Below are 46,045 nucleotides of genomic sequence, written 5' to 3' on the forward strand. Positions count from 1 at the left end.
GGCCGGGACGGCCGACGGCGCCGGGGGCTCGGCCGGTCGGGCAGCGGCCAGCTCCCCACGCAGGAAGTCGGCGAACTCCCGTACGGACGGGTAGTCGTAGAGCCGGGTGGCGGTCAGCGCGGTGCCGTACTTCTTGTTGAGGGTCTTGACCCACTCCACCCCGACGATGGAGTCCAGGCCGAGTTCCATGAAGTTCCGGCCGAGGTCGATCTCGCTCTCCGCCAGGTAGAGCGCCTCGGAGAGGCTGGCCCGGATCTCCTGGCGCAGCTCGGCGAGCGGCTTCACCGGGGCGGCCACCGGCCCGGCCGGCACCGCCGCCGGGGCGGGGGTGGGCACCGGGGCGGGCACGGGGGCAGCGGCGGAGACGGCCGCGGGAGCGGGAACGGGGGCAGCGGCGGCGGTGACGAGCGGCTCGCCCGTCCCGGCCGTCCCGCCCAGCCCGAGGTTGCGCGGCTTCTCGGCCGGTGAGGCGGTGACCACGAGGTCCGCGCTCGGGCGCGCCAGCACGATCGGCTTCCACTCGGCCCGCTCGCGCGGAACCGTGACCACCGGGGCCGGGGCGGCGGTGACCGCCACCGGAGCCGGGACGACCGCTGCGGCGGCGGCGACCGGCGCTGCGGCAGCCGGCGCGGCGGCCCGCTTGGCCGGCCAGTGCCGGGTGCGGGCGAACGGGTACCCCGGCAGCGGCACCGGACGCGGCTGCTCGCCGGCGAAGAGCTGCCGGGCGTCCGGCTCGGCCCCCTGGCAGTACAGCGCCGCCAGCGCGGTGAGGACGTCGCGGTACCGGGTCGCGGAGACGTCCGGCCCGGTGAGCCGGTCCGTCAGGGCGCCCACCTGGACGTCCAGCAGCGAGCGGTCCTGCGCGTCGCGGGGCACGACGCCGCGCCGCACGCCCACCGGGTCCTCCCCGCGCTCGACCGCGGCCAGCGCGGCGAGGGCGTCCTCGGTGTCGGTGACCACCAGCGCGCAGCGGTGCGCGAAGTGCTGCCGGCCGTCCAGCAGGGTGTACGCGACGTCGCCGAGCCGCAGGCCGTCGGTGCCGCCGGTGCTGTCGGTACCGCCGGTGCGCAGCGCCTCGCGCAGCTCCCGGACGCGCTCGGCGAGGGCCTCGGGCGTCTTGGCGGAGAGCGTCAGCAGTCGGGCCGGGGCGGAGGTGACCGGCCTGGCGGCGGCCGCGTGACTCTCCACCACCATGTGGACGTTGGTGCCGCTCATGCCGAAGGAGCTGACCGCGCCGAGCCTGGTCCCGCCGGGACCGGCGGGCCAGGGCGTCGCCGTCTTGTTGACGCGGAAGGGGCTGCGCGCCCAGGGGATGTAGTCGCTGTCCTGCTCGCAGTGCAGGCTCGCCGGGATGACGCCGTGGCGCAGCGACTGGACCAGCGCGATGAGGCTGACCAGGCCGGAGGCGGCCAGGGTGTGGCCGACGTTCGGCTTCACGGACGTCAGCGCGCAGGTGCCGATCCCGTCGGTGTGCGCGCGGAACACCTCGTCGAGGGCGTTCACCTCGACCGGGTCGCCCAGCCGGGTGCCGGTGCCGTGGGCGACGACGTGCCCGATCCGCGCGGGGTCGATGCCGTGCCGCTTGTGGACGTCGCGGTAGAGCTTGGCCTGGGCCGCGCCGTTGGGGGCGGTGATGCCGTTGGTCCGGCCGTCGTAGTTCATGCCGCTGCCGCGGATGACGGCGAGGATGGTGTCGCCGTCGGCCTCGGCCCGGGAGAGCCGCTTGAGCACGACGACCGCGATGGCCTCGCCCAGGACCATGCCGTCGGCCCGCTGGTCGAAGGCGCGGCAGACGCCCGACTCGGAGAGCATCCCGGCCTTGCTGGTCTCGGCGAAGACCCGGGAGGTGGTCGCCAGGTTGACGCCGGCCACCACGGCGGCGTCGCACTCGCCGTTGCGCAGGCTGGCGCACGCCTGGTGCGCCGCCGCGAGGCCCGACGAGCAGGCGGTGTTGACGGCGAGCACCGGCCCGGAGAAGTCGAGGACGTAGGCCAGGCGCGAGGCGGTGATGGCCTCGTGCTGGGCGGTGATGCTGCCCTCTCCCCCGGTCACCTGGAGGTAGTCGCCCTGCTCGGCGCCGACGAACATGCCGATCTGCTCGTCGCGCAGTCGGCGCCGCCCGTAGCCGGCGTGCTCCAGGGCGCGCCAGGCTTCCTGGAGCAGCAGGCGCTGGCGCGGGTCCATGCCCTGCGCCTCGCGCGGCGAGATCTCGAAGAACGCGGGGTCGAACTCGGCGACGCCGGGGACGAAGCCGACCCGCGTGCGGCGCGGGTCCTGGGCCTCCGGGTCGGTCCAGTCGGCCCGCCGGTCCTCGGGGACGGCCGAGAGCACGTCCCGGCCCTGGGCGAGGATGTCCCACAGCTCGTCGACGGTGCGGGCGGCCGGGAACCGGCCGCTCATGCCGACGACGGCGATGGGCTCCGGCCCGGCCTGCGGGCCGGCGGTCCCGGCCCCTGCCGCCATCACGCCGGTGGTCCGACCGGCCGCGGGGTTCTGCGGCTCGACCTGCGCCTCGGCACGCGGCTCGGCCTGGGCCGCAGCCGGTGCCGCGGCCTGCGTCGGCGCGTACCGCAGGCGCAGCGCGTCGCCGTGCTCGGCGGTCAGGAAGGCCACCAGCTTCTGCGGGGTCGGGTGGGAGAAGAAGACCGAGGGCAGCACCTCGAACCCGAAGCGGCCGCTCATCGCGCCGGCGAGCTTCGCCAGGTTGACCGAGTCGAAGCCGAGCTGGGCGAGGTTCTCGTCGGCGTGGATCTGCTCACGGGGCACCCGCAGGGTGTCGCCGATCAGCGTTTCGAGGTCCGACAGGACTTGGGCGTCGAGGTCCACGTGCTCCGATCCCGGGCTGAGCGCGGTGTGCGCGGCGTCTTCGGTGGGCGAGGCGTTCGGGGTGTTCCGGTTGTTCAGGGTGTTCGGGTCGTTCGGGGTGTCGTCGGCGGACGAGGCGGCGGACGAGGCGGCGGCCGCGGGCTCCGGGTCGACGCCGAGCAGGCGGCGGACCCGGGCGGGCTCGCCGGCCAGGACGAGGTGTCGGTCGGCCCCCTGCCCGAGCAGCCGCTCGAACAGCGACAGGCCCTCGGCCTGTTCCAGCAGGCGCAGCCCGCTGGCGGAGAGGTAGAGCTCGGCGCCCTGGGCGTCCTCGAACCCCATCCCGCCGCCGCGCCACAGCGGCCAGTTGAACGCGACGGTCGCGCCGGTCCGCAGCCCCTGGCGCACCAGGGCGTTCCGGTGGCCGGCGTAGGCGGTCTGGAAGCGGTTGCCCACCGCGTAGTCGCAGCTGCCGAAGTCCCCGAGGACGGCCGCGGTGGACGAGAAGTAGCAGACGAAGTCGAGGGGTTCGTCGGCCAGGAGCTCGTCGAGCACCAGGGTGCCGGTCACCTTCGAGGCGGTCCTGGCGCCGAACTCCGCGGCGTCGTTGGTGAGGACGCTGCCCTCCCCGGCGACTCCCGCGGCGTGCAGCACCCCGTCCAGGGTCCCGAAGCGCCCGTGCGCGGCCCGGACGGCCTCGGCCATGGCCGTCCGGTCGGCGACGTCCGCCCGGCAGTACAGGACCTCGCCGCCGAGCTCTTCGAGCCGCGCGATCCGTCGCCGCTTCGCGGCGTCCAGCGGCGAACGGCCGGTCAGCACCAGGCGGGCCGAGCGGGTCCGGGCGAGGTGCTCGGCGAACATCAGGCCGAGGCCGCCGAGGCCGCCGGTGACGAGGTAGGTGCCGTGCCGGCGCAGGAGGTCCGGCCCGGCGGCGGTCCGCCCGGGACGCACCCGGCAGACATGCCGGACACCGTCGCGGTACAGCGCGCCGGCCGCCTCCGGGGCGTCGAGCTCCGCGAGCAGCCGGGCGAGCCAGGCCGCGGTGTCCGGCCGGTCGGCGGCCGGCGGTGCCTCCTCGAACACGGCCAGGAACGCGGTGTCCGGCAGCACCCTGGCGATCGAGCGCCCGAAGCCCAACCAGGCCTCGCAGTGGGCCCGTTCGAGGCCGTCCCGGAACGTCCCCGCCTGCACGATCCGGCGCACGCCGGCGCCGGACTCGGCCACCGACCGGAGCAGTTGGGCGGTGGCCGGGTGGGAGGCCGGTCCGTCGACCTCGGTGAGGGTCCGCAGCTGGAGCAGCCCGTCGACGGCGCCGTACCGGACCCGGATCCCGGTGAGGACGCGGGTGAGGTCGCCCGGCTCGTCGGCGTCGAACCAGTGGACGTCGGGCCCGCCGTTCCGGTGGCCCCGGCCCTGGGTCACGACGACCAGCCGGGTGTCCGGGGCGAGGGCCGCCGCGACCGCGGTGAGCTCCGCCGGGTCCGCGTCGGCGGGGCCGAGGCAGACCACGGTCCGCGCGGGCGCGGGCGGGCCCGCCCGCAGCGGCTCGGGCTCCCAGGCCTCGGTCAGGACGTTCAGGTCGGCGGGCAGGTCCCCGACGGCGGGCAGGACGGTGGCGGGCAGGACGGTGGCCGCCGGGACCGCGGGGGCCTCCGCGGCGGCGGTCCGGCCGGCGGCCATGGCCGCGGTGGTGCGGGTGGTGTCGATCCAGTAGCGGTCCCGGGCGAACGGGTAGGTGGGCAGCCCGATGCGGGCCGGCGCGTCCCCGTCGTACAGCGCGTCCCAGTCGACGGTGACGCCCTGGATCCACAGGCCGAGCAGCCGGTCGAGGTCCCGCTCGGCGGTCGCCGCGGCGAGCCCCTGCTCCTCGGCGGTCCGCGCGAGCGCGTCGGAGTCCCCGCCCGCCCGGCCCCGGCGCGATCCCGCGGGCTGCTCGTCCCCGTCGCGGAAGGCCGTGAGCACGGCGAGCAGCGCGGGGAGGTCCGGGACGACGGCGCCCAGCCGCTCCCGCATGGCCTCGCGGCCGATCTGCAGGGTGCGGCCGAGGGCGGGGAGGTCGGCCGGGGTGAGGGCCTGGGTGTGGATCCAGTCGACGAGCTGCGCAGCCTTCTCGCGCAGCCGCTCGGTGCTGCGCGCCGACAGCACGACCAGGACGGGCGCGGCGGGCGTTACCGGGGCGGGCGCGGCGGGCGGCTGCGGCCGGTACTCCTCGACCACCAGGTGCGCGTTGGAGCCGCCCGCGCCGAAGGAGGAGAGCCCGGCGACGCGCGGCAGTTCACTGCCGTCCGCGGCCACCGGCCGCTTCCAGTCGGCGAGTTCCTGCTGCACGGTGAAGGGCGTGTCGTCGAAGTCGATGTGCGGGTTCAGGACGTCGGAGTGCAGCGAGGGCACGAGCTTTCCGTGCCGCATCTGCAGCAGCACCTTGGTCAGGCCCGAGATGCCGGCCGCGCTCTCGCAGTGGCCGATGTTGCTCTTGACCGAGCCGATCGCGCAGAAGCCGGTGTCCCGGGTGTGCTCCCGGAAGGCCTTGGTGAGTCCGGCGATCTCGATCGGGTCGCCGAGCGCGGTGCCGGTGCCGTGGGCCTCGATGTAGCCGACCGCACGCGGGTCCACCCCGGCCTGCTGCCAGGCGTCGGACACCGACCGGGCCTGGGCCACCGGGCTGGGCACGGCGTAGCCGGTGCTCCGGCCGCCGTGGTTGACGGCCACGCCGCGGATCACGCCGTGGATCCGGTCGCCGTCGCGCACCGCCCGCTCCAGCGGCTTGAGCAGGACGGCCCCCACGCCCTCGCCCGGCACGTAGCCGTCCCCGCCCCGGCCGAAGCTCTCGCAACGGCCCTTGCCGGACACGAACTTGCCCTGCCCGAGCATCAGGTACTTGTTGGGGTGCAGCGACAGGTTGACCCCGCCCGCGACGGCCGCGTCGCAGACCCCGGAGCGGATCGCCTGACAGGCGAGGTGGATGGCGGTGATCGAGGACGAGCACATGGTGTCGACGCTCATGCTCGGGCCGCGGAAGTCGAAGTGGTACGACACCCGGTTGGCGACCGCGGAGGAGTTGCCGGAGAGCGCCACCGGGTGCCCGAGCACCTGCTCCTGGGCACCGTAGAGCTGGTACTCCTCGTACATCACGCCGACGTACACGCCGACCCGGGCGGCCGGGCCGTCCTGCCCGGCGGGCGCGTTGAGCCGTGCCGGGGTGTAGCCGGCGTCCTCGACGGTCTCGTGGACGCACTGCAGGAACAGCCGCTCCTGAGGGTCCATCAACTCCGCTTCGGCCGGGGATATGTGGAAGAACAGCGGGTCGAACTCGGCGGCGCCGTCGAGGAATCCGCCCCACTTGCTGTACGTCTTGCCCGGCGCGTCCCGGTCCGGGTCGAAGTACGGCCCGTGGTCCCAGCGGTCGGCCGGGATCTCGGTGACGCTGTCCCGGCCGTCCGCCAGGTTGGCCCAGAACTCCTCCAGCGTCCGCGCCCCGGGGTAGCGGCCGGAGAGCCCGACGATCGCGATGTCCAGGCCGGTCCGATCCGCCCGGTCCGTCGGGGTCGAGGCCGGAGCCGGCGCCGGGGCCTCCGACACGGACTGCCGGGCCGGCGCGACGTCCGCGCGGGTGGCCCACCGGGTGGCGGCGAGCGGCTTGCGGGCCGGCGCCCCGGCCGCACGCGGGCGCGGCCGCGGGGCCGGGGCGGCCCCGGCCGGGGCGCCGGCGTCCGCCCGGGTTCCGCCCGTCCCGGGCTCCTCGGCGCCGACCAGCGCGCGCAGGGCCGGCCCGTGCTCCTCGGCGAAGTGCCGCGCCACGCCCCGCAGGTCGCGGAACTCGAAGAACAGCGTCTTGGGCAGCGACCCGAAGACGGCCTCCAGCTCCGCCGTCATGTCCATCGCCATGACCGAGTCGATCCCGAGGTCCTCGAAGGGCGCCCGGCTGTCGATCCGGTCGACCGGCAGCTTGGTGGCCTTGGAGAGCAGGCGCTTGAAGTACGCGACCGCCCGTTCGACGAGCGCGTCGTTGTCGTTGTGCGTCACGAATTCGTCCCGGCGGCAGAGGTAACAGGAAGGTTCTCGTGCGGTGTTGCGGAGTCGGTCGCGGAGTCGGTGGCGGTGGCGGTGCCGGCCCCGTCGTGGCCGGCGGCGCCCGCGGTGACCAGTACCTGGCTGTGCGGCGAGCCGAGCGCCCGGTAGAAGGCGGCCAGGCCCTCGGCGGTCTCCAGCGGCACGACGCCGTAGCGCTCGCGCAGCAGGGCGGCCGTCCCGGCGGGGACGCGCATCCCGCCGTCGGCCCACAGCGGCCAGCCGATGGACTGGCTGTGCCCGGAGCGCTCCCCCCGGGCCACCAGGTCCCGCCGGTGCCACGCGTAGGCGTCCATGAACGCGTTCGCCGCCGCGTAGTCGACCTGGCCCACGTTGCCGTGGGCACCGGAGGTCGAGGAGAAGGTGACCAGGAAGTCGAGCGGGAGGTCCCGGGTCGCCGTGTCGAGGTTGACCAGCCCCGCCACCTTGGGGGCGAGGACCGCGCGGAAGTCCTCGGCCCGCTTGCGCAGGATGAGGGCGTCGCGGGTCACCCCGGCGCTGTGGATGACGCCGTCGATCCGGCCGTACCGGTGGAGCGTGCGCGCGATCAGCGCGTCCGTCTCCTCCCGGCTGGCCAGGTCGGCCCGTTCGTAGTGGGCGGCACCGGCACCGCGGGCCACCAGGTCGGCCAGCGCGGCGCGCTTGTCCGCGTCCTCGGCGGAGCGGCCGGTGAGCACCAGGGTCGCCCCGCCGGTCCGCTCGGCGATCTCGCGGGCGAGGACCAGGCCGAGCGCGCCCGTCCCGCCGGTGATCAGGTAGACCCCGCGTTCCTTCCAGGGCGACGGCGCGGCGACGGCGGTGTCGTCCGCGGTGTCCTGCGCGGTCCAGGTCCACACCTCGCGGCGGCCGTCCCGGTACCGCACCACGGTGTCCTCGGGCTCGGTCCGGTTGTCCAGGATCCGTCCGACCGCGGTCTCGGCGGTGTCCGCGGGATCGAGGAGCACGAGTTGTCCGGTGATGTTCGGGTTCTCCAGGTTCGCGGTGCGGAGCATCGCGGCCAGGCCGACGAGCGGGCCCGCTCCGGGGCCGCCGGCGACCGCGAGTTGGACGTGGACCTTGCCCGCCGACCCGGGTGCCTCGGTGCGCAGCCGTTCCAGCAACTGCAGCGCGTACGCCGTGTACCGGCCATCCAGACTGTCCTCCCCCGACGTCAGGACGGCGACCTCGGTGCCGCCCCCGTCCTCCAGCAGTGCGGACGCGCCGTCGGGCAGCCCGGCGAGCAGCACGATCCGCCGGACTCCGTCGACGGGGGACGGTCCCCGCCGGGCCTCCCGCGCCTCGATGCGCGGGACCAGCAGGGTCGCGGCACCCCCGGATGCTCCCTCACGACGAACCGTTCGGTCACGCCGCGTCACGTGATGAGACGTTACATGATCGTCAGTCATATTTGATACGGGAACCGGAACATGATTTTCCGTGTTCTCGATCACCCTGAAAGACAACCCGCCGATCCGCACCCGGATCCGGCCCAGCTCGTCGGCGAGGTCGACGTCGAGCCTGCGGACCGTCCCGTCGCCGGACTGCTCGGAGCTCGGCCGCACCCAGGCCCACATCGCCTCCGTGCAGGGCCCGAGGACCAGCACGTCGTCGACGGCGAACGGGACGGCGAGGCCGCCCTCGGCGCCGGCCCCGCGGCCGAGGTCCTCGAGGACCCCGACGCAGGCCTGGAGCGCACCGTCCACCAGGCTCGGGTGGAGCGTGAACTCCCCCGTCGTCCCGGCGACCGCGCCGGGCAGCGCCAGCTCGGCCAGCGCCTGCCCGCGCCCGACCAGGATCCGCCGCACGCTCCGGTGCGCCGGACCGTAGCCGATCCCGGCCGCGCGGTAGAGCTCGTAGCACCGCTCCGCGGTCAGTTCCGGCCGGTCGCAGGCCGCCCGCAGGGCCGCCAGGTCGAGGACGCCCTCCTCCAGTCCCTCGACGAAGTAGAGCGTGCCCTCGGCGTGCACCTCCTCCGGGGCGCCGTGGATCCGGAAGCGGATGTCGCCGTCGGCCTCGGGGCGCAGGCCGACGTGCACCTCCTCGGGCCGGCCCGCCACCGTCAACGGGCGGCCCAGCACCACGTTCCGCAGCGCCACCGGCGCGGACGGCTCGACGGTCGTGCGGGAGCTCAGGCAGGCGGCCGCGACCGCCATCTCCAGCGCGGCCGCGCCCGGCAGCATCCGCTCGCCGTGCACCACGTGGTCGCGCAGGAAGAACTCCTGCCCGGTGAACACCGAGGTGTAGCGCTGCTCCTCGAAGTCCGAGGTGTTGGTGTGGATCAGCGGGTGCAGCCGGGCGCCGGCCGCGGCGGGCGCCGGCCCGGGCTCCCCGTCGAACGGGAAGTAGCGCTCCCGCGCGAACGGGTAGGCCGGCAGCGCGATCCGCCGGGGGGCGTCGGCCCCGGGCAGCAGCCGCCAGTCCACCGGGACGCCGTTGACCCACAGGTCGACCAGCTTCTCGTGCTTCCCCTTGACCGCCCAGGCCGCGATCATCGCGTCCAGGTCGGTGTCCGGGGCGAACAGCGAGAGCACGGTGCCGTCCCGGTCCGCCCGGCCCCGGACGACGTCCTCGGCGGCGCCGCCGTCGAGGAAGCGCCGCAGCTTCGCCAGCAGGTCGGCCACCGAGTCGGCGGTCACCGCCAGCCGCTCCGCCATCGCCTCCCGGCCCACCTGCAGGGTGTGGGCGACGTCCGCCAGGTCGAGCCCGGCGTGCTCGGGCCGCTCCAGCCAGGCCACCAGGTCGGCGGCCCGCTCGCGCAGCCGGTCCGCGGTGCGGGCCGAGAGCGGCACCACCGTCGGGCGTCCGGCCGCCGGGGCGGGGCGGGGCGGCCGCGCGGGCAGGTGCTCGGCGACGACGACGTGGGCGTTGGAACCCCCGGCGCCGAACGACGAGATCCCGGCCACCCGCGGCAGGCGGGCACCCGAAGCGTCCGTCGCCACCGGCCAGTCGGCGAGCTCCCGCTGCACGACGAACGGGGTCGCGCCGAAGTCGATGTGCGGGTTGAGCGCGTCCGCGTGCAGCGAGGGCGCGAGCTTGCCGTGCCGCAGCTGCAGCAGCACCTTGGTCAGTCCGGCGATCCCGGCGGCGCTCTCCGCGTGCCCGATGTTGCTCTTGACCGAACCGATCGCGCAGAACTGCCGGTCCCCGGTGTGCGCGCCGAACGCCTCGACCAGACCGGCGACCTCGATCGGATCGCCGAGGGCCGTCCCGGTGCCGTGCGCCTCGACGTAGCTCACCGTCCGCGCGTCCACGCCCGCGGACGCCAGGGCCCGGGCCACCACGTCCGTCTGGGCCTGCGGGTTCGGCACCGAGTACCCGTTGGTCTTGCCGCCGTGGTTGACCGCCGTGCCCTTGATCACGCCGTGGATCCGGTCGCCGTCCGCGAGCGCCCGGGCCAGCGGCTTGAGCAGCACCGCGCCCACGCCCTCGCCCGGCACGTAGCCGTCCCCGCCCTCGCCGAAGCTCCGGCAGCGGCCGTCGGTCGAGGCGAACCGGCCCTGGCTCAGCAGCAGGTACTTGTTCGGGTGCAGCGACAGGTTGACCCCGCCGGCGATCGCCGTCTCGCAGTCACCCGCCCGCAGGCTCTGGCAGGCCAGGTGCAGGGCGGTCAGCGAGGACGAGCACATCGTGTCCAGGCTGAGGCTCGGCCCCCGGAGGTCGAAGTAGTACGAGACCCGGTTGGCGATCGAGGCCGGGCTCCCGGCGACCGCCAGCGGGGCGCCGCCCAGCTGCGACTGGGCGCCGAACAGCTGGTACTCCTCGTACATGACGCCGGCGAACACGCCGACCCGGCCGGCCAGCACGTGCCCGGTGGCGCTCCTGCCGGTGTCCCGGACGTAGCCGGCGTCCTCCAGGGTCTCGTGGACGCACTGCAGGAACAGCCGCTCCTGCGGGTCCATGATCTCCGCCTCGCGCGGCGAGATGCCGAAGAACTGCGGGTCGAAGTCGTAGGCGCCGTCCAGGAAGCCGCCCCACTTGCTGTAGGTCCGGCCCTCGGCCGGAGCGGCGTCGAACCAGCGGCCGTGGTCCCAGCGGTCGGCCGGCACCTCGGTGACGCAGTCCGTCCCGGTGGCGAGGTTGTGCCAGAACGCCTCGACGTCGCGGGCCTTCGGGTAGCGCCCGGCCAGGCCGATGATCGCGATGTCCCCGGTCGGCGCGGGCCCCTGCCCACCGGGCCGGTCGGCGGCGGACCGGGCCTGTGCCGTGGTCCGCCAGGTCCGGGCCGGCGCCCGCTCGGGCTCCGCGGTCGCGACGGCGGCGGCGCGGGCCGGCGCGGACACCGCGACCAGCTCGCTCATCCGCTCCCGGCGGGTCTCCAGGAAGTGCCGGGAGAGCGCGTCGATGGTGCGGAACTCGAAGAACAGCGTCTTCGGAAGGGAGCCGAAGACCTGCTCCAGAGCGCGGGTCAGCTCCATCGTCATCACGGAGTCGACGCCGTAGTCCTCCAGGGGGGCCAGCGCGTCGATCCGGGCCGCCGGCAGGTCGATGACCGAGGCCAGCAGCTTCTTGAAGTAGGCCGCCGCCCGCTGGGCGGTGTCCTCGTCCGTGCCGTCCGCCATGGGCAGCGCCTGCGCCGGGGCGGGCAGCGCCCGCGCCGCGGGTACCGGTGCCGACGCCGGCGCGGTCCGCTCGTGGAGCAGCCCGGCCAGCAGGGTCTCCCGCAGTCGCGGCCGGTCCCCCTCCAGCACCAGCACCCGGCTCCAGTCCGCGGACAGCGCCCGGTCGAACGCCTGCAGGCCGGTCGTGGTCCGCAGCGGGACGAGGCCGAAGCGCTCGGCGAGCGAGCGCTCGGTGCCCGGGTCGACGTGCATCCCGCCGTCCGCCCACAGCGGCCAGTCGAACGCGACCGTCCGGCCGCTCCGCTCCCCCGCCGCCACCAGCGCGTTCCGGTGCAGGGCGTACGCGTCCATGAAGGCGTTGGCGGCGGCGTAGTCGGACTGGCCGACGTTGCCGAGGGCTCCGGCGACGGACGAGAAGACGGCCAGGAAGCCCAGGTCCAGCGCGCGGGTGGCCCGGTCCAGGTTCACCAGGCCGGCCACCTTCGGCGCCAGGACGCTCGCGAAGTCCTCCTCGGACTTGCGGAGCACGAAGCCGTCCTTGAGGAACCCGGCGGCGTGCAGGACGCCGTCGATCCGGCCGAAGCGCTCGACCGTCCGCCCGACCAGCGCCTCGACCGCGGCCCGGTCGGCGACGTCGGCCGGCTCGTAGCGGGCCTCCGCGCCGGACTCCCGCAGCTCGCGCAGGAGTTCCTCCTTCCGCCCGTCCAGCGGCGCCCGGCCGGTGAGCACGATCCGTGCCCCGCTCGTCCGCTCGGCGATGTCCCGGGCGAACAGCGCGCCCAGCCCGCCGGCCCCGCCGGTGATCAGGTAGACGCCGCCGTCCCGCCAGGGTGCGGGGGCGACCGGAGCGTCCTGCGGCTCGCTCCAGCGCAGGAGTTCCCGGGCGCCGCCCCGGTAGCGGACCGCGGTGTCGGACAGCGCGGCCCGGTCGGCGAGCACCTGCTCGGCCGTGTCCTCCGGAGCGTCCTGCGGGTCGACCAGCACCAACTGGCCGAGCACCCGGGGGTTCTCCAGGTGCGCGGACTGCAGGACGGCGAACAGCCCGGCCCACAGGGCGCCCTCGGCGTCGGCCGGGGCGACCAGCTGGACCCGCACGGGGTGCTGGGCGCGCTCGCCCAGCAGCTCCCGCACGGTGCGCAGGACGGTGAGCGCGTCCTCGGTGTACCGGCCGTCGACACCGGCGGCGGCGGACTCCAGTCGGACCACCCGCCCGGCGCCCCGCGCCTCCAGGGCGATGGCGAGCCGGGGCAGACCGGCCACCAGGACGAGCCCCTCGGGCGCCTCGCCGCCGTCGGCGCGCTCGGCGGCGCTCCAGAGCGGCACGGCCACCAGCGGACGGACCGCCGGCTCGACCGGGAAGGCGCGCAGCGACACGCCCCGGAGCCGGACCCGGACCCCGCCCTGCTCGTCGCACAGGTCGATGTCCAGGCGGCGCACCGCGCCGTCCGGCGTCCGCGCGCCCTCGCGCACCCAGGCCCACATCGCCGGGGTGCAGGGGCCGAGGATCTCCAGCTCGTCCAGCGCGAACGGCAGCAGCAGCCGCCCCTCGCCACCGTCGAGCGGCGGCATCCCGGCGCAGGCCTGCAGGGCGGAGTCGAGCAGCGCCGGGTGGAGCACGTAGGCGTCGAGGGTGTCCCGGACGGCACCCGGCAGGGCCAGCTCGGCGAGCACCTGACCGTCGCCGGTCAGGATCCGCTCGACGCCCCGGTGGCCGGGGCCGTAGTCGATGCCGTGGGCGCGGAACGTGCGGTACGCCTGTTCCGCGTCCACCTCCGGCCCCCGGCAGGCGGCGCGCAGCGCGGCGAGGTCCAGGCGGGCGGCGGGCGCGGGCGCGTCGTCCACGACGACCGAGCCCTCGCCGTGGATCACCCGGTCGCCCGTGCCGTCCTCCGCGCCGTCGGCGGCGCTGAAGATCTCGAAGCCGACCTCCGCCGGCCCCTTGGGCAACAGGGCCACCCGCACGGTGCGGGGCCGTTCGCCCACGGTGACCGGCCGGGCCCAGACGACGTTGCGCACCCGCAGGGCGCCTGACGGCCCGTCGAGCGAGGCCGCCACCGCGGCCCGTGCCAGCTCCAGGCAGGCCGCGCCGGAGAGGACCCGCTCGCCGCGGACCCGGTGGTCCCGCAGGAAGAACTCCTCGCCGGTGTAGACGGAGGTGAACCGCTGCTCGTGCAGGCTGGAGGTGTTGGTGTGTAGCAGCGGGTGCAGCCGGCCCGCGCCGTCCGCGGGCTGCGGCGCGGTCGCCGGCCCCGGGGCGAGCCAGTAGCGCTCCCCCTGGAAGGGGTAGGTCGGCAGCGGCACCCGGCGTGCGCCGTCCGCGCCGGACAGCCGCTCCCAGTCGACCGCCCGGCCGGTGACCCACCGCTCCAGCAGCCGGTCGAGGTCCCGGTCGGCGGGCCGGGCGTCGGCCGCCCCGGCCTGCTCCGCTCCCGCCCGCTCCGGTCCGGCCCCGGTGGCTCCGGCCGGTGCGCCCTGCTGCCGGTCGGCCCGGCCGCGATACCACCCGGCCGGCTCCGCACCGGCGAGGAAGGCGCCGAGCTTCGCGGCGAGTTCGGCGGTGGAGCCGACCACCAGGCCGAGCCGCTCCTCGTACGCCTCGCGGCCGACCCGGAGGGTGTGGGCGAGGTCGGTGAGCGCCACCGCGGCGCCGTCCTGCGCCAGCCAGTCCCGCAGCTGCTCGGCCTGGGCACGCAGGGCCTGGGCCGTGCGCGCGGACAGGACCACGGCGGTGGTGTCGTCCGCGTCGCCCGCCGGGCGGGCGGCGGTCGCCGGGACGTACTCCTCGACGATCACGTGGGCGTTGGAACCGCCCGCGCCGAACGAGGAGATCCCGGCCAGCCGCGGCAGCTCGGTGCCGTCCGCGGCCACCGGCCGCCGCCACTCGGCGAGTTCGCGCTGCACCCGGAACGGCGTGTCGGCGAAGTCGATGTGCGGGTTCAGCACCTCCGAGTGCAGCGAGGGCACCAGCGTGCCGTGCTTCAGCTGGAGCAGCACCTTCGTCAGCGCCGCGATCCCGGCGGCGCTCTCCGCGTGCCCGATGTTGCTCTTCACCGAACCGATCGCACAGAACTGCCGGTCCCCGGTGTGCTCACCGAACGCCCTGGTCAGACCCGCGATCTCGATCGGGTCCCCGAGCGAGGTCCCGGTACCGTGCGCCTCGACGTAGCTCACCGACCGCGCGTCCACCCCGGCGGCGCGCAGCGCGTGCCCGACGACGTTGTGCTGGGCGCGCGGGTTCGGCACCGAGTAGCCGTTGGTCCGGCCGCCGTGGTTGACGGCCGTGCCGCGGATGACGCCGTACACGGTGTCCCCGTCGGCGACGGCCCGGTCCAGCGGCTTGAGCAGCACGGCGCCGACGCCCTCGCCCGGCACGTAGCCGTCCCCGCCCTCGCCGAAGCTCTCGCACCGGCCCTTGCTGGAGGCGTACTTGCCGTGGCCGAGCATCAGGTACTTGTTCGGGTGCAGGGAGAGGTTCACCCCGCCCGCGACGGCCAGCTCGCAACCGCCGGTGCGCAGGCTCTCGCAGGCCAGGTGCAGCGCGGTGAGCGAGGACGAGCACATGGTGTCCACGGCCAGGCTCGGCCCGTGCAGGTCGAAGACGTAGGAGATCCGGTTGGCGATCGAGGAGGCGCTCCCGGACAGCGTGACGTTGCGGCCGCGCGCCTGCTCCTGGGCGCCGTAGAGCTGGTACTCCTGGTACATCACGCCGACGAACACCCCGACGTTGCCGGGCAGTCCGCGCCCGTCGTGGCGGCTCAGCGCCTCGCGCGGGTAGCCGGCGTCCTCCAGGGTCTCGTGGACGCACTCCAGGAACAGCCGCTCCTGGGGGTCCATGAACGCGGCCTCGCGCGGCGAGATGTTGAAGAACAGCGGGTCGAAGTGGTCGGCCCGGTCGAGGAAGCCGCCCCACTTCGTGTAGGTGCGGCCCGGCGCGTCCGGGTCCGGGTCGAAGTAGCGGCCGTGGTCCCAGCGGTCGGCCGGCACCTCGGTGATGCTGTCCCGGCCCTCGGCGAGGTTGCGCCAGAACTCCCGGACGTTGCGCGCCTGCGGGTAGCGGCCGGCCAGGCCGATGACGGCGATGTCGGCGCTCCCCGGGACGGGCCCGGCGCCGGCCCGGCGGGCCCGGTCACGGCGCGCCGACCGGCGCCCCGAGCGGTGCTCGGACCGGTGGGCGGGGGCCTCGCCGGCGGCGGGCGGCACCGGTGCCCCGGCCGCCGGAGCGTCCCCGGCGCCGAGCAGGGCAGCGAGCTTCCCCTCGTGCCCGGCCACGAAGTACTCGGCCAGCGCCCGGATGGTCTGGTACTCGAAGAACAGCGTCTTGGGCAGCGAACCGAACACCCGCTCCAGGGAGTTGGTGAGGTTCATGGTCATGATCGAGTCGAGGCCGTACAGGCTCAGGTCGTCGTCCGCCTCGATCCGCTCGGCGGGCAGCCGCAGCTCGGCCGCCAGCAGACCCACCAGGTACCCGGCGGTCCGCTCGGCGAGCGTGCCCACCGGGCGGGCGGGCGCCGCCGGAGCGGCGGCCGGGGCCGCCGGGAGCGGCTGCGCCGCCTCGACGGGCTCGCGCCCGGCCGGGGCCTCCTGGCCGGCGTCGGCCGTGTAAGCGCGGGAGGTGAAGCCGCGCAGCCGGGCGCGCGGGGCGCCGGCGTCGTCCAGCAGGTCGATGTCCAGCTTGCGCACGGCGCCGTCCGGCCGGTCGTCCGCGCTGTACCGCGCCCAGGCCCACATGGCCGGGGTGCACGGGCCGAGGATCTCCAGCTCGTCGAGCGCGAAGGGCAGGTGCAGCGGGGCCGGGCCGTCCGCCCCCGGGGCGCCGAACAGCCCGAGCGAGGACTGCAGGGCGGAGTCCAGCAGGCCGGGGTGCAGCACGAAGGAGTCGAGGCCGGCCGCGACCGCCTCCGGCAGCAGGAGCCGCGCGACGGCCTGGCCGTCGCCGATCTCGATGCCCGCCAGGCCGCGGTGGCCCGGCCCGTAGTCGAGGCCCATGGCCGCGTAGGCGCGGTAGCACTGGTCGGCGTCCAGCGTCGCGGTGCCGCAGGCGGCCCGCAGTGCGGCCACGTCGAGCGGCTCGGCCGGCACGGCGGCGCCGACCACGGCCAGACCCTGGCTGTGCACGACCGGCGCGCTCCGGTCCCCGTCCGGCAGTCCGGTGATCTCGAACGCGACGGCGCCGTCCTCCTCGGCGAACAGCGTGGTGCGCACCCGCGCGGGCTGCCCGTCGACGGTCAGCGGACGGGCCCAGACGACGTTGCGCAGGCTGATCCGCTCGGGGACGGCGTCCAGGGAGGCCGACACGGCCGCCCGCGCCAGCTCCAGGTACGCGGCTCCCGGGAGCACCTTGCGGCCGTGGACGACGTGGTCGGCGAGGAAGAACTCCCCGCCGGTGAACTCCGAGGCGAAGCGCTGCTCGTCGAGGCTGGAGGTGTTGGCGTGGAGCAGCGGGTGGAGCCCGGCCGGGCGCGGCGCGGCGGCGGGGCCGGCCGCGAGGTCGCCCACCCAGTGGCGCTCCCGGGCGAAGGGGTAGCCGGGCAGCGACAGCATCCGGGGGCGGCCCCCGGGGTGGAACCGGTCCCAGTCGACGGCCAGGCCCTTGGTCCAGAGGTCGAGGACCTTGTCGTACTTCCCCTTGGCGATCCAGCGGTCGACGGTCGCCGCCATGTCGGCGTCGGCGGCGAGGACGGCCAGGGTCTCCCGGTGCTCCTTGACGTTGCCCAGGTAGAGGTCCTCGACGTCCTGCGCCCCGGCGAGGAAGTCGCCGAGCCGGTCGAGGAGTTCGGCCGGGGTGGCGGCCAGCAGGCCCAGCCGGGTCTCCATCGCCTCGCGACCGGTCTGCAGGGTGCGGGCCAGTGCGTCGAGGTCCAGTGCGTCGAGGTCCTGGCGGTCCAGCCAGTCCAGCAGGTCCAGGGCCCGCTCGCGCAGGCGCTCCTCGTCCCGGGCCGAGAGCACGATCGGCCGCGGGGTGCTCGGGTCAGCCGGGGGGGCCGCCGTGCGGGCCGCGGCGGCCGGGCGGTACTCCTCGACGACGACGTGCGCGTTGGACCCGCCCGCCCCGAACGAGGAGACGCCCGCCAGGCGCGGCAGCTCGGTGCCGTCCGCGGCCACCGGCCGCCGCCACTCCCCCGCCTCGCGCTGGAGGCGGAACGGCGTGCGGCCGAAGTCGATGTTGGGGTTGAGCTCGTCCGCGTGCAGGCTCGGGACGAGCCGGCCGTGCCGCATCTGCAGGACGACCTTGAGCAGACCGGCGATGCCGGCCGCCGCCTCCAGGTGGCCGATGTTGCTCTTGGCCGAACCGAGGGCGCAGTACTGCCGGTCCCCGGAGTCCGGGGCGAAGGCCTGGGTCAGCCCGTCGACCTCGATCGGGTCCCCCAGCTCCGTGCCCGTGCCGTGGGCCTCCAGGTAGCTGATGTCACGGGCCGAGACACCGGCCCGGTCCAGGGCCGCGCGCACCACCTCGGCCTGCGCGACCGGGTTGGGCACGGTGTAGCCGTTGGTCCGGCCGCCGTGGTTGATGCTGCTGCCGCGCAGGACCGCGTGAATGGTGTCGCCGTCCCGCTCGGCGTCGGCGAGCCGCTTGAGCAGGACCACCGCGACGCCCTCACCGGGGACGAAGCCGTTGCCGCCCGCGCCGAAGCTGCGGCAGCGGCCGTCGTCGGAGAGCATCCGCTTGCCGGACATCAGCGTGTAGTTCGACGGGTGCAGGTAGAGGTTGACCCCTCCGGCCAGGGCGAGGTCGCACTCGCCCCGGCGCAGGTGCTCGATCGCCTCGTGGACGGCGCTCAGCGAGGAGGAGCACATGGTGTCGACCGGCAGGCTGGGGCCGTGCAGGTCGAGGACGTACGAGACCCGGTTGGCCACGGAGGCGAACGAGGTCAGCGGGTGCAGCTTCCCGTCGCGCTCCCACAGGCCCGGGCCGTGCAGGTCGAAGCCGGTCTTGGAGACGCCCGCGAAGACGCCGACCCGGCCGCCGTGCGCCTGCGCCAGCCGGCGGCGGGTGTAGCCGGCGTCCTCCAGGGCGTTCCACGACTCCTGCAGGAAGAGTCGTTCCTGCGGGTCCGTGTTCATCGCCTCGTGCGGGGAGATGCCGAAGAACAGCGGGTCGAACTCGGCGAAGCCGTCGAGGAATCCGCCCCACTTGCTGTAGCTGAGGCCCCGGGCGACGGCCTCGTCGCGGTCGTGGTGGTAGAAGCCCTCCAGGCTCCAGCGGTCGGCGGGGATCGCGGTGACGCTGTCGCGGCCCTCGGCCAGGTTGCGCCAGAACTCGTCCAGGGTGCGGGCCTGCGGGAACCGGCCGCTCATGCCGATGATCGCGACGGCGTCGTCGGCCGGACGGACGGACGCCGTCGCCGTCGCCGTCGCCGTCGTGGTCGTGTTCGTGGTCGTGGTCGTGGTCGCCGTGACCGCGACGGCCTGGGCGGGCTGGGCAACCGGGGTGGCCTGCGCGGGGACGGGCCGGGCGGCGGTGCCCGGGGCCTCGACGGCGACGGCCGGGGCGGTGCGGGGCGCCCGGGCCGCCGTCAGGCCGGTCCACGCCAGACAGGTTCCGCGGTGCTCCCGCAGCAGGTGACCGGCCAGCTCGTCCAGGACGTTGAACTCGTAGAGGACGGTCTTGGACAGGCCGGTGAAGACCTCGGCGAACTTGCGGTTGAGCCGGGTGATGACGATGGAGTCGATCCCGTAGTCCTCCAGCGGGGCCTGCGGGTCGATCTTCGCCGTCGGCAGGCCGATCACGCCGCCGAGCACCTGCTTGAGCCGGCGCACGACCCGCTCGTGCAGCACTCCCTCGTCGACCTCCGCGACCTCCGCGACCTCCGGGGCCGCCGCGGCCTCCGTCGACGCGGCGGGCGCCACCGGATCGGCGGCCGTGGCGGCCTGCGCCCCGTCCCCGAGCAGGGTCCGGCGGATCCTCGGCCCGTCGCCCTCGACCGCCATCACCTGGCAGTGCGCCGAGGCGAGCGCCTCGTGCAGCACCCGCAGCCCCGAGGCGGTGGCCAGCGGGTCCATGCCGACCTCCGCGCGCAGTGCGCGCACGGTCTCCGGGTCGGGGGCCATGCCGCCCTCGGCCCACAGCGGCCAGTTGACCGACAGGCTGCGGCCGGAGCGCCGGCCGGCGGCGGCCAGACCGTCCCGGTGGTGCGCGAAGGCGTCCTGGAAGGCGTTGGCGGCGGCGTAGTCCGCCTGTCCGACGTTGCCGGTCACCGCCGCCAGCGAGGAGAACAGGGCGAAGAAGTCCAGCGCGTCGTCCCGGGTGGCGCGGTCGAGGTTGACCGTGCCCGCGACCTTGGGCGCGAAGACCTCGCGCAGCTGCCCGGCGCTCTTGCGCAGGACGAAGTCGTCGCGCAGGACACCGGCGCTGTGCAGCACGCCGTCGATCGTGCCGCTCTCCCGGCGCACCGCGGCCAGGAAGGCCTCGGTGCGGGCCGCGTCGGCCACGTCGAGCGCCGTGTAGCTCAGCCGGGCCCCGGGGCGGGCCAGCGCTTCCAGGACCGCCCGCCGCCGGTCGTCCAGGGCGGAGCGGCCGACCAGGTGGACCGTCACGGAGCTGACCGAGCCGACCAGGTCGCGGGCGAGCAGCAGGCCGAGTCCGCCGAGGCCCCCGGTGACGACGTAGACGCCGCCCTCCTTCCAGGGCAGCGCGGTGGGCCCGGGCTCGGGCAGTTCCTCCCAGCCCCGCACCTCCCGGCCGTCGGCCCGCAGCCGGACCTCCCGCTCGCCGGGCCGGCCGGCGCACGCCACGATCCCGGCGGCGGCGTCCGCGCCCTGCGAAGGCTCGACCAGGACGAGCTGCGGCAGCAGCCGCGGGTTCTCCAGGGCCGCGGACTTCAGCAGCCCGAACAGCCCGGCGAGCAGCGCGTCCGCGCCCACCGCCGGGACGACCAGCTGGACCACCGTGCGGGGCAGCGACCGGTCCGCGGCCAGCTCCCGCAGGGCTTCGAGCACCTGCACGGCCAGGTCCGCGTAGCGCTCGGCGAGTCGGTCGGCGGAGCTCACCAGGAGCCGCACCGCGGCCTGCCCGGCCCGCTCGCGCAGCGCCCGGTCCAGCTCGGCCGGTCCGGCGAGCAGCACCAGGTGGCCCTCGACGCCGGCACCCGTGCCGGGCACCGCGGGCCGCCACACCGGGCGGGCCCGCACCAGTTCGGGGGCGGGCGCCGGCCCGTCCCCGGGCGCCGCCGACGCGCCGGGCCCGGCGGGCTCCCGGTGGTTCTTCAGCTGCTCCTTGACCGCGTCCCGCGAGACGCGCCCGGCCTTGAGGTCCAGCAGGAGCCGTTCGAGCTGCCTGTCCATGTTCAGCGACCCTCGTTGTCCGTGTTCCGACCGCTGCCGTCGATGAATGACAGGCGGATGTGCTCTGCGGCGGCCTCCATGCCGAGGTCACCGCTCAGGTAGCCGTCCAAAACGTCGTCCAGCGCGTCGTCCGGCGCGTCGTCCGGAAGGCCCGGCCGCACCGTCCCGGCGCCGCCGGGACGGCCCTCGATCCCCTTCTCGGCGATCCAGTACCGCTCCTTGGCGAAGGGGTACGTCGGCAGGGGCACGACCCGCGGGCTCCGCCCGGGGTGCAGCCGCTCCCAGTCGACCTCGACGCCGTTCACCCACAGGTCGAGCACCTTGGCGAACTTGCCCTTGGCGATCCAGTCGTCGACCACCTCGCCCATGTCCTCGTCCGCGGCGAACGCCGTGTACGTGCGGTCGCCCCGCCGGACGCGGCCGCGGTGCAGCCCCTCGGTCCGTTCCGGGTGCGCGAGGAAGCCGCGCAGCCGCTCGGTCAGCTCGTCGAGGCTGCCGACCACCGTCGCGAGCCGCTCCGGCATGGCCTCGCGCCCGGTCCGCAGGGTGTGGGCGAGGTCGGCCAGGTCCGGCGCCGGCCGCTCACGGTCCGTCAGCCGGCCCAGCAGCGCCCGCGCCTGGTCGCGCAGCCGGTCCTCGTCCTTGGCCGAGAGCACCACCACGGCGGGGCCCTCGGCGGGCCGCGGGGCGGCGGCCGGCTCCCGCGGCACGTACTCCTCGATCACCACGTGGGCGTTGGCGCCGCCCGCGCCGAACGACGAGACGCCGGCCCGGCGGGGCACCTCGCGCGTCACGCCGTCCACCGTGACGACCGGCCGCTTCCAGTCCGCCCGCTCGCGCTGGACGACGAACGGCGTGGACCCGAAGTCGATGTGCGGGTTGAGCCGCTCGGCGTGCAGGCTGGGAACCAGCTCACCGTGGCGCAGCTGCAGCAGCACCTTGAACACGCCCGCGATGCCGGCCGCCGCCTCGGCGTGGCCGATGTTGCTCTTGACCGAGCCGATCGCGCAGTACTGCAGGTCCTCGGTGTCGGCGGAGAACGCCCTGGTCAGACCGTTGATCTCGATCGGGTCGCCGAGCGCGGTGCCGGTGCCGTGGGCTTCGATGTAGCTGATCGTCCGGGCGTCCACCCCGGCCTTGTCGAGGGCCTGGCGGACCACCTTGCCCTGGGCCACCGGGTTGGGGACGGTGTAGCCGTTGGTCGTGCCGCCGTGGTTGGTGCTGCTGCCCCGGATCACGGCGTGGATGTGGTCGCCGTCCCGCTCGGCGTCCTCCAGGCGCTTGAGCACGAGCGCGCCGACGCCCTCGCCGGGCACGAAGCCCTTGCCGCCCGCACCGAAGCTGCGGCAGCGCGCCTCCTCGGCCAGCATCTGGAGGTTGCACAGGTTCACGTAGCTCGACGGGTGCAGGTACAGGTTCACCCCGCCGGTCACGGCCATCTCGCAGTCGCCGCGGAGCAGGTGCTCGCACGCCTCGTGCAGCGCGATGAGGGAGGACGAGCACATGGTGTCCACCGGCAGGCTCGGGCCGTTCAGGTCGAGCTTGAAGGAGACCCGGTTCGCCGCCGAGCCGAACGAGGTGTACGGGTAGGCGAGGTCGCCCTGACGCCACCGCTCGGGGCCGTAGAGGTTGTGGCCGGCCCGGGTGATGCCGACGAAGACGCCGACGCTGCCGTCGTGCTGACGCCGGATCCGGGCGCGGGTGTAGCCCGCGTCCTCGAACGCGCGCCACGCCTCCTGCAGGAAGAGGCGCTCCTGCGGGTCGATCTCGACCGCCTCGTTCGGGGTCATCCCGAAGAACAGCGGGTCGAAGTCGGCGAAGCCCTCCAGGAAGGCACCCCACTTGCTGTAGCTCTTGCCCTCGGCGGCGGCCTTCTCCGGATCCGGCTCGAAGAAGCCGTCGAGCGGCCACCGGTCGGCGGGGATCTCGGTGACGGCGTCCCGGCCGGCGCGCAGGTTCTCCCAGTAGGTGTCGAGGGTCTCGGCCTGCGGGAAGCGCGCGCTCATGCCGATGACCGCGATGTCCCCGGACCGGGCCGGCACCGGCGCGGGTCCGGTCCGCACCGGGGCGGCGGCGGGGGCTTCGCCGCCCACGGCCGGGGCGACCGCAGCAGCCGGGGCGGCCGCCGCGGCGACCGGCGAGGGCTCCGGGCGCACCGGCTCCGCCGGGGCCAGGCCGACCACCCGCGCGAGGTCGGCCGGTCGCCGTTCGACGAAGTGGCCCGCGAGCTCCTCGACGGTGCGGTACTCGAAGAAGAGGGTGCTGCCGACCTCCCCGAGGTCCTTCTTGAGGGCGTTCAGCAGTTGCAGGATCAGGATGGAGTCGATGCCGTAGGCGGAGAGCGGCTCGGTCGCGTCGATGGACTCCGCCGGGATCAGCAGGGTCCGCCCGACCAGCTCCTTGAGGTAGCCGCGGACGGCCTCGGTCAGCGCGGCCGGGTCGAGCCGCGCGGGTTCCGGCGCGGGTTGCGGCGCGGGTTCCGGCCGCCGCGCCGCGGTCGCCTCCCCGGCCGGCGCCGCGGCGCGCGGACCGGCCGGCGCGGGCCGCTCGGCACCGCTGCCGCGGACGACCCCGTCGCTGACCGCGAGGACGATCTGCTGCCCGAGGTGGTGGGCGTCGCTCGCCGGGAACTCGACCTCCCGGAAGCCCTCCCACTCCAGCACCGACTGCCACCGGGCGGGTTCCAGGCCGGGGCCGCCGGTCTCGCGCAGCTCCGCGTCGTCGTACAGCCACCAGCCGTCCAGCAGGGCGAAGGTGAGCATCCCGAACACGGTGTGGCCGGCGATCTCGTTGATCACCACGGCACCGCCCGGGCGCAGCAGCGCCTTGCTGTTGCGCAGCGACTCGCGGATGTCCTTGGTCGCGTGCAGCACGTTGGTCGCGATGACGAGGTCGTAGGACCCCTCGTCGAAGCCCTGGTCCGTGACCGGGCGGCCGGCGTCGAAGAGCTCGCAGCGCAGGAAGGGGTTCTCGGCGCCCCACTGCTGCTTCCCGTGGATCAGGAACGCGCGGGACAGGTCGGTGTAGCAGTACTCGCCGATGTGCTCCCGGTACGGGCGCAGCCGCTCCATGACGGTGGCGGTGGTGCCGCCGGTGCCGGCGCCGACCTCCAGGATGCGGAAGCGGGCGGACGGGTCCTCGGCCAGCCGGCGTTCGACCAGGGCCACGGTGCAGTCGCCGACGACGTCGTTGAAGTAGTCGGCGATCATGTTCCGCTTGTAGATGCCCTCCACCAGCTCCAGCGAGGAGCCGGGGAAGATCACGTCGACCGCGTTGGTCCGTCCGGTGAGGATGGCCGTCAGCTCACCGAGGGTCCGGTCGACCAGGTCGACGGAGGCCCGCAGTTCGGGGTCGGCGAGCCAGGCGCGCTTCTCGCGCTCCCAGCGGGCGGCGACGGCGGCCGCGTCCACCGGGCGTCCGCCGGCCGGGCGGTAGCGTCCGGCGGTCTCCACCAGGTGGCCCTCGCGCAGGAAGAGCTTCAGCGTCTCCTCCAGCCAGCGGTCGTACTTGGCGACGATGCCGGTGGCCCGCCGGAGGGCCGGCGCGTCGAACTCCCGGTCGCCGATCAGGTCCCGCAGCTCGCACCAGAGCAGGTCGGCGAGGAGCGCGTCCAGCGTCCGGAGCTTGTCCTTCGCCTCGGTCTCCACGGTGCGCAACGCGGCCCCGCGGGCGGGGAGTTCGGGACGGAGCGGGAGCGCGGGCGGCAGCGCCGGGCTGAGCACCCGGACCGTCTCGTGCTCGTCGTAGGCCTCGAACCGCTCCGGCCGGTGGGTGTTGACGTACACCAGCTGCCCGAGCGGGGCGGCCAGCAGCCGCTCGACCGCGGCCATCGCGAGCGCCGGGTCGATGTCGCCCAGGCCCTCCTGCCGGTAGATCCGCTCCCGCACGTGCTGCGGGACGTCCAGCCCGCTGCCGACGGCGCCCCAGTAACCCCAGTTGACCACCTTGACGGCCGCCCGGCGCTCGCTGCCCAGCCGCAGGGCGAAGGCGTCCTCGAAGGCGTTGCCGGCCACGTAGCTGCAGTAGCCCCGGGTCTGGTCGATCGAGGCGATCGAGGAGAAGAAGAGCAGGAAGTCGAGGTCCTCCGCGTCGAACACCTCGGCCATCCGGATGCTGGCGTCGTACTTCGCGCTCAGGCCCTGCCGGAACTCCGGCTCACCGGTGTTCAGCAGGCTCTGGTCCACCAGCCCGAACACCGACTGGACCACGCCGTGGACGGTGCCGAAGCGCTCCTTGACGCGCGCGTACGCGGCGCCCAGGGCCTGCGGGTCGGAGGCGTCCGCGGACAGGTACCAGGGGGCCGGGCCGAGGGCGGCCAGCCGGTCGATCTTGCGCTGGATCGTGTCGTCCAGCGCGCGCCGGCCGATCCACACCACCTGGGCGCCGAAGCGCCGGACCACGTGCTCGCTCCAGAGCTCGCCGATCCCGCCGGCCCCGCCCAGGACGACGTACACGCCGCCCTGCCGGTAGGGGGCCCGGGCCGGCTCGGGCAGCTCCGTGCGGGCCAGCCGCTGGCGGAACCACTGGCCGTTGCGCAGCGCGCGCAGGCCCTGCGCCGGGGCGCCGAGCAGGGCGGCCACCGGCAGCGGCTCGGCCACGCCGAGGTCGAAGGAGGAGACCGTCCAGTCGGGCAGCTCCCGGGCCATCACCCCGGCCAGGCCGAGCACCGCGGCGTCGGCGGGCAGCACCGTCTCGCCCCGGAGCACCGGCCGGCTCTGCCTGGTGACGACCGTCCAGGCCAGCGCCTCGCCGCCGTAGCCGAGCGCGAACAGCGCCTTGGTGAGCCGGAAGAAGGCCGACACACCGGTGTCGGCGCGTCGGAGCAGGGCCTCGGCCCGCAGGTCGTCGGGCCCGGCCGCGCCGATCCAGACGATCCGCCGGAACGTGCCGAGCCGGCGCAGCCGGGCGGTGAGCTGCTCGACGTCGCGCAGGGCGTCGACGTCCAGGACGTGCGCCTCGGTGCAGGCGGCCGCGAGGGCGGCGCGCTCGGCGGTGTCCCCGCCGACGACCAGGGTGGGCCCGGTGACGGGGAGCGCGATGGTGTCCGCCGGGGCGGCGTCGCGGACCCACACCGGCGTCAGGGCCAGGTGGTCGGCGTCCACGGCCGGCGCGGTGGCGGTGACGGCCGGCGCAGTGGTGGCCGGTGCAGTGGTGGCCGGCGCGACGGCGGTGGTGGCGGCCCCGGCGCCGAGCACCGGCCGGGCCGGGCCCGACACCTGGGCGGTCTCCGGCAGCCAGTGGCGCTGACGGGCGAACGGGTAGGTGGGCAGCGGGACGCGACGGGCGGTGCCGGCCGGGAACAGCCCCGCGAAGTCCAGCCCGTAGCCCTGGAGGTAGAGGTCGCGGACGGCTTCCAGCCGCTCCGTCCGGACGGCGGCCGTGGTGGCCTCGGCGGCCTGGCGGACGCAGCTGTTGCCGAACCGCTCCAGCGAGGCCTGCGGTCTGGCCTGGTGCTCGGTCAGGTCGGCGACCCGGACGTGCCGCTCGCCACCGCCGGCCAGCCAGTCCCGCAGCCGCTCGGCCAGCTCCGCCGTGGTCCCCGCGACGCACGCCAGCCGCACCGGGCAGTGCCGGCGGCCGAGCAGCAGGGTGAGGCTCAGGTCGGCCGGGTCGGTGTCCGGGTGGGCGCCCAGGTGGGCCAGCAGGCGCTCCGCCTGGGTCCGCAGCTGCTCGGTCGACAGGGCGGACAGCACCACGAGGTGACCGGGCACCGGTGCGCCGGCCCGCGCCGGCCGCTCGGGGGCCTGCTCGATGACCAGGTGGGCGTTGGTGCCGCTGAAGCCGAACGAGCTGAGTGCCGCGAGCCGCGGGCGGCCGGGCTCGGCCGGCCAGTCCCGGTGGACGGTGTTCACCCGGAACGGGCTGCCCGCGAAGGCGATGTGCGCGTTGCCCCGCTCGAAGTGCAGCGAGCGCGGCAGCTCCCGGTGGCGCATCGCGAGCAGGATCTTGGTCAGGCCGGCCACGCCCGAGGCGGGCGCCGCATGCCCGATGTTGGTCTTGATCGAACCGATCGCGCAGTACTCCTGCTTGTCGGTGAAGGCCCGGAACGCGCGGGTCAGCGCCTGGAACTCGATCGGGTCGCCGAGCTTGGTGCCGGTGCCGTGGGCCTCGACCAGCTGGATGTCGGCGGGGTCGATGCCGAACGTCTCGTAGACGGAACGCTCCAGCCGCTCCTGCGACTTGGCGCTCGGCGCGGTGATGCCGTTGGAGGTGCCGTCCTGGTTCAGGCCGGAGGCCCGCACCACGCCGTGGATGTGGTCGCCGTCGGCGAGCGCGTCGGAGAGCCGCTTGAGCACCACCATGCCGACGCCCTCGCCCGGGACGAAGCCGTCCGCCCGCTCGTCGAAGGTGTGGCACTGGCCGGTCGCGGAGAGCATGCCGGCCTTGTGGGCGTCCAGGTAGTACCCGGGCGAGCACTGCACCGAGACGCCGCCGGCCAGGGCGAGTCCGATCTCGCCCGCGCGCAGCGCCTGGCAGGCCAGGTGGATGGCGACCAGCGAGCCGGAGCAGGCGGTGTCGACGGCGACGGCGGGGCCCTGCAGGTCGAGGAAGTAGGAGATCCGGGCCGGGATGATGGCCTCGGCGTTGCCCCACATCGCCTGGGCCGGGGCGTCCGGGCCGGGGGCGGTCAGGTAGTCGCTGACCTGGGTGCCCAGGTAGACGCCGCAGGAGCCGCCGCGGACCGCGTCACCGGCGTAGCCGGCGTCCTCCAGGGCCTTCCAGGACTCCTCCAGCGTCAGGCGCTGCTGCGGGTCCATGTAGGCGGCTTCGAGGCCGGAGATCTGGAAGAACATCGGGTCGAACCGGTCGATGTCGTCCATCATCGCGGCGTACCGGGGGTGGTCGGTGCCCGGGGGGACGTGGGTGGAGAGGTCCCAGCGGGTGATCTCGCCGACCAGGCTGCGGCCGTCCACGAGGTGCTGCCAGAGCTCGTCGACGTCCTTCGCGCGGCCGTACCGGCCGCTCATGCCGATGATGGCGATCGGCTCGTGGGCGGGCGCGGGTGCGGGCGCGGGCGCGGGTACGGGCGCGGGTACGGCTGCGGCCGCAGGCGCCGGGATGCGGGCGGTGACCACCGCGGGGTCGGCGACCGCGGCCGGCACGGCCACCGGGGCGGGCACGGCGACCGGCACGGGCGCCGCGGCCGCCGGCTCGTGGCCGTGGTGCGCCACCACGTACCGCGCCAGCGCCCGGACCGAGCTGTGGTCGAACAGGTCGGTGGCCGCGAGCGAGATGCCGAGCGCCTCGTTCAGGTCCTGGGTGAGCGCGACCCCGAGGATCGAGTCCACGCCGTAGTCCGAGAAGGCGTCCTCCTCCGAGATCTCACGGCGGTCCAGCCCGAGCGAGAGCTGGATCCGGTCCAGGATCGCCTCCCGGACCCGCGCCTCGGCGTCCGGCCCGACGGCCGGCGCCACGGCCTCGGCCGCGACGGCGGTGGCCGCGCTCACGACGGCGGTGGCCGGAGCCGCCACCGGACCCGGCGCTCCGGACTCGCGCTCCCGGAGGGCCCGCGCCTGCGCCGGGAACGCCTCGGCCACGTACGCCGCCAGCCGGCTCACCGAGCTGTGGTCGAACAGGTCCGTGGTGACCAGCACGCCGCCGAGCACCGCGTTGAGGTCCTGGATCAGCTGCACCCCGAGGATCGAGTCCACGCCGTAGTCGGCGAAGGCGTCCTCCTCGTGGACCTCGCTCGCCGCCAGCCCCAGGGACTCCCGGATCTGCGCGACGATCGCGCGCCCCACGGCCGCCCGCACGTCGCCCTCGGCCGCGGCCGGCGGCGCCCCGGCCCCGGCAGCGGTGGGCGCGGCGGCGGCCGGCCCGGCCGTCACGATCTGGTGTCCGACGGAGTGGACGGCGGCGGCGGGGAAGGCGACGCCCTCGAAGCCCGCCGCGGTCAGCACGGCCCGCCAGCTCTCCGGCGACAGACCCGGGCAGCCGGGCATCCGCAGCTCGGCGTCCTGGTACAGCCACCAGCCGTCCAGCAGCCCGAAGGTCAGGTGCAGGAACAGCGTCCCGGCGGCCATCTCGTTGAGCACCAGCTCGCCGTCCGCGGCCAGCAGCGTCCGGGCGTGCCGGACCGCGGTCCGCACGTCCCGGGTGGCGTGCAGCACGTTGGTCGCCAGGACCAGGTCGTACCCGCCCGCGGCCACGCCCTGCCCGGCCGGGTCCTGCTCGACGTCGAACAGCTCGAAGGTCGCGTAGGGGTGCTCGGCGCCGAACTCCTTCCGGCCCTTGAGCAGGAAGTAGCGCGAGACGTCGGTGTAGCGGTACTCCGCCAGGCTGTCGCGGTACGGCGCGAGGGCGCGCAGCACCTGCTCGGTGGTGCCGCCGGTGCCCGAGCCGATCTCGAAGATCCGCACCCGGCGGGCCGGGTCCCGCTCCAGCAGCTCGGCGACCCGGGCGGCCACCCGGTCCGCCACGATCTCGTTGAGGGCGCGGGCCGTGTCGCAGTGCCGGTAGACGCCCTCGACGAGGGCCATCGAGGAATCGGGGAAGACCACGTCGGTGGCCGGGCGGCGCCCGGTCAGGACCTCCGGGAGGGCGCGCAGCACCGGGTCCAGCAGGTTGACGTACGGGTTGCCGCCGCCGCTGGTCCGGCACAGGTCGTCCCAGCGGCGCCACACGGCCTGGTGATCGGCCGGGGCCTGGGCGGTCGGCGCGTAGCGCTCCCCGTCCTGCTCCAGGTACCCGTGCGCGGCCAGCACCCGCAGGCTCTCGTCCAGCCAGCGGTCGTAGCCGCCCGGCTTCAGGGCCGACCGCAGCTCGGCGACGCTCCCGCCGCCGGCCCGCAGGCCGAGGTCCCGCAGCCGGGTGTACAGCAGGGCGCAGAGCAGGTCGTCGTCGAAGCCGCGGGCCGGGCCGGAGTCCGCGATCACCCGGTCGAGGCGCAGTTGGTGGGCCGGCGCCGGGGCGGTGACCGGCGCGGGGGCGGTGACCGGCGCGGGGGCGGCAGCCGGCTCCGGCACGGTCTCGCCGGGCATCAGCTCGGTGCTGAAGTGCGGCCGGGCGGGGCGGCGCACGGGCACGGTCTTCTCCAGCGCCAGCTGGCCGTACGGCCCGGACAGCAGGGTGTCGAGCGCCGCCATGCCCTCGGCGGGCTCGATGGAGCCGATCCCGTCGACGGCCATCCGCCGCTGGTAGGCGTCCGAGGCGACCACGCCGACACTGCCCCAGTAGCTCCAGTTCATGACCTTGACGGCGGCCGGCCAGTGCTGCCCGAGCAGCCGGGCGAAGGCGTCCTTGAACACGCAGCCGCAGACGTAGTTGCTCTGCCCGGCGGACCGCTGGAAGGCGTTGAGCGAGGAGAAGAACAGCACGAAGTCCAGCGGCTCCCCGGCGAAGGCCTGGGCGATCCGCACGCTGACGTCGACCTTGGCGCGCACGGCGGCCCGGAACCGGTCCTCGTCCATCCGCGCCACGCTCCGGTCGAGCAGGGCGATCGCGGAGTGGACGACGCCGTGGACGCGCCCGAACCGCTCCGTGACGCGGGCGACCGCGGCCGCCAGCGAGTCCCGGTCGGTGGCGTCCGCCTGGAGGTACCAGGGGGCCGGTCCGAGCAGCGCCAGCTCGGCGATCCGCGCCCGGATGGCGTCGTCCTCGGCCCGGCGGCCGATCCAGACCACCTGCGCGCCGTACGCGCGCACGACGTGCTCCGTCCAGGCCGCCCCGAGGCCGCCGGCGCCGCCGACGACCACGTACACGCCGCCGTGCCGGTAGGGCACGTCGCCGGTGCCGGCCGCCTCGACGGCCGGCACGGCCGTCAGGGTCTGCCGGTACCAGCGTCCGGCGCGGTGCGCCCAGGTGGCGCCGGTGGGCTCCACGGGCAGGGCCAGCGCCTCCCGCAGCACGTCCGCACCGAGGGCCCGGACGTCGGCGAGGCGGACCCGCCAGCGCGGGTTCTCCTTGGCCAGCGAGCCGAGCAGGCCGTGCACGCCCGCGTGGGCCGGATCGACCCGGTCGCCGTCGCCGACGTACTGGGCCCCGACCGTGACGGCCGTCCACTGCAGGTCGCGCTTCTCGTAGCCGAGCGCCAGCAGGGCCTTGGCCAGCCGGAAACCGGCGTAGCAGCCGCGTTCCTGACGTTCGATCAGGTCTTCGGCGTCCGGGCGCACGTCGGTGCCGGGGCCCGCGATCCACACCACGTGGTCGACGGCGGCCCCCCGGGCCAGCCGCGACCGCAGGCCGTCCACGGTGTCCGTGGCCCGCAGCAGGAGCAGGTCGACGGCCTCGTGGTCGACCAGGACGGAGGCCAGCAGGTCCGGGTCGTCGCCGACCAGCAGGACCCGCCCGGCCGGGCCGGCCGGGGCCGTGCCGGGGGACGGCACCTCCTCCCAGTCCGGCCGCATCAGGACGAGCTGCCCGGCGTCCGCGGCCGCCGGACGAAGCGGTTCGGGCCGCAGCGGTTCGGGCCGGGCGGCGGCACCCTGCTTCAGCGGACGGGTGCTGAAGGCCCGGATCCGCACGCTGACGTTGCCCCGCGCGTCGCACAGGTCGACGTCCAGTTTGCCGCCGGGCTGCGCGCCCTCGCTCGGCCGCAGCCACGCCCACATGACCGGGGCGCACGGCCCGAGGATCTCCACCTCCTCGACGGCGTAGGGCAGTCGCGGGCCGCCCGCCTGGTCGGTCAGGGCGACGGAGGCCTGCAGGGCGGCGTCGAGCAGGCTGGGGTGCAGCACCCAGCGCTCCAGGTCCCGGTCCGCCTCGGCGGGCAGCGCGAGCTCGGCCAGCGCCTGGCCGTCGCCGACCAGGACGCGCACCAGGCCGCGGAAGGCCGGGCCGTACTGGATGCCCTTGCGCCGGTAGCCGGAGTAGGCCTCGGCGGCGGGGATCTCGTAGGCGCCGCACTCGGCGCGCAACCGCTCCAGGTCGAGCGCGGACTCCCGGCGCGGACCGCCGGTCAGCACCCGGCCCTGGCTGTGGACCGCGGCGGGCTCGCCCGCCGAGGTCGCGGCGAGCAGGCGGAAGCGCGGGCCGGCCCCGGCGTCCGGATCGAACTCGACCCGGACGTCCACCGGGGTGTCGCGGACCGCGACCGGCCGCATCCAGACCACGTCCCGCAGCGAGACGGTGCCCGCGCCGCCGTGGTCCGCCCGCGCCGCGTGGGCGGCCCGGACCAGCTCCAGCTGGGCGACGCCCGGCAGCACCCGCTCCCCGGCCACCACGTGGTCGCGCAGGAAGAACTCCCGCCCGGTGAGGGTGGTCGCGGTGCGACCGTCCCCGCCGGCGGCGGCGGACAGCGGGCGGGGCCCGGTGTCGCGCTGCCACAGCCGCCGGCCCGCGAACGGGTACCCCGGCAGCGGGACCGGGGCGAGGCGACGGCCGCCGGTCAGCAGGCGCCAGTCCAGCTCGTAGCCCTGGCAGTACACCTTGGCCAGGGCGCCGAGCGCCTCGGCCAGGGCGGCCGGGTCTCCGTTCAGGCCGGCCACCCGCTCCAGCAGGTCGTTGCCGGCCGCCAGCACGTCGGCCTGCGGTGCGAAGCCCTTGGGCACCAGCCCGGTGAAGGCCTCCGGATCCCCCGGAGCCGTCGCGTCGGCGGCCCAGCGGCGCAGCGCCCGGACGGCCTCGGCGCGGTCCCGGACCACCACCGCGAGGCGGTGCCGGAAGTGCGCCCGTCCGTCGAGCAGGGTCGCACCGACCTCGCGCAGACCGGCGGTGCGGGTGGCGTCCTCCAGGAACTCCACCAGGTCCGCGACGCGCCGGCGCAGCGACTCCTCGGACTTGGCCGAGACGGCCAGCAGGTGGGCGGGCGTCATCGTGCTGTCGTCCTCGTTCTGCACCGGGTAACTCTCCACGACCATGTGTGCGTTGGTTCCGCTCATCCCGAAGGAGCTGACGGCCGCGAGGCGCCTGCGGCCGGGCGTCTCGGGCCAGGCCCGGTTCGCCCTGTTGACGAAGAACGGGCTGTCCTGCCAGGCGACGTAGTCGCTCTCCTGCTCGCAGTGCAGGCTCGCCGGGATGGTCTCGTGGCGCAGCGCCTGGACGATCCCGATCAGGCTGACCAGGCCGGACGCGGCGAGGGTGTGCCCGAGGTTCGGCTTGACCGAGGTGAGGGCGCAGTACCCCCGCCGGTCGGTGAAGGTCCGGAAGGCGTCGTTGAGCGCGTTGACCTCGACCGGGTCGCCGAGCCTGGTCCCGGTGCCGTGCGCCACCACGTAGTCGATGGCCGCCGGGTCGATCCGGTGCCGGCGGTACGTGGAGCGCAGCAGCTCGACCTGGGCCTCGCCGTTGGGCGCGGTGATCCCGTTGGACCGGCCGTCGTAGTTGATCCCGCTGGCGCGGATGACCCCGTGGATCCGGTCGCCGTCGGCCACCGCCCGGGAGAGCCGCTTGAGGACCACGACCGCCACGGCCTCGCTCAGCACCATGCCGTTGGCCCGCCGGTCGAAGGCGTAGGTGACGCCGTCCTCGGACAGCATCCCGGCCTGCCGGGTGGTGTCGAGCAGCTGCGAGGTGCTGATCAGGCTGACGCCGGCGGCGAGGGCCGTGTCGCACTCGCCGTTGCGCAGGCTCGCGCACGCCTGGTGGGCGGCGACGAGACCGGACGAGCAGGCGGTGTTGATGGCCATCACCGGGCCGGCGAAGTCCAGGAAGTAGGACAGCCGGGCGGCGAGGATGCCGTCGTGGTTGGCGGTGAGGGCGTCCGGGCCCTCGGTCAGGTCGCCGTAGTCGCCCTGCTCGACGCCCACGAACACGCCGACCCCGCGCCGGGCCGGGCCGGGCTTCCAGCCGGCGTCCTCCAGGGCCCGCCAGGACTCCTGGAGGAGCAGGCGCTGGCGCGGGTCCAGGCTCTGCGCCTCCTTCGGGGAGAGCTCGAAGAACAGCGGGTCGAACGCGTCCGGGTCGGCCAACTGCCCCATCCGGAAGGTGCGCAGGGGGCCGTCCTGCGGCTCGCCCCACAGCGCGAGGCGCTCGGGGCTCACCGGGCCGACCACGTCGCGGCCCTCGGCGAGGACCGACCACAGCTCGTCGACGTCCGCGGCGCCGGGGAACCGGCCGCTGATGCCGACGATGGCGATCGGATCGTCCTCCACCGGGGTCCGGTCCGCGTCCTGCGCGGCGGGCGCCGGCGAGGTCCGGTCGAGGTCCGCGTCCTGCGCGGCGGGCGCCGGCGAGGTCCGGTCGAGGTCCGCGGGCGGCGGGGTCACCCCGGTGCCGGTCCGGTCGGGGTGCGCCGGCCCGGCGGCGGGTCGCCGCTGCTCGGGGCGGTCGGCCGCCGCCCGGTCCAGCGCCTCCTGGAACCACCGGGGCTCCGTCACGGGGGCCGGCCGCTCGGCCGTCGCGCCGTGGGGCGCCTCGCCGTGGGCCGTCACGCCATCGGCCGTCGCGCCCTCGGCTGCCGTGCCGTCGGCGTAGAACGCGGCGAGCAGCGGACCGTGTTCGGCGGCCAGGTGGCCGCGGAGCTTGCGCAGCGTGGAGTGGCTGTAGAAGAGCGAGGGGGTGACGTCGATCGCGAAGTGCCGCCCGAGCATCGCCGCCAGTTCGGCCAGGCTCACCGAGTCGAACCCGTAGTCGGCGAGGTTGTCGTCCTCGTAGATCCGGTCGGGGGAGACGTTGACCGCCCGGCCGACCAGGTCCCGCAGGTCGCGGTCGAGGCACTCCTCGACCGGCAGCCCGCGCAGGTCGGCGCGGAAGCCCGGGCCCGCCGCCGCCCCGCCGGCCGTGTCGGCGGCGGTGTCGCCGTCGGTGCCGGCAACGGTCTCGGCGACGGTCTCGGCGACGGCGTCCGGCCGGGCCGGCAGGTCGGTCAGGCCGAGGAAGCGCACCACCCGGCTCGGACGGCCGACCAGCAGGAGATGCTGGGAGGCCTCCTGGGACAGCAGCCGCCCGAACAGGCCGACCCCGTCGGCGGTCTCCAGGAAGTCCTGGCCGCTGGAGCGCAGCAGCATCGTGGTGGTGTCGTGGTCGAAGCCCATGCCGCCCTCGCGCCACAGCGGCCAGTTGACCACCACGGTGCGTCCGGACAGCCGGCCCGCGCGCACCTTCGCCTCGCGGTGGGCGGCGTAGGCCATCTGGAAGCGGTTCCCGACGGCGTAGTCGCAGGTCCCGAAGTCGCCGATGACCGCCGAGGAGGAGGAGAAGTAGCAGACGAAGTCGAGCTGTTCGCCCGCGAGCGCCTCGTCCAGCACCAGGGTGCCGCGGACCTTCGGCTCCAGGATCGCGGCGAAGTCGGCCGGGTCCTTCCGCAGCACGCTGCCCTGCCCCTGGACCCCGGCCGCGTGGATCACGCCGTGCAGCCCGCCGAACTGCTCGCGGGCCTGCGCCACGGCGGCCTTCATGTCCACCGGGTCGGAGACGTCCGCCTGCAGGTAGAGCGCCCGGGCGCCGGCGCCGGTCAGCTGCCGGAGGTTCTCCCGGCGCGCCCCGTCCAGCGGGGAGCGTCCGGTCAGCACCAGGTTCGCGCGGTACTCCTCCGCCAGGTGGCGGGCGATGATCATCCCGAGGCCACCGGAACCTCCGGTGATCAGGTACGTGCCGCCCTGCCGGAGCAGGTCCGGACCGTCGGTGAGCTCGGCCGGCCGGACGCGGCTGACGAACCGTCGGCCGTTCCGGTACAGCGCGCTGACGGCCGTCCCCTGGCGGAGCTCGACCAGCAGCCGCTCCGCCCAGGCGGCGGTGTCGGCGGGCCGGTTCCGGTCCGCCCGCTCCTGGATCAGCGCGGTGACGGACAGCCGGGGCATCACCAGGCCGACCGAGCGCTCGAAGCCGATGGTCGCCTCCAGCAGCGCGCGTTCGACGCCGTCCCGGTACTCGCCCGCGATCAGCAGCCGGCTCGCCGGCACCTTGGCCTCGGCCAGGGCCTGCAGGAGCAGCACGGTGGCGCCGAAGCCGTCGCCGGCCGTGGCCTCGTCGAGCGGGGCGCCGTCGAGCGGGCGGAGGTCGACGACCGCGTCGAGCTCGGCCCCGGCGGCGAGGAGCTCGCGCAACGCGTCCACGTGGTCGCCGAGCTCACCGGCCCGGACCAGGTGGGAGTCGGCGGAGAGCGTGCGGCGGGCCGTTCCCTCGGCGACGAAGACCGGCCGCAGACCGGGGTCGAGGGACCGTACCGCCCGGGTCAGTTCGGCCAGCCGCTCGGTCCCGGTGCAGAGGAAGAGGATGCCCCGCAGGGTCCGGGTGGCGTCCGGGTCCGGATCCTGCGCCTCCCAGCCCTCCGTGAAGGCGAGCGGGCGGACCGGCTCCTCGGCCCGCGGGCCGGACTCGGGCCGGCTCTCCGCCGCCACGACGGCCGGCGGCGCCAGCACGGACGGCGCGGGAACCCCGGACGCGGCCGGAAGGGCGGCGGCGGGGAGCGCGTCGACGGAAAGGGCGGTACCCGGAACCGCCACGGCCGCGAGCCAGTGCCGCTCCCGTGCGAACGGGTACGTCGGCAGCGGCACCCGGCGCGGCTGCCCGTCGTGGGCGAGCAGCGTCCAGTCCAGCGCCAGCCCCTTCACCCAGAGCTCCGCGAGCTTGTCGAGCCGGCCCCGGGCCAGCCACCCGGCCACCAGGGAGCGCATCTCCTCGTCGGCCTCCAGGAGGTCGACGGTGTCGCGGTGCTGACGGATCCCCGCCCGGTGCAGGCCCTCCTCCTCGGTGCGGCCGTCCAGGAAGGCCTGGAGCTTGGCGCGCAGCGCCGCGTGGTCGTCGACGACCAGGGCGAGCCGCTCCTCCATGGGCTCGCGGCCGATCCGGAGGGTGTGGGCGAGGTCCGCGAGGGCGGCCTCCGCGCCGTCCGCCGACAGCCAGGACAGCAGCTCCCCGGCCTTGTCCCGCAGCCGGTCGGTGTCCTTCGCCGACAGCACGACCAGCTCGGACCCGGCCCCGACGGTCGGCCGCGGCGCCTCGGGCAGGTACTCCTCGATGATCACGTGGGCGATGGCCCCGTGGGCGCCGAACGACGACACCCCGGCGATCCGCGGCAGGGTGCGCGTCACGCCGTCCTCGCCCGTCCGGGTGGGGCGCTCCCACGGCGCCAGCTCCTGCTGGACGTAGAACGGCGAGTTGGCGAAGTCGATGTACGGGTTGAGGGTCTCGGAGTGCAGCGAGGGCGCGAGCATGCCGTGCCGCATCTGCAGCAGCACCTTGGTGACGGCGACCACGCCGGCCGCGCCCTCCAGGTGACCGATGTTGGACTTGACCGAGCCGATCGGGCAGTACTGCTTCTTCGCGGTGTGCTTGCGGAAGGCGCGGGTGAGCCCGGTGATCTCGATCGGGTCCCCGAGCGAGGTGCCCGTCCCGTGGCCCTCGATGTAGCTGAGGTCCTCGGCCGACAGGCCGGCGTCCGCCAGGGCGGCGGTGACCATGTCCGCCTGGGCCAGCGGGTTCGGCACCGTCAGGCCGTTGGTCTTGCCGCCGTGGACGGTGGCGACGCCGCGGATCACGCCGTGGATGTGGTCGCCGTCCGCGACGGCCCGGTCCAGCGACTTGAGCAGCACGCAGCCGACGCCCTCGCCCGGCACGTAGCCCGTGCCGCCGTCGCCGAACGAGCGGCAGCGCCCGTCCTTGGCGAAGAAGTTCATCTGGCTGAGCGCGATGTACTTGTTGGGGTGCAGGGAGAGGTTCGCACCGCCGGCGAAGGCGAGTTCGGCGCTGCCGTTGCGGATGCTCTCGACCGCCATGGCGATCGCGTACAGCGAGGACGAGCAGGCCGTGTCGACGGTGAGGCTCTGTCCGTGCAGGTTGAAGAAGTACGAGACGGCGTTGGAGGCGGCCGCCCGGTCGGACAGCACCAGGCCCTCGCTGCTCTGGAGCTGGTACTCGTTCCACATCATGCCGAGGTAGACGCCGACCCTGCGGGCCTTGTCCGCGCTCAGGGTGCCGCGGGTGTACCCGGCGTCCTCCATGGCCTCCCAGGCGGACTGCAGGAACAGCCGGCTCTGCGGGTCGGTCACGGCCGCCTGGTTGGGCGACATGTTGAAGAACAGGGCGTCGAACTCGTCGGCGCCGTCGATGAATCCGCCCCACTTGCTGGTGGACTTGCCGGGCGCCTTCTCGGGCGCGTAGAACGCGTCCTTGTCCCAGCGGTCGGCGGGGATCTCCTCGATGCAGTCCTCGCCGCGCTCCAGCAGCCGCCAGAACTCGTCGAGGTTGCGGGCCTTCGGGTAGCGGCCGCTGACGCCGATGATGGCGACGTCGCGGGACCGGCCGGGGGCGGGAGCCTGGGCGACCTGGGCGACCTGGGCGGCCTGGTGAGCGGTCGCCGTCGCGAGCGGGCGCTGCGCGGTCGGCGCGGCGGGGGCCGGAGCCGGGGCCGTCGGGACCGGAGCGGCGGCGACCGGCGACGGCGCCGCACCCAGCCCCAGCAACTCCACCAAACGCTCCGCCTGGTTCTCCGCGAAGTACCCCGCCAACTCGTCGATCGACCGGTACTCGAAGAACAACGTGCCCGGAACGGACTCGAAGTCCTTCCCCAACAGCCGCATCAACTCCATGATCTGGATCGACTCGATCCCGTACTCACCCAGCTCCGCCGCCGCGTCGATCCGCCCCTTCGGGATCCGGAACACCTGCGACAACCGGTCCTTCAAGTACTCGACCGTCCGCTCCAGCAGACCCTCCACCGCACCACCCGCCGACACCACCGGCTGAACCGGCACCGCAGCCGGCACCACGGCCGTGGCGACGGGCGCCGGAGCCGCAGCAGCCGGGACCGGAGCGGCGGCGGCCGGCGACGGCGCCGCACCCAGCCCCAGCAACTCCACCAAACGCTCCGCCTGGTTCTCCGCGAAGTACCCCGCCAACTCGTCGATCGACCGGTACTCGAAGAACAACGTGCCCGGAACGGACTCGAAGTCCTTCCCCAACAGCCGCATCAACTCCATGATCTGGATCGACTCGATCCCGTACTCACCCAGCTCCGCCGCCGCGTCGATCCGCCCCTTCGGGATCCGGAACACCTGCGACAACCGGTCCTTCAAGTACTCGACCGTCCGCTCCAGCAGACCCTCCACCGCACCACCCGCCGACACCACCGGCTGAACCGGCACCGCAGCCGGCACCACGGCCGTGGCGACGGGCGCCGGAGCCGCAGCGGCCGGCTCCGGCAGGCGTACCGTGACCCCGCCCCGGGGCTCCGGGCCCCGCTCGGCCACCGCCTTGCGCGGACCCTCCGCCCCGGGGACGCGGAGCACCTTCTCGATCTTCCGCCGGTCACCCTTGGTCACCACGACCTGGGTCTCACCCGCGGCGAGGATCCGCACCAGGGCCTGGATGCCCTCGGCGGTGCGCAGCCCGCGCATCCCCGAGTAGTCGTGGTACAGCGTCCGGGCGGCGCCGTCCTGCTCGATGTCGCCGAGCATGCCGCCCTCGTCCCAGTAGGGCCAGTTGACGGAGATACTCCGGCCGTGCCGCTCCCCCTCGGCGCGCAGCGCCTCCCGGTGCTGGGCGTAGCCGTCGAGGAAGCGGTTGCCCGCGGCGTAGCTGCCCTGGCCGAAGTCGCCCACGTGGGCGGCGATGGACGAGAACAGCACGAAGAAGTCGAGCGGGTCACGCTGCGTCAACTCGTCCAGGTGGACGGTGCCGTGGACCTTCGGCGCCAGGACGGCGTGGAACTCCGCCGGCTCCACCTCCAGCACACCCGTCTTCCCGACCAGGCCGGCCCCGTGGAAGACGCCGTCCAGCGGGCCGAAGCGCTCGCGCGCCCGGTCGAGGGCGCGGCCGAGGTCGTCGCGGTCGGCCACGTCGCAGGCGAGGTAGAGCACCTCGGCCCCGCCGGCCTCCAGCTCGGCGATCCGCTCGCGGCGCTCGGCGTCCGGCTGCCGGCGGCCGAGCAGGACGAGCTTGGCCCGGCACTGCTGGGCCAGGTAGCGGCCCAGGTGCAGGCCGATCGCCCCGGCGCCGCCGGTGATCAGGTACACCCCGCCTTCCTTGAAGGGCAGGGCGGCGGCCGTCCCCCGGTCGTTCCCGCCGGTCCACGGCGTGAGGACCCGTTCGGCCCGGGTGCTTCCCGTCCGCCGGACCTCGTGCCCGCCGCGCGCGGTGGCGCCCGCGGTCAGCCGGAGTTCGTCCAGCACGGCCCGGACGATCTCCTCCGCGCCCAGGGTGGCGTCGAGCTGCAGCCCGTTCATCCGGAACAGGTGGTTCACCGGCGTCATCGCCCGGGCGAAGCCCGCCAGCGCCTCCGCGGCGGCCCGCCGGGGGCCGGACCGCTCGGGCAGGACGGCCAGGTGGTGCAGCTCGCGCTCCAGGCCGATCCGGTGGGCGGCCCGGAAGAGGTGCAGCAGGCTCTCCACCTCGACCGTGAGCTCGGGATGCGCCGAACTCCGGTCCAGCGGCCAGAGGTTGACGATCGCGTGCGGCATCGCGTCCCGGCCCGCGAGGGCGGTCAGCAGCCGGTCGAAGTCGGCCCCGTCGCGACGGTCGACGGTGAAGCGGCCGGGCGCCTGCTCCGCGAAGGCGGCGCCGGAGCGCACCCGCACCACCGGACCGGGGTGGCTCGCCTCGAAGCGGGCCGCGCGCTCCTCGTCGTCGTCCAGGAGGAGCAGGCGCTGCTCGCCGGTGGGGGCGGCGGCCGCGGCGGCCGGCTCCCCGGCCGTGTCGTTCCAGCGCGGCACGAAGAGGTGCAGCGGGTCCTCCTTCGCGGCGGAGAACTCCTTGAAGACCAGACCGGTCGCGCGCACGCACTCGGCGCCGTTCTCGTCACAGATGGCCAGGTTGACGCTCACCGCGCCGTCCCGGGCGATCCGGTTGATCGTCGCGTGGCAGTAGGACACCCGGGGGATCGGCGCGAAGACCGCGAGCTCCGACAGGCTGAACGGGATGCGCAGCACCCCGTCCTGGTGCCCGATCCCGCGCAGGGTGTTGAGCGCGGCGTCGAACAGCGAGGGGTGCATGGTGAAGGCGGGGAACTCCTCCTCCAGCCCGTCCGCGAGGACGATCCTGGCCAGCGCCTCGGTCTCGCCGCACCACAGCGTCTCGATGGCCTGGAAGGTCTCGCCGTAGCCGAAGCCGAGTTCGCGGAAGCTCGCGAAGATCTCCGCGTTCTCCTGCCGGCCGCGGGTGCACCGGGCCTGCACGGCGGGGATGTCGATGGCGCCGCGGACCCGCCCGGGCTGTTCGGCGGCGTAGTTCGCCCGGCCCTGGGAGAAGACGGTGCGCTTGCCGTCCTGCTCCGCGTGGATCAGGTACTCCAGGGAGTCCTGCTTGAGCGGAGACAGTCCGATGGTGATCGTCCGGGTGTCCTGGTCCATGACCACCGGGTGGCCCCAGATGATGTCCTGGAGCGTGACGGTGTCGGAGCCGGAGGACAGCCGCGCGGCCGCGTAGGCCATCTCCATGTGGGCGACGCCCGGCAGCAGGATCTTCCCGTCGACCACGTGGTCGCGGAGGAAGAACTCGGCGGACGACAGCCGCTTGCTGAACCGCTGGTCGTGCAGCAGCGAGTCGTTGCTGTCCAGCAGCGGGTGCAGCGCGGCGCGGCGCGCGTCGGCCGACGCGTCCGCCGGGCGGCTGCCGCGGGCCGCTTCGGCCCAGTACGTCTCCCGGGCGAAGGGGTAGCCGGGCAGCGACACGGCGAGCGGCGGCCGATCGCCGAACAGCCGCGCCCAGCGGAGCGGGTAGCCCTGGCAGTAGAGGTCGGCCAGGGCCCGGATCGCGTCCTGGTGGCGGCCGGGGTCCCCGGCACCGCCGGCCACCCGCTCGATCAGCTCGTTGCCGTACTCGGTGAGCGCGGTCTGCGGCCGGAAGTCGCGTCCGGAGACGCCGTGGAAGAGCTGCGGCGCCCGGCGGCCGTCGAGGAACTGGCGGAGCAGCCGCTCCGCCTCCTCCCGGGTGGCCGCGTGCAGGGCGAGGCGGTGCGCGAAGTGGTGCCGGCCCGCCAGCAGGGTGGCGCTGATCCGGTCGAGCCCGGTCTCCTCGGCCGCCGGTTCCGCGAGCACGCCGAGGAGGTCCGCCGCCCGCTCGCGCAGCGCCTCGTCGGTCTTCCCGGACAGCACCAGCAGCTGGGAGGGCTGCTCCGGGCCCGGCCCGGCGCTCACGGTCCGCGGGTGGCTCTCCACCACCACGTGGGCGTTGGTGCCGCTGATGCCGAAGGAACTGACCGCACCGAGACGGGTGCGGCCCGGGGCGTCGCGCCAGGGGCGGGCCTCCCGGTTGACGTAGAACGGGCTGCTCGCCCAGTCGATGTAGTCGCTCTCCTGCTCGCAGTGCAGGCTCGCGGGCAGGGTCTCGTGCCGCAGGGCCTGGACCAGGCCGATCAGACTGACCACGCCGGACGCGGCCAGGGTGTGGCCGACGTTGCTCTTGACCGAGGTCAGGGCGCAGTACTGCTTCGCGTCCGTGTAGCGGCCGAAGACCTCGGCGAGCGCGTTCACCTCGATCGGGTCGCCCAGCCGGGTGCCGGTGCCGTGCGCCACGACGTGCTCGATCCGGGACGGGTCGACGCCGAAGCGCTCGTACACCGAGGCCAGCAGCGCCGCCTGGGAGGACTGGCTGGGGGCGGTGATGCCGTTGGTCCGGCCGTCGTAGTTGACCCCGCTGGCCCGGATGACGGCGTGGATCCGGTCGCCGTCGGCCTCCGCCTCGGCCAGCGGCTTCAGGACCAGGACGGCGACGGCCTCGGCCGGCACCATCCCGTTGGCGCGCCGGTCGAACGCGTAGGTGACACCGTCGGCCGACAGCATGCCGGAACGGGTGGCGTGCTCGACGAACCGGGAGGTGGACAGCAGGCTGACGCCCGCGGCGACGGCGGTGTCGCACTCGCCGTTGCGCAGGCTCAGACAGGCCTGGTGGACGGCCGCGAGCCCCGCCGAGCAGGCCGTGTTGATGCTGAGCACCGGGCCGGAGAAGTTCAGGAAGTAGCCCAGCCGCGAGGCGAGGATCCCGTCGTGTCCGGAGGTGAGGGTCTCCTCCGCACCGGTCAGGTGCTGGTAGTCGCCCTGCTCCGCGCCGACGAACATGCCCATGGTGTGCGCGTCGAGTTGCTCGGGCCCGTAGCCGGCGTCCTCCAGGGCCCGCCACGACTCCTGCAGCAGCAGCCGCTGGCGCGGGTCCATGGTCTCGGCCTCGCGCGGCGGGATCTCGAAGAAGAGCGGGTCGAACTCCGCCGCGCCGGGGAGCCAGCCGCCGCGGACCTCGGCCGGGTCGGCGACGCCGCGCCAGCCCGCCCGGCGGTCGGCGGGCAGCGGTGCCGTCGCGTCCCGGCCCTCGGCCAGCAGGCCCCAGAACTCCTCGACGGTGCGCGCCCCGGGGAAGCGGCCGCTGATCCCGATGATGGCGACCGCGCCGTCCTGCCCGGCCGACGGCGCCGCGGTCGCCGACGGGGCGGGCGCCGCCTTCGGCTGCGCGGAGTTCGACTGCGCGGACTTCGGCTGGGCGGATCCGGGGCGCTCGGGCACGGCGACGGACCCCTGGTAGGTGCGCCGGACGGCCTCCGGGTGCTCCTTCATCAGGTGGTCCCTGACCATCTCCAGCGTGAAGTGGGTGTAGAAGAGCGAGGGCGTGACGTCGATCCCGAAGTGCTCGTTCAGCCGCAGCGCCAGCCGGGTGTTGCCGACCGAGTCGAAGCCCAGGTCGGTCAGGCGGTCCTTCGGGTGGACCTCGTCCGCGGTCAGCTTCAGTACCTCGCCCGCGATGCTCCTGAGGTCCGCATCGAGGTTCTCTTCCACGCCCAAGCCCGCCCACTCCTCGCCGCGTACGTCGTCAGTCGTCACCGGTGCTCGTTCCTCGGGACCGACCTGGGCCGGCTCCGCTTCGGGGGCGTCCGGAGCGATCCAGAAGCGCCGCCGGTCGAAGGCGTAGGTCGGCAGCCGGAGCCGGCGTGCCCGCACCGTGGCGAGGAGCTCCTCCGTCGGGAGCTCGGCGCCGTCGGCGAACGCGCGGGCCAGGGCCACCAGTCGGTCGGTGTACTCCTCCTCGGGGAGGTCCGCGCCGAGGTGGAAGCCGTCCGGGGCCGCGGGGGCGGCCGGGTCCACCGGGCCGTCCGGGCCCGCGGGACCCTCCGGGCCGGCGGAGCCCGGCTCCGCCGCGTCCCCGCGGCCGTGGAAGCAGTTGGTGGCCTGCTCACCGTCGAGCAGCCGCTTCAGCTTCACGCTCAGCTCGGCCGGGGTCCGGGCCACCAGGGCGGTCCGGCAGCCGAGGTGCTCGCGCCCGAGGAGCAGCGTGGCGCTGAGGTCCGTGAGGTCGAAGCCCAGCCCCTCGCGGTCGATCCACTCCGACAGGTCCCGCAGCCGGTGCTCCAGGGCCGTGGGGGTCCGGGCCGACAGACAGACCAGGTAGGCGGGGCGCGGCTGCGGGGCGCTCACGGCGGGGGCCGGGGCCTCCTCCAGCACGATGTGCGCGTTGGTGCCGCCGATGCCGAACGAGCTGACCCCGCAGCGGCGCGGCAGCGGTTCGCCGTCCGCATCGTGCGGCGGCTGCCAGTCGCGCGCGGAGTCGAGGACGTGGAAGGGCGTTCCCGCCAGCTCGATCCGCGGGTTGAGGGTGCCGAAGTCGGGCAGTCCGGGCAGGTGGCCGTGGTCGAGGGCGAGCAGGGCCTTGATGACGCCGGCGATCCCGGCGGCGGCCTCCAGGTGGCCGATGTTGGGCTTCACCGAACCCAGCGCGCAGTACCCGGGCGCCGGGTCGTGGCCGCCGCCCTCGGCGACCTCGGTGCCGTCCTCGCCGTCCCCGTCGTTCTCGCCGTCCTCGGCGCCGTCCACGCCGACCGCCCGGAAGGCCGCCAACAGGCCCTCGACCTCGACCGGGTCGCCGGTCGGCGTGCCGGTGCCGTGCGTCTCGACGTAGCCGATGGTGTCCGGGCCGACGCCCGCCCGGCGGATCGCCTCGGCGATCACCCGGGACTGCGCCTCGGCGCCGGGGTACGTCAGCGTGCGGCTGCGGCCGACGTGGTTGACGGCGGTGCCCTTGATGACGCCGTAGATGCGGTCACCGGCGCCGAGCGCGTCGGCCAGCGGCTTGAGCAGCAGGATCCCGGCGCCCTCACCGCGGACGTAGCCGTCGGCGCGTTCGTCGAAGGGCCGGCAGGAGCCGGTCGGGGAGAGCATGCCGGTCTTGGCGAAGGAGACGTTCCGGGCCGGGCTGAGCACGAGGTTGACGCCACCGGCGAAGGCCACCCGGCACTCGCCCTGGTTCAGCGACTGGACCGCCAGGTGCAGGGCGTGCGCCGACGCCGAGGACGCGGTGTCGACCACCACGCTCGGCCCGCCCAGGTCGAGGAAGTGCGAGATCCGGTTGGCGATGACGGCTCCGGCGGTGCCGGTCGCGTGGTGCGCCGCCACCTCCTGGGAGCCGCGCTCCTGGAGTTCCTTGTAGTCCTGGCCGAAGGAACCGAGGAAGACGCCGGTGTCGGTACCGGACAGCGTGTCCGGCCGGACCCCGGCGTCCTCCAGACAGGACCAGGCGAGTTCGAGCATGATCCGCTGCTGCGGGTCCATGCTCTCCGCCTCCAGCGGGGACAGCCGGAAGAACGCCGCGTCGAAGGCGTCGACGTCCGCGATGAAGGCGCCGGTCCGCAGCCCGGCGTGGTCGGGCAGCGCGTCCGAGCCGCCGGACTTGCCACCCCAACGCTCCGCCGGCACCGGGCCGATGAACGACCGCCCGAGCTTCAGGTTCTCCCAGAACTCGCGGTGGTCCGCCGCTCCGGGGAAGCGGCAGGCCATGCCGACCACCGCGACGTCGTGCTGCTGCATTGCGAAACCCCTCTTGGCTTGCCCTGCCCCCCGCCCGCGGCGCGTCAGGGCACGCGAGCGCCACGCCGATCGAGCCCGCGGACGGGGGAACGGCGTCGAGCGTCGATTGCGGTTTGTCAGAGCCGTGGCTCAGGAATGAGGACGCCGGAACGCGGCGGCGGCTGCTCTGCGCACCCCGCGTGGACGTCGACCAGGCCTGCTCAGCAGGTTGTGACGTGGTCCACGAACCACCGTTGCCGTCCCGCCGGACCGACAACCGCGGTGCACGCGCGCTCCCACACGCGACGCACCGACAGTGCGGGCAGGACGTTACGGAAGCCGTGGTTCACCACTGACCAGATCCCCCTCAATACCTCGCAGATCATGCGACCCCGCGAACAGACTCCTTCACATTTTGAGCTGGCGTCAAGTGAGGTGTACGCCACACACGCTGATCCGTCGTCATGACCAGCGGGTTCTCGGCGCCCTCCCATGAACCGGCCATTCCGTTCGTGAATCAACATGATGTCAGTTTCAGCCACACTGACGGCCAAAAATTGATCGACTACATCGCGGGGAGCGACCGGTTCAGTACTGTCAGCGGAGGTCCGAGTTCGCCCGCCCGCGACCGCCGCGCGTCACCGCCGGCCGGACACCACCCTCACCACCCTTGGATTGGTTCGAGATGACGGTTGTGCATGAGGCGCCGGTCGACGGCGAGGTCCCCGAGGTCCCGGCCGACGCCCGCGGGCGGGTCGCCGAGCTGCACGA

3 protein-coding genes are annotated in these 46,045 nt (G+C 74.9%); all 3 read right to left on the minus strand.

What is annotated here, in order from left to right; genetic code table 11:
- Nucleotides 1–6,828: SDR family NAD(P)-dependent oxidoreductase (locus tag AB0Q99_RS28645; protein ID WP_363576460.1), on the minus strand; the 6,828-nt coding region annotated here is incomplete at its 3' end.
- On the minus strand, nt 6,825–20,693 hold the full coding sequence (locus AB0Q99_RS28650) for an SDR family NAD(P)-dependent oxidoreductase (RefSeq protein ID WP_363576461.1): 13,869 nt from the start codon (nt 20,691–20,693) through the stop codon (nt 6,825–6,827). The genes AB0Q99_RS28650 and AB0Q99_RS28645, both read right to left, overlap by 4 nt.
- A 2-nt stretch (nt 20,694–20,695) precedes the next feature.
- Entirely contained in the window at nt 20,696–45,295 is a 24,600-nt protein-coding gene (locus AB0Q99_RS28655) for an SDR family NAD(P)-dependent oxidoreductase (protein WP_363576462.1), read from the minus strand.
- Nucleotides 45,296–46,045 lie beyond the last annotated feature (750 nt).

Origin of the sequence: Kitasatospora sp. NPDC086791 (assembly GCF_040685975.1) — a bacterium.
Classification (GTDB): domain Bacteria; phylum Actinomycetota; class Actinomycetes; order Streptomycetales; family Streptomycetaceae; genus Kitasatospora.

Coding starts and splice junctions, on each gene's coding strand:
- AB0Q99_RS28650 (WP_363576461.1), bottom strand. CDS start 20,693: ATGGACAGGCAGCTCGAACGGCTCCTGCTGGACCTCAAGGCCGGGCGC.
- AB0Q99_RS28655 (WP_363576462.1), bottom strand. CDS start 45,295: ATGCAGCAGCACGACGTCGCGGTGGTCGGCATGGCCTGCCGCTTCCCC.